Here is a 55,277-nt window from a genome sequence, read left to right on the forward strand (position 1 = left end):
GGGTGGTTGAAGTCAAATTGCACTGCGCCATCGTCGCGCACCTGCATCGCCACACCGGCATAGGTGCTGGCACCATCGGGGGTGGGGAACTGCACCACATCGCCCAGGGTGTACTGCTCCATCGGATCGCCCAGCTCATTGAGCAGGCGGCGCGCCACCCACTGCACCATGTCCGGGTTGCGCTCGCCAAAGGCTTCGCCGGCGGGAACGTGGAAGGTCGCATGCGTGCCCTCGGGCAGACCCAGCAGCAGGTTCTCGACCGACGGCGACAGCTCACCCATGCCCAGCGACAGGGTCGCGGGTTTGCCTTCAAAGGTGTTGATCACATCGCCCGCCGGGCCAGCCAGGCGGTAGTGCAAGGTCAGAAACGATCCGGGTTGTACCACTGGCGCATCGGCAGGCAGCGGCGTCACGGGGGCCATCGGAGTAGTCATGCAAATCCCTATAAACTGGGGTGTATTGTAGGTTGTAGGGTGAAACCCCTGCATGCAACCTGCATCAAAAGATCCCAGGCAGAGCCCGCGCCCCAGGCAGTGGTTTTGCCCGGTCCCCAGGCCACCGGCCGACAGCGAACCTCCAGGAGTGCCTATGAACACCCATCTTTGCTGCCTTGCCCCTGCCGCTGCCCGCGCTTGCGCAAGGCATGCACGGCCCCTGCCCTGCCCGTCTCGCGCCCAGCCGCTGCCGGGCCAGCTGCACTGAGAGGACGCCATGCCCCTCAAAGACATCCCTACCGACTGCCAGCCGCGCGAGAAACTGCTCGCCAAGGGCGCCGGCGCGCTGACCGATGCCGAGCTGCTGGCCATCTTGCTGCGCACCGGCATGGCCGGCAAGAGCGTGCTGCAATGGGCCGCTGAACTGCTGGCCCCGCGCCAGCCCGATGCCCCAGGCAGCTTTGGCGGCATCAACGGCCTGCTGCAGGCCAGCAGCGCCGAGCTCGCACAGGTCAAGGGCCTGGGCCCGGCCAAGCGCGCCGAGCTGATCGCGGTGCTGGAGCTGGCCCGCCGCGCGATGGCCCAGCAATTGCAGCAGCGCAGCCTGCTTGGCAGTGCCTCCACTGTCAAAGCCTATGTGCAGTTGCACCTGGCGCACAAGCACCATGAGGTGTTTGCCGTGCTGTTTCTCGACAGCCAGCACCAGCTGATTGCGCTGGAGGAATTGTTTCGCGGCACCCTGGGCCAGGCCAGCGTCTATCCGCGCGAAGTGGTCGTGCGGGCCCTGCACCACCACGCTGCAGCGGTGATCTTGGCGCACAATCACCCCAGCGGCCAGGTCACGCCCAGCCAGGCGGACCAGCAACTCACGCAGAGCTTGCAGGCCGCCTTGTCCCTGGTCGATGTGCGTGTGCTGGACCATATTATTGTTGGGCCCGGAGCAGCACTGTCGATGGCCGAGGAAGGTGAGATGTGAGTAAGCAGGACAAAACCGGCAGCGTGGCATCGCTGCGGGAGCTCAAGCAGCTGCGCAAGGCGCTGACGGCCTTGCAGGCCGAGCAGGCAGCCCAGCGCCAGCTGCAAGAAGCCGCCCGCCAGCAGGCGCTGCGCCAGAGCGAGCGCGACCGCCAGCTGTTTCGCCAGACCGTAGGCGCCGTGCGCCCGCTGCCCAGCAGCGGCCAGATCAGCGCCGAAACGCCCCCGCCCGACCCGCTACCGCTGCAGCACTGGGCCGACGAGCAGCGTGTGCTGCTCGAAGCGATGAGCGATGAGTTCGACGCCAGCACCCTGCTCGACACCGACGACCAGCTGAGCTTTCGGCGCAAGGGCATTGGCCGCGATGTGGTCCACAAGCTGCGCGCCGGGCACTGGACCATCCAGCGCCAGATCGACCTGCATGGCCTGCGCACCGACGAGGCGCGTCAGGCGCTGGGCAGCTTTATCCGTCAATCGCAGCGCCAGGGGCTGCGCTGCGTGCGCGTGGTGCATGGCAAGGGCCTGGGCTCACCCGGGCGCATGCCGGTGCTCAAAGGCCGGGTGCACAGCTGGCTGGTGCAGAAAAACGAGGTGCTGGCCTTTGTACAGGCGCGCCCGGCCGATGGTGGCGCCGGCGCCCTGGTGGTGCTGCTGCGTGCCGCATCGATGGCGGCCAGCGCCGTCAATGTGGCCGATGCGCTGCTGCAGATGCAGGCACTGGCCCAGCAGGCAGCGGCCGTGCCGGCACCCGACCCGGTGGCCCAGCAGGTCGCATCCTGGGCGGCGCAGTACCGCAGTGACAAGCCCAAGCGCTGATTGACAGGCCTTAAGAAGCCCCGGGCTTGCCCTGCGGCAAGGGAGCGCTGAAAGGGTTTACCCAGCGCTGGTCCGGGTCCTGCAGCGGCAGCGCCTCGCGCGCTTCGTCTTCGCCATAGATGCGGGCGATCCGCGCTTCCAGGCTGGGGTGGCTGGCCAGCCAGCGCGCGCCGCCCAGGTGCCAGAAGTCATGCATCTCTTCGATGCTGTGCACCTCCAGCAGCAGCATGTGCTCCACAAGCGGCGAATAGGCCCCGGCTGCGCCGCCACGGGGCTGCAGGGCATCGGCCTGCAACGGGTAGTCCTGCTGCCACAGCGCCTTGCGCAGCACGCGGCCCAGCCCATCGGGATTGCGGGTCCACTGCACGGCGCGGGCATCGGCCAGGTATTCGCGCTGGCGCGATACGGCAGCCTTGAGCGCCTGCGCCGCCAACCAGCCCAGCCAGCCCACGGCCATCAGCGGCCGGCCAAACAGCGACACGCCGCGCTCGACCCAGTCGCGCCCATAGTTGAACAGCATCTCCAGCCCGAACACATAGCCGGCCAACTCCATGTTGAGCCGCGTATCGCCCTCGTGCAGATGGGACAGCTCATGCGCTACCACGCCCTTGAGCTCATCGCGGCTGAGGTATTCCAGCGCGCCCATGGACACCACGATCACCGCATCCTCGGCCTCCCAGGCAGCGGCAAAGGCATTGAGCGAGCGGTCGCGTGGCAGCACCATGGCCTGGGGCCGCTGGGCACCGGCGGCAATGCACAGCTCATCGACAATGTTCTGGTACTGCTGCTCGGCATGAGACACCGATGGGCGCAGTTCGCGCGCGCCCAGCTGCCTAGCCAGGTGCAGGCCGCCCTGGCGCAGATTGCTGCGCTTGATCCAGGCGCCGCCCAGCACCATCAGGCTGACGATGCCGATATTGGTGGCCAGAAAGCCGGCCGGGTAATGCACTGCGACCTGTTCCAGCCGCAGTTGGCTGAAGAGCACTGCGACCAGCGCCGGCGTCCAGAACACCAGCGCCAGCACCAGGTGCACGCCCACCGCAATGCCCAGCACCAGCAGCGCAAAAGCGGCCACCAGGCCCCAGGTGCGGCGCCGTGCGCTGGCTTGGAAATCCCAGAAGTTCATGGCTGCGCCGCTGCAGGCTCACCGCGCAGCGCGTGGCCATGGTCGCGGGCTGCGGCCTTCATCGGCTCAGAACTGCACGCGGACGGTGTCGCGCTCCTGGGCATTTTGCGTGGACTGCAGCATCGGCATCGCATGAAAGCCCAGCATCGAGGCCACCACAATCGCCGGGAAGGCGCGCGAAGCGTTGTTGAACGCCAGCACCTGGTCGTTATAGGCCTGGCGCGCATAGCCAATGCGGTTTTCGGTGCTGCCCAGCTCTTCGCTGAGCGAGCGCATCGTGTCATCGGCCTTGAGGTCCGGGTAGCTCTCGGTCAGCACCATCAAGCGGCCCAGGGCACCGCCCAGCGCCCCTTCCGCGGCCACCATGGCGTCCGCCACCTCGGGTTTACCAGGGGCTGCGCGCAGCGCACTGGCTGCAGCCTGCGCCTGGCCGCGCGCGCGGATCACGGCCTCCAAGGTCTGGGACTCGTGCTCCAGGTATTTCTTGGCCACCGCCACCAGGTTGGGCACCAGGTCGTAGCGGCGCTTGAGCTGCACATCGATTTGCGCCAAGGCATTGCTGGTGCGGTTGCGCAAGGCCATCAAGCGGTTGTAGACCAGCACGCCCCAGACCAGCAAGGCAGCAACCACCGCCGAGACCACCATCAAATTGGTATTCATAACCCTCATCCACCCTCATCGTTTTTAGTGGCTTGATTATGGGCCAAAGCGCTGCGGCGCCCCCATAGGGAATGCAAACCAGCGTGGACGTTGCATTTTGCGAACCTGGTGCATGACAGAAGTCAAGAAATCAGGTAATGGGCGGCAAGCCTCCCGCCGCAGACGGGGCGCTGCACAGAATGCCTGCGCAACCCACCAGCGGCTCGGGCTGGAGTCAGCGGTTGCGCATCCAGTCCGCAGTCAGGAAAAAGCTCTGGCCCAGGCCGCTGCGCAGTTTCTCATCGACGCCGACATCGCCCATCGCCTGGTCCATGCAGGCCAGCCACTGGTCGCGCTCCAGAATGCCGATCGAAAACGGCATATGGCGCATGCGCAGGCGCGGGTGGCCAAAGCGCTGCTGGTAATGGTCAGGGCCGCCCAGCCAGCCGCAGAGAAACCAGAACAGCTTGTCGCGCGCATCCTGCAAAGTGCTGCCATGGGCGTCACGCAACTCCTTGTAGCCGGGCTCCAGGTCCATCAGGTCATAGAAGCGGTCCACCAGCGCCCGCACCTGGCTCTCGCCGCCTATCCAGTCAAAAGGGGTGTCAAACGGGGGCTTTTCTTCGATGTGCATAGAGGGCTCTCAGGGTACGCAGGGGCAGAGGATCAGGCAGCGGGCGCTGCGCCTGCACAGCGCCCACGGTCCTGCCACCCGCGATATTACCGCTCTATGGCGCGGCATTCACACCGCTTCGCGCAAGGTCACGACGACCGGGCGGCGCAGCACCTCGCGCAGGCCCCACCAGCCGGCCACCAGCGCCAGCAAGGCGCCACAGGCGCCGCCAGCGAGCGGCACCCACCAGCGCGGCACCCAGGCAAAGTCAAACACAAACTGGGCCAGCGCCCAGCCAATGGCCATGGCCACCACGCTGGCCAGCACACCGGCGAGCAGGCCCACACCGGCCAGCTCGGCGCGCTGCACCTGCTGGAGCAACTGGCTGCGCGCGCCCACGGCCCGCATGATCGCGTACTCGCGGGCGCGCTCCTCGCGCGTGGCGGTGATCGCGGCAAACAACACCACCAGGCCCGCGGCCAAGGTAAAGCCAAACAGGAACTCCACCGCGCGGATCACCTGGTTGAGCACCTGCTGGAGCTGGGCGACCGTGGCGCGCAGGTCCACATTGGTGATGTTGGGAAACTCGCGCACCAGGCCATTGTCAAAGCCCGCCGTATCGGGCGCGCGGTAGGCGGCCAGGTAGGTGACGGCCACATCGTTCATCTGCGCGACCGGGTACATGACAAAGAAATTCGCGCGCATCGAGCCCCAGTCCACCTTGCGCAGGCTGGTGATCGTGCTCTCGTGCTGCACGCCGCCCATGTCAAACAGCAGGCGGTCGCCCATCTTCAGGCCCAGCGTCTGGGCAATGCCCTCTTCGACACTGACGCCCCCCGCCTCGCCTGGGGTCCACTGGCCCTGCACGATCTGGTTGTGCTCCTGCAGCACATCGCTGTGGGAGATATTGAACTCGCGGTCGACCAGGCGCTTGGCGCGGTCTTCGCTGTAGTCGCCCGGCCCCACATCCTTGCCATTGATCTGGATGAGGCGGCCGCGAACCATCGGGTACCAGTCCCATTTGTCGATGCCGGCCTGGCGCAGGCGCTGCTGGAAGGCATCGGCCTGGTCGGGCAGGATGTTGATGACAAAGCGGTTCATCGCATCGGGCGGCGTGGTCTGGCGCCAGGTCTGGATCAGGTCGGTGCGCAGCAGCACCAGCAGCACCAGCGCCATCAGGCCCACCGCCAGGCTGCTGACCTGCACCACGGCAAACCAGGGCCGGGCGGCGACCTGGCGCGTGGCCAGCAGCAACCAGCGCGGCGCCGTGCGCTCATTGACCATGCGCCGCAGCAGCGTGATGGCCGCAGCACTCAAGAGGCCAAACACCACGATCGCCATCGCAAAACCGCCCACCGCAATACCACCAAGCTTGGCATCCCCGCTGACCAGCAGCAGCATCGCCGCAAAGCCCAGTACCCCCAGCAGCAGCACCGAGGCCGAGGCCGGGCGCAGCGCACCCAGATCACGGCGCAGCACGCGCAGCGGCGGCACCTGGGCCAGCTGCAGCACAGGGGGCAGGCCAAAGGCCAGCAGCAAGGTCATGCCCATGCCCACGCCCAGCACCAGGGGCCAGCCGCTGGCAGCGGGCAAGGTGACGGCCAGCAGGCCGGCCATCAGCCAGACAAACAAATAGTGCATCGCATAGCCCAGCGCCACGCCCAGCAGGCTGGCGGCCAGACCGATGATGACAAACTCGACCACATAGGCGCCGGCAATGGCGCGCTGGGCCAGGCCCAGCACGCGCAGCAATGCCGCGCCATTGAGGTGGGCGCTGGCAAAGGTGCGGGCGGCCAAGGCCACGGCCACCGCCGACAGCAGCGCGGCCAGCAAGGCCACCAGGTTCAGGAACTTCTGCGCGCGCTCGAGGGTTTGCTCCATCTCGGGCCGGCCGCTTTGCAGCGACTCGATGCGCACGCCATGGCTGTGGGGCTGGGCCACTTCGGTCTCGGACCATTGCAAAAACTGCGCCGCTGCAGCGGGCTCACCGGCGACGGCAAAGCGGTAGAGCAAGCGGCTGGCCGGCTGCACCAGGCCGGTCGCGGCCAGGTCGCTCCAGTCCAGCATCACGCGCGGAGAAAAGCCCAGAAAGCCGGCGCCCCGGTCCGGCTCGATCGTCAGCACGCGGCCAATGGTGAAGCGCTTGTCGCCCAGCCACAGCACCGAGCCGGTCTTGAGGCCCAGCGCCTCGATCAGGCTCGGGTCCACCCAGACTTCGCCGCGCGCTGGAATGTCGCGGGTCGGCGCATCGGGCTGGCCGGCAGCGGCGGCCGTGCGCAGACTGCCGCGCAGCGGATAACCGGCCTGCACCGCCTTGAGGCCCACCAGGCGCGATTCACCGCCATCGGCATCGTCCGAGCGCGCCATCGTCGGGAAGGTGACTGTCGTCACGCCCTGCAAACCCAGCGACCGGGCCTTGTCGGCAAAGGCCGCTGGCGTGCTGTTGTCGCTCACCACCACGACGTCGCCGCCCAGCAGCTGGCTGGCATCGCGCTGCAGCCCCGCTTGGAGGCGGTCCGAGAAAAAGCTCACCGAGGTCAGCGCGGCCACCGCCAGCGCCACCGCAACCAACAAAAGCCGCAGCTCACCGGCACGCCAGTCGCGCAGCAATTGGCGCCAGCCCAACGCAAAAAAGTTGTGTTTCATGCAGCAAACATAACTGATGCGCGTTTACCCCCAGCCCTTGCCGGATTTCCCCGCAGCCTGCCCCCTGCAGACCCGTGCCAGCAGATTTTGTAGACGCACCCTACCGGCCCCATTGAAAGAGATCATCCCCAAGCAGTCGATTGCGAGTTACGATATGAAACAACAATCTCCCAACGAGCCATCCTATGAATGCCTTGATTTCACAATTGGGCCAGACGTTTGCTAAAGCTCGCAGTCTGGAGGAGCTGACGCGCCCCCTGCTGGAGATGCTGCAAAAAGTCACCAGTCTGGAATCCACCTACCTCACACGCATTGACCTGGGCCAGCGTGTCCAGCAGGTGCTGTTCGCGCGCAATACCCAAAGCCTGCAGATTCCCGAGAACCTGAGCGTGCCTTGGGAAGACACCTTGTGCAAACGCGCCATCGATGAGAACTGCCTCTACACCGACGATGTCAGCCACCTCTGGGGCGACTCGCAGGCCGCGCAGGCGCTGGGCATCCAGACCTATGCCAGCACGCCGGTGCACCTGTCCGATGGCATGCTCTACGGCACCCTGTGCGGCGCCAGTGCATCGCGCAAACCGCTGCTGCCCGAGACACGGGATGTGATGCGCCTGTTTGCCCAGTTCCTGGGCCAGCAGGTCGAGCGCGAGCAGCTGCTCGTGCAGATCCAGGTGCAAAACGAAGAGCTGCAGCGCCTGGCGCGCACCGATGCGCTGACCGGCCTGCCCAACCGCCGCGCACTGATCGAGCAGCTCGACCAGCTGCAGGCCATTGCCCGCCGCCAGGAGCGCTATGTGCTCGTGGGCATGATCGACATGGATGGCTTCAAGGCCATCAACGACGGCTATGGCCATGAAGCGGGCGACCGCTTCTTGCAGCTGCTGTCCGAGCAGATGCGCCAGGCGATGCGCGGCTCGGACCTGATCGCCCGCCAGGGCGGCGATGAGTTCGTTTTTGCCGGGCTGGGCCCCCACCTGCATGAGCCAATTGCGCCGGCTTTGAGCGAGACACAGGCGCGCCTGTTTGCCAGCACCCGGGCCGAGTCGCTGTGCCTGGGCCAGGGCGTGAGCCTGAACTACACCGGCGCCAGTGTGGGCCTGGTGGCCGTCACGCCGGGCACCCATGCCGATACCGCGTTGCAGCAGGCCGATCTGGCCATGTACCAGACCAAGCAGGCGCGTAAAGCCCGCCATCCGGTCGCCGCTTGATCCAACGCCTCAGCAAACCCTGAGGCGGCGATCAAGCCTCGCCGATCTGCGCCGCAGCCGCTGCGCCGGCCGCCGTCAGCGCCAGCATCCAGCGCCCATCCACCGCCTGGGCAAGCACCCAGGCAAGCTGCTGGGCCTGCTCCAACAGCAGGTTGAGCATCGCCAGCTCGCGCAGCAGGCTGCTGGCAGGGGCATCCAGGCGCTTGGCGATGCGCACCAGCGGTACCGCCTGCCCGGTGCGGGCCTGCTCTTGCGCCAAAGCCGTCAGCAGATGCTGCGCCAGCGGCGAGAGGGCCGGGGCGGTGCTCAACGTCCCCATCACTGCGGTGCTTGGCCGGGCTCGAGCACCACGGGGATCGATTTGGAGGTGGGCGTGCCGGCATGGGCCGCCACGGCCGACAGCGGCACCAGCGGATTGGTCTCCGGGTAGTAGGCAGCCAGGTTACCGCGCGGAATGTCATAGGCCACCAGCTTGAAGCCCTCGACACAGCGCTGCTGGCCATCGTCCCAAACGGTGCGGATATTCACCCAGTCCCCATCGGCCAGGCCCAGCGCGCGGATGTCATCGGCATGGATGAACACCACCCGGCGCTGGCCAAACACGCCCCGGTAGCGGTCATCCATGCCATAGATCGTCGTGTTGTACTGGTCGTGCGAGCGGGTGGTCAGCAAGGTAAACACCTGCTGGTCACGCAGCCGCACACGCGCCCGGTGCGTGGGGGTATCGACCGGCACCGCATGGGCGTGGAAGCTGGCCTTGCCGCTGGCCGTGGCCCAGATGCGCTCGCTGGCGGTGTTGCGCAGCCGAAAGCCACCGGGCACGGCCACCCGCTGATTGAAGTCGGCAAAATCGGGGAAGACCTTGGCGATCTCGTCGCGGATCAGCGCGTAGTCGGCGGCCAGCGCCAGCCAGTCCACCCGGCTGCGCGCGCCCAAGGTGGCATGGGCCAGGCGCGCCACAATCGCCGGCTCGGACAGCAGATGGGCCGAGGCGGGCGGGTTCATGCCCATCGACAGGTGCACCATGCTCATCGAATCCTCGACCGTCACGCCCTGGGGCTGGCCGTTTTGCAGATCGATCTCGGTGCGGCCCAGGCAGGGCAGCAGCAAGGCCTCGCGGCCATGGACCACATGGCTGCGGTTGAGCTTGGTGGTGACCTGCACGGTCAGCGCGCAGCGCTGCAGGCCTTTCCAGGTTTCATAGGTATCGGGCGTGGCGGCGGCAAAATTGCCCCCAAGCGCAAAAAACACCTGGGCCTGGCCATCGCGCATGCTGGCAATGGCGTCCACCGTGTCCATGCCGTGGGCGCGGGGCGGCGCAAAGCCATAGACCTCCTGCAGCCGGTCAAGCAAGGCCGCCGGCGGCTTTTCCCAGATGCCCATGCTGCGGTCGCCCTGCACATTGCTGTGGCCGCGCACCGGGCACGGCCCCGCTCCTGGCCGGCCGATATGGCCGCGCAGCAGCAGCAGGTTCAAAATCATCTGGATGGTGGCCACCGAATGCGCATGCTGGGTAATGCCCATGCCCCAGCAGGCAATCACCTTGTCCGCGCCCAGGTAGACATCAGCCGCCGCCCGCATCTGCGCTTCGCTCAGGCCCGATTCCTGCACCAGCAGCGCCCAGTCTTCAGCCTGCAGGCTTTGCGCCATCGTCTCAAAACCGGTGGTGTGCGCGGCGATAAACGCATGGTCGAGCACGCCGCCCCGCGCCGCCTCCTGCTCCAGCACATGCTTGAGCATGCCATGCAGCGCTGCCAGATCGCCGCCCACACGCAGCTGAAAATAGTGCGTGCTGATGGGGCTGGAGCCCAGGGTCGCCATCTCCAGCTTGTCCTGCGGATCGGCAAAGCGCTCCAGCCCACGCTCGCGCAAGGGGTTGAAGCTGACAATGCGCGCGCCGCGCTTGTGCGCCTCGCGCAATTCGCCCAGCATGCGCGGGTGGTTGGTGCCCGGGTTCTGGCCAAAGATGAAGATCGCATCGGCCTGTTCAAAATCGTCCAGGGTCACCGTTCCCTTGCCCACGCCGATCTGCTCGCGCATCGCCGAACCACTGGGCTCGTGGCACATGTTCGAGCAATCGGGGAAATTGTTGGTGCCGTATTCGCGCACAAACAGCTGGTAGAGAAAAGCCGCCTCGTTGCTCGCCCTACCGGAGGTGTAGAACACCGCCTGGTCCGGGCTGGGCAGCGCGTTCAGGTGCTGGGCAATCAGCGCAAAGGCATCGTCCCAGGCAATGGGCAGGTAGTGGTCGCTGGCCGCGTCATAGACCATCGGATGCGTCAGCCGGCCCTGGTCCTCCAACCAAAAGTCGCTGTGCTGGGCCAGCTCGCGCACGCTGTAGCGGGCAAACAGCTCGGGGCCCGCACGCCGGGCCGTGGCCTCGGCGGCGACGGCCTTGACGCCGTTCTCACAGAACTCGAAGGTCGAGGCATGGTTGCGGTCGGGCCAGGCGCAGCCCGGGCAGTCAAAGCCATCGGGCTGGTTGGCCGACAGCAGCGTCTTGGCACCCTTGAGCGCAATGTCGTGGTGCAGCAGCGTGTTCTTGACACTGTTCAAAGCGCCCCAGCCACCGGCTGGGCCTTTGTAGAAGGCGATTTTCTGTTCTTGCATGGCAGGGACTGGTTAGAACGCGGCTGCGTAGAGATCGTGAACACGTTCTCAGCCCTGCATTTCAACCCGCTGCCCGCTGGCCGTCAAATTCAATGCGGCAATGCCGGCATTCGACAAACTATGGCTGGGGTGGCGGCGCAGTTGCCAAGGCCTGCAAAGCCCCGGCATGCTGCAGGCATTGCTGCTGCCATTCATCCAACGCCATCAGTGCGCGCGCCGCCTCCATAGCGGGCATCGCCTGCTGGGATTGCTGGTAGAGAAAGGCCACCTCGCTCACGACCACCGGCTCGGCCAGCGGCCAGGCGCGCAGACCTGGTGTATGGCGCACGGTCGCCAGCACGGCGCCGGGCACGATGCTGGCCATCTGGCCCTCGCCCACCGCCTGCAGCAAGGCCTGGACCGAGTTGGTCTCCATCGCCGCCTGCACCAGCACTCCGACGGCCAAAAAGCTGCGCTCCACAATCTGGCGGTTGTGCATATCGGGGGTCAGCAGGCACAGCGGCTGCTGCGCAGCCTGCACCCAGGTGAGGGGCTCGGCCGCATGCAGGGTATCGGCCACGCAGGCGCGTGCTGGCGCGGACTGCAGCAGGTAGTAGTGCTCCTGGTACTGGGGCGCGCAGTGGGTGCGCGGGCGGCGGATGCGGTCGCTGTAGCCCAGCGCCAGGTCCAGGCTCAGCTCTTCGAGGCCGCGCTCGATGTCGGGCGAGCTCATCGCATGCAGCGCCGGCACCAGGCCCGGGTGCTGCTGGCGCAGCAGACTGGCAAAGCGCAGCAGCATTGGCATGGCCGTGGGCACTGCCGCCATGCGCAGCTGCCCTTGCAACTGCCCCGCCTGGGCCGAGAGGCGCTGGCGCAGGCGCGCCTCGCTTTGCAGCATCTCAAGCCCGGTTTGCAGTACCTGCTCGCCCTCGGGCGTAAAGCCGGCAAACACCCGGCCCCGGCGCACGATGGCCACGCCAAACTCGGCCTCCAGCGCGCGCAGCGCATTGGACAGCGCCGGCTGGGTGATGTGGCAGGCTTGGGCTGCCCGCGCGAAATGGCCATGCGCATGGAGCGCGGCCAGGTAGCGCATGGCAGCGAGCAGGTTCATCAGGTGTTGCTGCTCACGGAGATCGTCGGGAACTTCGACGAGAAATCCTTGGCCTGCTGCGCAATCTTGACCGCAATGCTGCGCGCCACCTGCCGGTAGATGGCGGCCACTTCGCTGTCGGGCGCGGCCACCACGGTGGGAGTGCCGCTGTCGGCCTGCTCGCGGATCTGCATCGACAGCGGCAGCGCGCCCAGGTAGTCCAGCTTGTAATCGGCTGCCATGTGCTTGCCGCCATCGGCGCCAAAGATATGCTCCACATGGCCGCAGTTCGTGCAGACATGCATGGCCATGTTCTCGATCACGCCAAGGATGGGCACGCCCACCTTCTCGAACATCTTGATGCCCTTGCGCGCGTCGAGCAAGGCAATGTCCTGCGGCGTTGTGACGATCACCGCACCGGTCAACGGCACGCGCTGGCTCAAGGTCAGCTGGATGTCACCGGTGCCCGGTGGCATGTCGATCAGCAGGTAGTCGAGCCCCGCCCAGTTGGTCTGGCGCAGCATTTGCTCGAGCGCCTGCACGGCCATCGGCCCGCGCCAGATCATCGCCTGGTCCTGGTCGACCAAGAGGCCGATCGACATCACCTGCACGCCATGGTTGAGCTTGGGCTCCATGGTCTTGCCATCGCTGCTCTCGGGCTTGCCGTCCACGCCCATCATCATGGTCTGGCTGGGGCCGTAGATATCGGCGTCCAGCACGCCGACGCTGGCGCCCTCGGCCGCCAGGGCCAGCGCCAGGTTGGCGGTGGTAGTGCTCTTGCCCACGCCGCCCTTGCCCGATGCCACCGCAATGATGTTCTTGACGCCCGGTATCAGCGGCACACCGCGCTGCACCGCATGCGAGATCACCTTGTTGCTGATGCTCACCGAGACGTTATCCACGCCCGGCACCGTCTTGGCAGCGGCCACGAACTGGCTGCGCAGCTGCGGCACCAGGCTTTTGGCTGGATAGCCCATCTCCACCTCAAAGGCGACGTCGCCACCGTTGATCTGGAGGTTGCGCACGGCACGCGTGCTGACAAAATCTTTGCCCGTATGCGGGTCTTGAACACTGGCCAGCGCGGCCAGTATCGTTGGTTCGGTCACTGTCATCGTGTTTTCTATTCCTGAGACAGCAATAAGTCTAGCGAACCGCGCTTGCCCTTGCGAACCAGCGACAATCTGGGCTTTTGCCCCTGCACCTCTTGAAAGACCTGCACCCGTGAAACTGAAAATGGCCGAGAACTCCGTGTTTGCAATCTTGCTGCGCTCGTCGTGGTGGATCAGTGTGGTGGTCGGAGCCATCATCGTGGTGCTGTGCCTGGCGCTGCTGCCCAAGGACATCCGCTTTGTCGGCGCTGCCGGCAGCCTGCCTTTCCTCGTGATCGGCGCCATGGCCGCCAAGCGCCAGTGGAGCCAGCCCAGCGCTGCGGCCACCGAGGCGCTGCTCGCGCAAGCTGGCGCCATGTCCAGCCGCGATCTGCAGGCCTGGCTCAGCCGCGCCTGGCAGGCCGAGGGCTACGCTGTCACCCCCGTGCAGCAAGGCGCGGCCGATCTGCAGCTGGCGCGCAACGGCCAGACGACCCTGGTGCAGACCAAGCGCAGCAAGGCCGGCGTGCACGGCATCGAGCCGCTGCGCGCGCTGCATGACGCGGCCAGCCAGGCCGGCGCCGCCAGCGTCTATGTGCTGCTGCAAGGCGAGCTGAGCGACAATGCCCGCCTGTTTGCCCGTGACCAAAAAATCGTGCTGCTGCAGAATCTGGAGCTGGCGACCTTGCTGAAAAAGGGCGCGGCGCGCTGATGCTGCACCGCCTGCGCCCGCAGTAGCGATTGAGCGACAGGGCCGCTTGGCGAAGGCCTGCAGTTTCGGCTATGGTGCAGGCCATGTCGCCCGCTCTGCACTACAGCCCCCATTCCGCCGCCACCGCCATCGTGCTCTCCGGCGGCGGCGCGCGTGCCGCCTACCAGGTGGGAGTGCTGCAGGCGCTCTCGCGCCTGCGCCAGAACGCCGGGGCCGACCATGAACCAACGCCCTTTCCCATCGCGGTTGGCACCTCGGCCGGCGCGATCAATGCCGCAGGTCTTGCCTGCGGCGCTGACCATTTCGACCTGGCCGTGCAGCGCCTCTCGCGGGTGTGGCGCAATTTCTCCACCAGCCAGGTCTACCGTGCCGATGCCTTTGGCGTGATGCGCAGCGGCGCGCGCTGGCTGAGCCTGTTGACGCTGGGCTGGGCGCTGACGCGCTGGCACCATAGCAAACCGCGCTCGCTGCTGGACAACGCGCCGCTCCTGGAGCTGCTCAAGGCCGAGCTGCCGCTGGAGAAAATCCCGCACCTGCTGCACAGCGGCAAGCTGTCGGCGCTGGCGATCACCGCATCGAGCTACACCACAGGCGAGCACATCACCTTCTATGAAGCCGGCCCGCATGTGCCCGCCTGGTCGCGCACGCAGCGCCGCGCCATCCAGGACCGCATCAGCCACCAGCACCTGATGGCCTCCTCGTCCATCCCCTTCATCTTTGCGCCCGCCGAGCTGATGCTGCGCGGCCAGTACAACTACCTGGGCGATGGTGCGATGCGCCAGACCGCGCCGCTCGCCCCAGCCGTGCACCTGGGCGCCCAGCGCATCGTTGTCGTCGGCGTCGGCCGCTCACACGAGGTGCTGAACCTGCCCCAGGGCGAACACCCGCCGTACCCCTCGCTCGCGCAGGTGGCCGGCCACGCCCTGTCCACCATCTTTCTCGATGCGCTGTCGGTCGATGTGGAGCGGGCCCAGCGCATCAACCACACCTTGAGCCTGATCCCCGAGGCCGAGCGCGCCCGCAGTGCCTTGCGTCCGCTGGACCTGCTGGTAATCACGCCGTCGCAGTCGCTGGACGCTTTGGCGCTGGCCCACCTGCAAGAGCTCCCTACGCCGGTGCGCACGCTGCTGGGCGCGATGGGCGTGTCCATGCACAGCCAGAACGTGGGCAGCGCAGCACTGGCCAGCTATTTGCTGTTCGAGCCGGGCTACACCCGGGCACTGATGGCGCTGGGCCGAGCCGACACCATGGCCCGGCGCGACGAGGTCTGTGCCTTTTTTGGCTGGGGCAGCCGCCCCACCGGCCCCGCCAAACCCCTGGTCGCGCCAGCTGGCCCCGTAAGCGCCTAGAATTGCTCGGTTCTGGAGCGCCCGCGGGCGCGAGGGCTGGCCGCGCGCCGCCCTGCCTGTGACCAGAATCCGCAACGGCCGCTGGCCTGCGTCCTCTCTGTGATTAGAAAGTTCCGCAACCCTATGTCTCAACGAAAGATTTTCGTCACCACCGCCCTGCCGTATGCGAACGGCAACTTCCACATCGGCCACATCATGGAGTACATCCAGGCCGATACCTGGGTGCGTGCGCAGCGAATGCAGGGCAATGCGGTCAACTTTGTCGGTGCTGATGACGCCCATGGCGCGCCCATCATGATTGCCGCCGAAAAAGCCGGCAAGACGCCCCAGCAGTTTGTGGCCGACATCGCCGCCGGCCGCAAGCAGTACCTCGACGGCTTCCACATCGGTTTTGACAACTGGAGCAATACCGACAGCCCCGAGAACCACGAGCTGTCCAAGCAGATCTACCTGGACCTGAAAAAAGCCGGCTTTATCGAGACGCGCACCATCGAGCAGTTCTTCGACCCTGAGAAGAACATGTTCCTGCCTGACCGCTTCATCAAGGGCGAATGCCCGCGCTGCCACGCCAAGGACCAGTACGGCGACAACTGCGAGGTCTGCAGCTCGGTGTATGCGCCCACCGATCTGATCAATCCCTACTCGGCGCTGTCTGGTGCCAAGCCGGTGATGAAGAGCTCGGAGCATTTCTTCTTCAAGCTGTCCGACCCGCGCGCGGTCGAGTTCCTGACCAGCTGGACCCAGGACGGCCAGCATGTGCAGCCCGAGGTGGCCGCCAAGATCAAGGAATGGTTTGGCGTGCGCACCAACCCCGATGGCTCGACCAGCGAAGGCCTGGACGACTGGGACATCTCGCGCGATGCGCCCTACTTCGGCATCGAGATCCCCGATGCGCCGGGCAAGTACTTCTACGTCTGGCTGGATGCGCCTGTGGGCTACCTGGCGTCGCTCAAGAACCTGCTGGCCCAGCGCGGCGAAGACTACGACGCCTACATGGCCGACCCGGCGCTCGAGCAGTACCACTTCATCGGCAAGGACATCATCACCTTCCACACCCTGTTCTGGCCGGCGATGCTGAAGTTCAGCGGCCGCAAGACCCCGACCAAGATCTGCGTGCATGGCTTCCTGACGGTGAACAACGGCGAGAAGATGAGCAAGAGCCGGGGCACGGGCCTGGACCCACTCAAGTACCTGGCCCTCAAGATGAACCCCGAGTGGCTGCGCTACTACCTGGGCGCCAAGCTCAATGGCAAGAACGAGGACATCGACTTCACTGCCGAAGACTTCATGCTGCGCGTCAACTCCGACCTGATCGGCAAGTACGTGAACATCGCCTCGCGCGCCGCTGGCTTTATCAGCAAACGCTTTGAAGGCCGCCTGGGCGAAGTGAGCGCTGATGGCCAGGAGCTGCTGGCCGTGCTGCGCGCGCAAAAGGAGGCGATTGTGGCCGCCTACGAGGTGCGCGACACCGCCCGCGCCGCGCGCGAGATCATGCTGCTGTGCGACAAGGTCAACAGCTATGTCGATGCCAACAAGCCCTGGGAGCTGGCCAAGAAGGACGACATGCAGGCGCGCCTGCACGACGTGTGCACGGTCTGCATCGAGGCCTTTCGCATCCTGACCATCTACCTCAAGCCGATGCTGCCGGGCGTCGCCGCCGAAGTGGCGAACTTCCTGATCGTGCCGCCCGAGCAATTTGGCGACGTAGACAAGGCGCTGGGCGCCGGCCACCAGATTGGCATCTACCAGCATTTGATGCAACGCGTGGACCCCTTGCAGCTCGAGGCGCTGTTCGAGACCCCTGCCAGCCAGGAAAAGGCCGCCGCCGCTGCAGCGCCTGCCAAGGCCAAGAAGGCAGACAAAAAAGCCGAGGCCGTGGTGGACCCGAACGCCCCCGGCGGCGAGCCATTGGCCGAGACCATCGGCATTGACGACTTTGCCCGCATCGACCTGCGCATCGCCAAGATTGTCGAATGCAAGGCCGTCGAAGGCTCGACCAAGCTGCTGCAGCTGACCCTGGATGTCGGCGAAAAGGGCGATGACGGCCAGCCGAAGATGCGCAATGTGTTCAGCGGCATCAGCAGCATGTACACGCCAGAGCAGCTGCAAGGCAAGCTCACCGTGCTGGTGGCCAACCTGGCGCCGCGCAAGATGAAGTTCGGCATCTCCGAAGGCATGGTGCTGGCCGCCAGCCACGCCGATGAGAAGGCCCACCCCGGCATCTATGTGCTCGAGCCCTTCCCCGGCGCGCTGCCCGGCATGCGCATCCATTGATCTGCATGGCTGCTGACCGCCCCCGCTGCAAGCCCCTGCGCTCCCTAGCCGCAGGGGCTTTTTACTGCATCTGCGCATCGCTGCTGGGCGGCTGCAGCGTGGTGACCGTGGGCGCCGCTGCCGTCAGCGTGACCGCCACTGCCGTGGGGCTGGCGGCCGATGCAGCTGTGGGCACGGCCAAGGTGGTGGGCAAAGGCGTCGGCAAGGCCTATGACATGGCCACCGGCGAGGAGCAGGACAACAGCGGCATCACCGTGCGCTACCGGGAGCCCAAGCCGGGCGAGACCTTCCCGCCGCAGCAGCAGGCCCAGCCGCTGCCAGCACCCACACAGCCAGCGCCACCGGCCATGCCCCCAGAAAGAGCCATCCCCAGCGGGCCCTGAATGGCGCGGGCTCAGGCCGGGTCAGTTACCGGCATAGCGCCCGGGCCGGTGGCTGATCCACAGGAACACGCTCATCACGATGGCGGCCAGCACCGAGTACGCCACGCGCTCGAGGGGCACGACCCACAGCGCCAGCAGCACGACCGTGCAGTCGATGACCATCTGCACCTTGCCGGCGCGGATGCCATAGCGGTCCTGCAGGTAGAGCGACACGATGGTGGCGCCGCCCAGGCTGGAGCGGTGGCGCGCCAGGAAGAGGCAACCGGTGCCCATCAACAGGCCTCCGGCAATCGCGGCATACAGCGGGTTGAGGTAATCGATATGGATAAAGCGCGGCCCGATATCGACCAGCAGCGCCAGCAGCGCCACCGAGACAAAGGTCTTGATCGTGAACTCCGGCCCCATGCGCGTCCAGGCGAACCAGTAAAAGGGCAGATTGATCGCAAAGAAAATCGCGCCAAACGGCAGGCCTGTGGCGTAGTGCAGCAAGAACGCCAAGCCTGCCGTGCTGCCCGTCAGCAGCCCGGCCTGCGCAAACAGCCCCAGGGTGATCGAAACAAACAGCGAGCCGGTGAACAGCGCCTGTGCATCTTCAAAGCGGCCATGGCGCAGCGCAGGGCCAAGCGACGCGGGCGCAGCGGCGACAGGGCCAGGCAGGGCCGTGGGGCCATCAGGGCGGGATAGCGGTGAGGACATGTCGGGTTGACAGCAAGTTTCATGCCCGCACAAGGGTGGTGCGCGGGGCTGCCTGGCATGGGTAATGCTAGGTATAAACCCGAATTTTAAAGAGTTTCAGCCCGTTACGGTTAGGCATATCCGCAACAGTTCAGGGCCCTTCAGTGCAAATGAAGGCAGCGCTCAGCGGCTATTCACCACCTGGGTGCTGTTGCTGCGCAGCACCTTGCCCTGGGCGTCGAACACCACGGTGAACAGCATCTTGGTGCTGGGCGGGTCGATCCAGCCCCAGTCCCATTCGGCCTCGTTCTTCAGCGGATAGCTGGTGCGCTTGGCCGGCTGGCCCAGCAGGCGGCGGATCTGCTGCTGATCCATGCCCGGCTGCACCTTGGCAAAGTAGGCAGGGGCCAGCACCTGGCGCAGCGCGCTCATCTTGCCGTCGGTGCCAATGGTGATCATGTAGTTCTGCGCACCGGCGGGCTGGCGCGTGTACTCCAGCGTGTGCGAGCCATCGGCCTCGTCCCAGATCTGGTTGGGCTCACCAAAGCGGTCGCGCACGTCCTGCTCGGTGGAGACGTGCTCTTCCAGTTCCTTGATGCGCTGCTGGTCGCAGCCCGCCAAAAACACGGAAACGGCCAGCGCAGAGGTGGCGATTGCAAGCTTGGTGAAGAAGGACATGGTCAGGTTCGGTAGAATCCAGGCACAAGAGGTAAATATACGCTATGTCTTTCTTCCGCCGCCCCGACTACCAATCCGACACCACCCAGTTCCTGCTCAAGCTCAAGGCCGACAAGCCCGAGCTGGAACAAGGCCAGCGCGAAGGCCGTGCCCTGCTCTGGGACAAGGATCTGGACCGCCAGCAGCAAGCCGAGTACCAAACCGCACGTGTGGCGCAAAAGCCCTACGTGTACCAAACCAACCACGATTGATCGCCCTGCCCGCTGCCGGCCGCCTGGCCCGCAGCGGCTTTCGATCCCGCATAGCCCCCGCGCATGGCAACACCCGGCAACCTGACCCAGGCTGAGGACGACGTGCGCCCCGCCGCTGGGGCTGCCGCCATGCCCGAGGTGGTGGATCAGGTCGCGCTCGCGCGGCTCTACGGCGAGCCGCTGTTTGCCATGCCCACCGACCTGTACATCCCGCCCGATGCGCTGGAGGTGTTCCTGGAGGCGTTTGAAGGCCCGCTGGACTTGCTGCTCTACCTGATCCGCAAGCAGAACTTCAACATCCTCGACATCCCGATGCTGAGCGTCACCCGCCAGTACCTGAGCTATGTCGACGAGATCCGCAGCCGCAACCTGGAGCTGGCCGCCGAGTACCTGCTGATGGCCGCGATGCTGATCGAGATCAAGTCGCGCATGCTGCTGCCGCCCAAAAAGCAGGCCGAGGGCGAAGAAGCCGAAGACCCGCGTGCCGAGTTGGTGCGCCGCCTGCTGGAGTACGAGCAGATGAAGCTCGCCGCCCAGGGCCTGGGTGCCGTGCCGCAGTATGGGCGCGACTTCATCAAGGCCCAGGTCTTTATCGAGCAGGCGCTGCAGCCGCGCTTTCCCGATGTGGAGATGTCCGAGCTGCAAGAGGCCTGGCGCGACATCCTCAAACGCGCCAAGCTGGTGCAGACCCACAAGATCACCCGCGAGGAGCTCTCGGTGCGCGAGTACATGAGCGCGATCCTCAAGCGACTGCAAGGGCGGCGCTTTGTTGAGTTCGAGGACATCTTCGAGCCGGAAAAAGGCAGCACCGTGCTGGTGGTGACCTTCATCGCGCTGCTGGAGCTGGCCAAGGAAACGCTGATCGAGATCACCCAGGCAGAAGCCTTTGCGCCCATCTATGTGCGGCTGTCCTATACGCCCGTCTAGCACGGCGGGATCGGACCGAGCCGCTGCCCAAGCCCCTTTTCACTGCCCTTTATTCCATCGGAGACACACCATGCCGCATCTCGTCATCGAATACACCAGCAACCTGGAGAACTTTCCCGAGGCCCATCTGCTCGATGCCCTCAACGCCGCCGTCATCGCCAGCGGCCAGGTGCAAAACGAGCAGGACCTCAAGAGCCGCACCGTGCGCACCGAGCAGTTCGTCATTGGCGCCGACCCCACCGCCCTGCGCGGCTTTGTGCATGCCGAGCTGCGCCTGCTGGCCGGCCGCACGCCCGAGGCCAAGCGTGACCTGTCCGACCGCATCGGCGCGGTGCTGCGCGAGTTCACGCCCCACCCCGAAGGCATGCTGGTGCAGCTGAGCGTGGACATTGTCGACATGGACCGGGGGGCGTACTACAAGGGCACGCTGTAAGCAGCCTTCAGGGGCCGCGAGCTTCGCGGCACCGCCAATACAAAGGCCTGCCGTCTCTCTGAAGACGGCAGGCCTTATTCATGCAGAGGCGGTGCCAGGCAGCCGCCTACGCAGGGGTCAGTGCTCCAGAGGCATCTGGCCCTTGTTTTCCTTCTCGATGCGGATCTTGCGCATCACGCCATCGGTGGCCTCGGTGACGGAAAACTGCCAGCCATCGATCACCACCACATCGCCTTGCTGGGGCAGCGCGCCGTTGAACTCGGTGAGCAACCCGCCCAAGGTGGTGAAGGCATCGGCCGACGACACCAGCTCACTGGAGCCCAGCAGCTGCTGCACCATGTGCACATCGGCTGCGCCGCTGGCAATCCAGGTGTCGGGCTCCCCGTCCACCGCCTGGATCGTGAAGCTCTCGTCCTCGTCGGGAAACTCGCCGGCAATCGCCTCGAGCACATCGACGGGCGTCACCACGCCGCTCATCACATGGAACTCGTTGATCACGATGACCATATGGCCCTTGGACTGGCGCAGGTCGTTGATCAGCGCGATGACGCCAGCCCCCTCGGGCACCATCAGCGGCTTGCGGATGGTGGCCGGCTGGATGGCGCCATGCCGCATCAGGTCCATCAGCATGTCCTTGGCGCGCGCCACCCCCTGGAGCTGGTCCACATGGCCCAGGCACACCGGCAAATGGCTGTGCGGATTGTCAGCGAGCGAGCGCTGGATGGCCTCGGCATCGTCATCCAAATCAACCCAGTCCACGTCCGAGACTGGCGTCATGATCGAGCGCACCTTGCGGTCTGCCAGCGCCAGCACGCCGCTCACCATGATGCGCTCTTCGGGCGCAAAGGTCAGCTCGGCCTCGGCGGCGGCCGGGTCGTCCTGCGCATGCTCGGCCTGGGCATTGCCACTGCGCCCGGCCATCAGCGACAACACCTTGAGGGCCGTGCGCTCGCGCAGCGGCACGCGCTGCTCATGGCGGATCGCGTTGCGCGAGGACACCTGGTTGAAGGTCTCGATCAGGATCGAGAAACCAATGGCGGCGTACAGATAGCCCTTGGGCACATGGAAGCCCAGGCCTTCGGCCACGAGGCTGAAGCCGATCATCAGCAGGAAGCTCAGGCAGAGAATGACGATGGTCGGGTGCGCATTGACAAAGCGGGTCAGCGGCTTGGAGGCAAACAGCATCACACCGATCGAGATGATGACCGCTGCCATCATCACGCCCAGGTTGTTGACCATGCCCACGGCCGTGATTACCGCGTCGAGCGAGAAGACCGCATCGAGCACCACGATCTGCGCGACCACGGCCGAGAAGCTGGCGTAGACCGTGCTGCTGGACTTGCTCATGCTCACGCCTTCCATGCGCTCATGCAGCTCGGTCGTGGCCTTGAACAGCAGGAACAAACCGCCCAGCAGCAAGATCAGGTCGCGCCCCGAAAAACTGAGCGGCCCGACGGAAAACAGCGGTTGCGTGAGCGTGACCAGCCAGGAGATGGCGGTGAGCAGCCCCAGGCGCATCACCAGGGCCAGCGACAGGCCGATGACACGCGCCTTGTCCCGCTGGTGGGGCGGCAGCTTGTCGGCCAGGATCGCGATAAAGATGAGATTGTCGATGCCCAGAACGATCTCCAGCACCACCAAGGTGAGAAGACCAATCCATATCTGCGGGTCGGAGAGCAGCTCGATCATGCGGCGCTCCCTTCAACGGGCAGAGACACCGTCAGCGGTGTACTGGGGCTAGAACGAAAGAACAGCGACAGCGTGGTCGCACACGGGAGAGGCTCAGGGTCCGGGTTGTCGGGCATAAAATCCGAAGGGTTGCTAAACAGCCTCCATGGTAGCGTGCGGCAAAAAAACCCTGGGCCTCTGGCCCATTCGTCACGGTGGCGACATGCTGTGATTCTGCAGGCACCGGCCTTTTTGCCGGGCTCAGCCAGCCATTCCGGCCTGCGGCCCCACCGGCGCCTCACCCAACACCCGAGCCGGTATCCAGCCGCGCAGGCTGTTGAGAAAAGCCCAGGCCTCAACACGCGGCGCATCGCTCAGTGTTACCACCGCTTCCACCACCTGACCCGCCTCCAGCGCCAGGCGGCGCCCTACACCGGGCAACAAGCCGCAATGCAGCGCGGGGGTGACCCAGCGGCCATCGAGTTGCATGGCGATATTGCCCCGGGTGGTCTCGGTGATCTCGCCAGCCTCGTTCCACAGCAGGGTGTCAAACACGCTGCTGTCCTGCGGCGCCCAGCGCTCATAGTGCGCGCGGCGGCTGGTCTTGAAGCGCACAAACTCGCCATGCGCCTCGGCCAGTGGCGCAGGCGCCCATTGCAGCACCACCTGCGCGGGCGATGGCGGGCATGCAAAGGCTTCGGCCTGGAAAGTGCCCTGGGCATCAAGCAGCAAGCGCAGGCGCCACAGGCCTTGCGGGTGGGATGCAGCCAGCGCGTCCAAAGCCGCTTGCGCGGCCACCGCATCCCAGCGGTAGCCAAAATGCGCGGCCGCAGCGGCCATGCGCTCCAGGTGCAGCGCGGCATGGCGCAGCTGGCCACCGTCCAGCGCCAAGGTCTCGATCAGGCTAAAGGGCATGCTGGCCCGCTCCAGAAAAGCGCGCTTGTGCATCCATTCGCGCCACTCACCGTCGGCCGTCGCATCGGCAGTGATGCCGCTGCCAATACCGCATTGCAGTTGCGTGCCGCGCAAGGCCACGGTGCGGATCGGTACATTGAAAGTAGCGCGTATGCCCTCTGCGCCATCGGAGCGCACCACGCCCAGCGCGCCACAGTACCAGCCGCGTGGCTCCGTCTCCAACACAGCAATCGCCTGCATCGCCGCCCGCTTGGGCGCGCCGGTGACCGAGCCACAGGGAAACAAGGCCTGCAGCACATCGACCAGGCCGGTGCCCTGGGGCAGGCGGGCACGCACGTCCGAGGTCATCTGCCAGACGGTGGGAAGGGCCTGCAGCGCAAACAGCTGGGGTACCTGCACACTGCCCAGCTCGGCGATGCGCGCCAGATCATTGCGCAGCAGGTCGACCACCATCACGTTCTCGGCGCGCTCCTTGGCCGATGCGCGCAAGGCCTGGGCCTGGGCCTCGTCCTGCGCGGGGCTGGCGCCCCGTGCGGCGGTACCCTTCATCGGGCGGGTGAGGATGTCGCCTGCGCCCGCCTCCGGCTGATGCCAGTCGAAAAACAGCTCGGGCGACACCGACAGCAGTTGCTCCTCACCCCGGTCGATATGCAGCGCATAGCCACCGGGCTGGGCCTGCTGCAGCGCGGCAAACAGCGCGGCGCCGTCCACATCGCCGCCGCCAGGCAAGGCGCTATCGCCTTGCAGCTGCTGGGTGTAGTTGATCTGGTAATAAGCGCCGTCGCGGATATCGGCATGGATGCGTGCCATCTGCATATCGAACTGCGGGCGGGCGAGCGTGCTGCGCCATTGCACCTGCACGGCAGGCGTCTGTGCCTCAGGCAGCTGCGCGATGTCAGCAGCTGGCGCATCCCACACCGCAAACCAGGCCAGGGGCTCGCCGCTGAGCGCTGCCTGTGTGGGCAAATAGGGGTTCAGCGCGGTGGCGGCCTCATAGCGCAGACCACCGACGCAGCAGGCCCCGGCGCGCGCGGCCTGCTCCACAGCATCCAGCAAGGCGCGCAACGATGGCGCATCCTGCGCCTCCAGCACGCGGTCGGGACCCGTCAGGCTCAGGCGCAGGCGCTCCCGTTCGCCAGACAAAGGCTGGCCCATGTCGATGCGGGCAGAAAAGGGCTTGTGCGCTGTCATAGGGGCGCCAGCATAGCGGCCTGGCCTTGTCCTTGCAGCACAATAGCCATCTTGTCCGCTTCTCACGCCACACCTGTGCCCTCCGCCCCGCGCCGCGCCCAATGCCCCAACTGCCTGCGTCCGCTAAGCGCCTGCATCTGCGCGCTGGCGCAACCGGTGCAGGCTGCCACCCAGGTGCTGATCCTGCAACACCCGCTGGAGCTGCAAGAGGCAAAGGGCACCGCGCGCCTGCTGCACCTGTGCCTGCCGGGCAGCCAGCTGGTAGTGGGCGAGGCCTTTGACCCAGTGCAGCTGCAGCAATGGCTGCATGGCCCCTGGCCGGGCGCGCAGGCACCGCAGCAAACGCTGCTGCTCTACCCCCAGACGCCCGACCAGCCCGCCGCCTTGAGCACGGCGGCGGGCAGCGATGCGCCAGCAGGCATTCGGCGCCTGGTACTGATCGATGGCACTTGGCGCAAAAGCCGCAAGATGCTTTACGCCAACCCGCTGCTGGCCCAGTTGCCCCGCCTGGCGCTGACGGACACCGGGCCGGCCGGCTACCGCATCCGCAAGGCGCCGCGCGCGGGCCAATTGTCGACCCTGGAGGCCGCCGCGCTGGCGCTGCAGCAGCTGGAGGCCTGGCCCGGTGGCGCGCCGCCGCTGCAGGCGCTGCAGCAGTCCTTTGACGGGCTGATCGCACAATACGAACGCCTGCGCACGGCACACTGAGCGATTGGCGCCCTGGCGACAATGCGCCCGCCTGCGCCCCCGTGGGTGAACGCGCACTCGGACATACTCCAGACCAAGCTGTTTTTTTATCTCTGACGGAGCCCTTGCATGAAGTTCTCGACCCTCACCCTGCTCAGCGCTGCGCTGTGCGCCGCCGGCCTGGCACAGGCCGCTGCCCCCTCGGATGCCAGCGTGCAAAAGGCCAGCAGCGCCAGCCTGCGCGAATGGATCGAGGTGCTGGCGCTGCCCAATGACTCGAATGTGGCGGCCGACATCGAGAAGAATGCGCAGTGGTTCAAGGCGGCGCTGGACAAGCGCGGCTTCCAGACCCAGCTGCTCCCCAACCAGGGCAAGCCCATGGTGCTGGCCACCCTGCCGCCCGTGCCCGGCGCCACCAAGACGGTGCTGTTCTACGCCCATATGGATGGCCAGGCGGTGACGCCGGCCGAATGGCAGCAGGAGAGCCCCTGGAAGCCGGTGCTCAAGGAACGCCAGGCCGATGGATCCTGGAAAGAGATTGCGCTCGACCAGCTCTACGGCGCCGAGCCCAACCCCGAGTGGCGTGTGTTTGGCCGCTCCTCGTCCGATGACAAGGCCCCCATCATCATGCTGATGGCCGCCCTCGATGCGCTGAAGCAGCAGGGCCTGGCGCCCAGCACCAATATCAAGATCCTGCTCGACTCCGAAGAGGAAAAGGGCTCGCCATCGCTGGGCGGTGTCATCAATGCGAACCTGGATGCCTTGAAGGCCGATGCACTGCTGGTGCTCGATGGCCCCATGCATGCCAGCAACCGCCCGACCCTGGTATTTGGCAACCGGGGCGTGGCCCAGGCCACCTTGACCATCTATGGCCCGAGCCAGGATCTGCACAGCGGCCACTATGGCAACTATGCCGCCAACCCCGCGTTCACGATGGCGCAGCTGCTCGCCTCGATGAAGGCGCCCGATGGCCGCGTGCTCGTCAAGGGCTACTACGACGGCATCCGCTTTGATGCCCCCACCCAGGCCGTGATGCAGGCCGTGCCCGATGACGAAGTCGCGCTGCGCAAGCGCCTGGGCATTGCCCAGGCCGAGAAGGTGGGCAACAACTACCAGGAGTCGATGCAGTACCCCTCGCTCAATGTACGCGGCCTGCAAAGCGCCGATGTAGGCGCCAAGGCCCGCACCGTGGTGCCCGCCCAGGCGATTGCCGAGCTGGACCTGCGCACGGTCCCCGAGACCCCACCCGAGCGCCTGCTGCAGCTGCTCAAGACCCATATCGAAGGCCAGGGCTTTACCTTGATCGAGGGCGAGCCCAGCGCCGAGCAGCGCGCCCAACACCCCAAGCTCGCCAGCCTGAAGATGGGCGGCGTGTCGGCCTCGTCCAGCGCCGTGCGCACCGATCTGAACGCTCCCATTGGCGACTGGCTGCGCCAAGGCATGCAGCAGGCATGGGGCCAGGCCCCTGTGCAGATCCGCATGATGGGCGGCACGGTCCCCACCGGCGCAGCGGTGCAGGCGCTCAAGGTGCCCTTTGTGATCGTGCCCATGGTCAATGCCGACAACAACCAGCACAGCAAGAACGAGAACATGCGCCTGGGCAACTACTTCGATGGCGTCAAGAGCCTGGCGTCCATCCTGAGCCAGCCCTGGAAATAAGCACAAAAAAAGGCCCCCCAAGTGCATGGGGGGCCTGCGGTACCGGGCCGGGCCGGGGCGCTCAGCCCAGCTCAATCCAGCTCAACCCCGCTCTGATCAGCGCTGGGCCGGCACGCCATCCTTCCATTGCGGCCAGTCCTTGACGACGGTGTCGACAAAGACGCCGCCGACGGCCGCCACATTGGCCACCGTCTCGGCAAAGCCGCCCGCGGTTTCGCCGGGCTTGGGGTCCAGGTGGGCCTGGGTGGTTTCCTGCGGGTTGCCCTGGTCAAAATTGACCGAGCCGCGCAGGCTCAGAACGCGGTCCGTGCCATGGCTGCGCTTCAAGACCAGCGCAATGGCGGCGGCCTCCATCTCGGTGGCGACATAGTCGTCCGCACCGTAGAGCTTGGCAATGTACTGCGCCTCTTGGGACAGGCCAGGGCCGTGGAAGAAGGTGTCGCCCGTCATGTGCGTGCCCACATGCACGCTGGGCGCCTTGCGCGCGGCCGCATCGGGGTAGCGCAAGCGGTAGCGCTGGGCTGCATCGCTGTCCTGCAACGGCACGGCGCGGCTCATCGCATAGGCGGCCTGGGTCAGGGCCGGGTTCAGCGCAAAGCGGCGGTAGTCTTCATAGCCCTTGCGTGGCATGAACACTGGCGCACCGGCCTGGCCCTCTTCGGGCGCCCAGCGGTGGCCCAAGTCGTAGTCAACCAGCCAGCTGCCCCAGGTCACATCGCCAATGGTGCCGCGCGAAGGCGGGGTGCCGGCCACGCCGCTGATCACATAGTAGGCTCGGTCAAAATTGAACTGCGGGTTCAGCACGATGGCCTGCATCGACGCCGAGGCATTGACCTTGCCCATGCCCAGCACACTGCCGCAAACCCCATCGGCATTGCAGAACACCGGCCCCAGCGCGCCGGGCACCTGGATAGGCCGGGCATCGCGGAAATAGCGCTCATACCAGTGCTGGAACTCACCGGCCCGGTCACCGGTGTTGGCACCGATCTCGAACATGGCCGCGACAAACACCTTGACCTGGACCGGCGGCGCGGCCTGCGCGGTCTGGGCCGCGCTGCGGCCGGTGCTGGCGCAGCCGGACAGCAGCGCCAGCAGCAAGGCGCTGGCGCACAGCGGACGGGCGAGAGAGCGAAGCGGGGCACGGGACATGGGGCATTTCTCCTGGGTCAGATCACCGGCCTATCACTGCGGCCCGGCATGCTGCGCATTGTAGGCCGGCAGGCTGGCTGCAGCCTGGGCCAGGGCGGTCAGCAAGGCATCGACTTCGGGGACCGCTGCCCGGTGCAGCGGCAGCAGCACCTGTGTGCGGAACGGAATCGAAAAAGCCAGCGGCCGCTGCACCAGGCCCTGGCCCATGCAGGCCTGCGCGGTGAAGGGGTTCACGATCGCCAGGCCCAGACCGTTTTGCACCATCGCGCATACCGCCACTGCGCTGTGCGTCTCCAGCAGCATCTGCCGGCCCACGCCGGCATCGGCAAACACCTGGTCGATCTGGATGCGGTAAGGATCGCCCTCGGCCAGGCTGATAAAGGCCTGGCCCGCGAAGTCGGCGGGCTGCAGCCGCTTCTTGCGCGCCAGCGGGTGGCCTGCGGGCAGCACGGCCACCTCATCGACCGCCGGCAGCGCCACAGCGCGCGTGCCCGCTGGCGCCTCGCCCTGCTCGGTCAGCCCCAGGTCATAGCGCTGGGCGGCCATCCACTGCTGCAACAGCGGCGCCTCCTGGGTGGCAACACTGACCGCCACCGGCCCTTGCGCCTGCTGCATGCGCGCCAGCGCCGCCGGCAGCAGCGCATGGCTGAGCGCAGGCATGCTCAGCACACTGATACGCGCCGCCTGCGGGCGCGACAGGGCCACTGCCCGGTCAATCACCCGGTCGAGCCCCTGCCAGCTGCGCTGCACCTCTTCCCATAGCGCCAAGGCGCGTGCATTGGGCCGCAGCCTGCCTTGCACCCGCTCAAACAGCGGGTAGCCCAGCAGCTGCTCCATGCGGGCCAGATCGCGGCTCACCGTCGGCTGGGAGCTGAACAGCAGTCCCGCCGCGCCGGTCACGCCCCCGGCCAGCATGACGGCGCGGAACACCTCGATATGGCGGTGCTGCAGCCGCGGCGCTGAGGGGCTGGGCTCCGGATGGAGATCGGAAGCGGATGGGACCGGGGCTGGCGGACGGGGCATGGCGGCTGGGCAACTCGAGAAAGACATATCCATTATGAATGACATCCCGATAAATAAGCATTAGACCAAATACCCTGCCCCAGGCACACTGGCAAGCTGTTTTTCCGATTCCACACCTTCCGGCACACCGACTATGAGCAACCCCTTCTCCCCCGATCTGCTGTGGCAGCTGGCCGATGACTTCAACACCCCGCTGTGGGTCTATGACGCGGCCACCATCAGCCAACGCATCGCCGAGCTCCAGGCATTCGACACGGTGCGCTTTGCGCAAAAGGCCTGCTCCAACATCCATGTGCTGCAGCTGATGCGGGCGCAAGGCGTCAAGGTTGATGCGGTCTCGCGCGGCGAAGTGCTGCGCGCGCTGGCAGCCGGCTACCAGGGCGGTTTTGGCGAGCCCTCCGACATCGTGTTCACCGCCGATGTGATGGACGAGGCCACGTTGGCCACCGTGGTCGAGCACCAGATCCCCGTCAATGCCGGCTCCATCGACATGCTGCACCAGCTGGGCCAGGCCTCGCCCGGCCATGCGGTCTGGCTGCGCATCAACCCCGGCTTTGGCCATGGCCACAGCAACAAGACCAATACCGGTGGCGAGCACAGCAAGCACGGCATCTGGCACAGCGACCTGACGATGGCGCTGGCGGTGATCGCCGAGCGCGGCCTGCAGCTGGTGGGCCTGCACATGCATATCGGCTCGGGCGTGGACTACGGCCACCTGCAAGAGGTCTGCGGCGCGATGGTGCAGCTGGTCGAGCGCACCCACGCCGCCGGCCACCGCCTGCAGGCCATCTCGGCAGGCGGCGGCCTGTCCATCCCCTACAAGGACGGTGACGCCACCATCGACACCCAGCACTACTTTGGCCTCTGGGATGCGGCGCGCAAGCAGGCTGAGGCGCTGGTGGGCCACCACCTGGGCCTGGAGCTGGAGCCGGGCCGCTACCTGGTGGCTGAATCGGGCGTGCTGCTGGGCACGGTGCGCGCGACCAAGGATGCCGGCAGCAACCACTTTGTGCTGGTCGATACCGGCTTCAACGAGCTGATGCGCCCGGCGATGTACGGCAGCTACCACGCGATGCATGTGCAGCGCCGTGGCGCCGGCGTGCTGCCTGTGCAGCGCGAGGCCGTTGTCGCCGGTCCGCTGTGCGAATCCGGTGATGTCTTCACCCAGGGCGAGGCCGGCGTGGTGCTGCCCCGTCCGCTGGGCGATGCGCAGGTGGGCGATCTGCTGGTGATCCACGACACCGGCGCCTACGGCGCCTCGATGTCCAGCAACTACAACAGCCGCCCACTGGCCGCCGAGGTGCTGGTCGACAACGGCCAGGCGCGCCTTATCCGCCGCCGCCAGACGGTCGAAGAGCTGCTGGCGCTGGAACTGGGCCTCTGATCAGCGCGGGGCCGCGCGCCATGGCGCCATTGCCGCGTCCAGGCGCGGGGACTGCATGGCCCCGACATTGCAGCGCGACCAGCGCGAGGTCGCGCTGCTGTCCAGGCTGAACACCCGGCCCGGCGCCATCGTCACCTGCCGGGCCCGCAGTTGCTCGGCCAGTTGCGCGGAATCCTCGCAGCCGGGAAAGGCCGCCCACAGATACAGAGACTGCTCGCTGCGCGCAAACACCTCGCAGCCCTGGCGGTCCATCCAGGCCAGCGCCTGAGCCGTGGCCTGGCCCAGGCGCCCGCGCAGCCGCACCAGGTGCCGCTCGTACTGGCCTTCGCGCAGCATCACATCGACCATGCGCTCGCAGTACTCCGAACCACTCACATGGATGAGGCTGCGCAGATCGGCCAGGTCACTGGCCAGATCGGGGTGGCAGGCGATAAAGCCCACCCGCAGCGCAGCCGAGAACGACTTGGAAAAACTGCCGATGTAGATCGTGCGCGCCAGCTGGTCCAGCACCGACAGGCGTGTGGCCGAAGTTGGTTTGAAATCAGCCAGCGGGTCGTTTTCGACGATCAGCATCTGCTGCTGGCCGGCCAGCTGCAAGATGCGCCAGGCCTTGGCGGCGCTCAGGTCCGAGCCCGTGGGGTTGTGCGCCAGCGACTGGGTAAAGAAGAGGCGCGGGCGCTCGGTCTGCAGCAGCCGCTCCAGCGCCAGCACATCCGGGCCATCGGCCTGGCGCGGCACACCCAGCACGCGCGCGCCGGCCAGCTTGAGCTTGCCAAACAGCAGGTAGTAGCCCGGGTCGTCCACCAGCACCGTCGTGCCCGGCGTCACCCAGTGGCGGATGACCAGGTCCAGCGCGTCATTGGCCCCCTGCGTCAGCAGCAGCTGCTGGGGCGTCACCGCCAGGCCGAACATGCCCAGCTTGCGCACCAGGCTGTCCCGCAACGGCGCATAGCCCAGGCGGCTGCCGTAGCGGAACAGCGCGCCCAGCCCCGTACGCACCACTTGGTGGTGGTAACGGTCCAGGCGCATATCGGCCAGCCAGTCCACCGGCGGAAAACCATCACCCAACGCCAGCGCATCGGGCTGGGTCTTGAGCTGCTCGCGCATCAGCCAGACCACATCCATCGCGCGCTGCAGCGGGGCGCTGTCTTCGGCCGCAGGCACGGCTGCCACCGGGCGCTGGGCCAGCACATAAAAGCCCGATCCCCGCCGCGCCTCGACCAGGCCGCGCGAGACCAGCAGCTCAAAGGCCGCCACCACGGTGTTCTTGGCATAGCCATGCAGCTGCGCCAACGCGCGCAGTGACGGCAGCTTGTCACCCGCGCGCAGCACGCCATCGGCCATCTGCCGGCCCAGCATCGCGGCCAGGTTTTCTGCAATCGAGGCCTTGCGGCCAGAGGCTGGGGGCATGGGCGCTCCTTGGGGAAGACCAGGCGCCGATGCTGCAATGCAGCAGCACTGTCCCGGCAAACTGTACCTGTCTAGAAGGGTACAGTTTAGGTAGATTGGTGGCTCTGCGTTTCGCATTCCTCAAAAAATCACCAGGAGACACCGATGGCCACCGATTCCCGTCTGCCGCAGTTCCGCGCCCTCAGCCCCGCCCAGCGCTGGGATGTCATCGCCAAGGCCTGCCAGCTGAGCGCCGAAGACCACGCGCTGCTGGCCCAGCCAGGGGCCCTCCCCACGAACGTGGCCGACGGCATGATCGAAAACGTGATCGGCACCTTTGAGCTGCCGATGGGCGTGGCCAGCAATTTCCAGATCAATGGCCGCGATGTGCTGGTGCCGCTGGCGGTCGAAGAACCCTCGATCATCGCGGCGGCCTCGTACATGGCCAAGCTGGCACGCGAGGACGGAGGGTTTCAGACCTCCAGCACCCAGCCGCTGATGCGCGCCCAGGTGCAGATAGTCGGCATCCAGGACCCCTATGGCGTGCGGCTGGCGCTGTACCAGGCGCGCGAGCAGATCCTGGCGCTGGCCAACAGCCGCGACAAGGTGCTGATCGGCCTGGGCGGCGGCTGCAAGGACATCGAGGTGCATGTCTTCCCCGACTCACCCCGGGGCCCCATGGTGGTCATGCATCTGATCGTCGATGTGCGCGATGCGATGGGCGCCAACACCGTCAACACCATGGCCGAATCGGTCTCGCCGCTGGTCGAGCAGATCACCGGCGGCGCGGTGCGGCTGCGCATTCTGTCCAACCTGGCCGATCTGCGCCTGGCCCGCGCCCGCGTGCGCCTGACGCCCAAGACGCTGGCGACTGCCGAGCGCAGCGGCGAAGAAATCATCGAGGGCGTGCTCGATGCCTACACCTTTGCCGCCATCGACCCCTACCGCGCCGCCACCCACAACAAGGGCATCATGAACGGCATCGACCCGGTCATCGTCGCCACCGGCAACGACTGGCGTGCGGTGGAGGCCGGCGCCCATGCCTATGCCAGCCGCAACGGGCGCTACACCTCGCTGACCACCTGGGAGAAAGACGGCAGCGGCGCGCTGGTGGGCACCATCGAGCTGCCCATGCCCGTGGGCCTGGTGGGCGGCGCGACCAAGACGCATCCGCTGGCGCGCCTGGCGCTGAAGATCATGGATGTGACATCGGCCCAGGAGCTGGGCGAGATTGCCGCGGCCGTCGGCCTGGCGCAAAACCTGGGCGCGCTGCGGGCGCTGGCCACCGAAGGCATCCAGCGCGGCCACATGGCCTTGCATGCCCGCAATATCGCGCTGGTGGCCGGGGCCGTGGGTGCCGAGGTCGACCAGGTCGCCAAGCGCCTGGCCGCCGAGCACGATGTGCGCACCGACCGCGCGCTGGAGGTGCTGGCCGAACTGCGCGCGCGCTGAATCGGGCTGCGGTCCCGCCGGTCACCAAGTTGACTGCGGCCGCGCCCGCAGCCCCCCTGGCGCACAGGGCTTGCGGTACGCTGGGAGCCTTTGCGCATTGCTGCGCACCGCCAGGAGATTTCCATGTCATCGCAAACAGCCCAGCCCGTCGTCGGCCTGATCGGGGTCGGCCTGATGGGCCACGGCATCGCCCGCAATGTCGCCGCCAAAGGCTTTCAACTCTATGTGCTGGAGCATCCTGGGAACCAGCCGCTGACCGAGCTGCTCAGCCTGGGCACACGCACCTGCCAAAGCCCGGCCGAACTGGCCAGCCACTGCGATGTGGTGATCCTCTGCGTGACTGGCTCGCCCCAGGTCGAAGCCGTGCTGACTGGCGAGCAAGGCCTGCTGTCGGCACTGCGCCCCGGCACCGTGGTGATCGATTGCTCGACAGCCGTGCCCGCATCGACGGTGCGCATGGCCCAGGCCGTGCAGGCTGCGGGCGGCAAGTTCATCGATGCACCGATGACCAAGACCTCCAAGCAGGCGCATGACGGCCAGCTCAATCTGCTCGTCGGTGGCGATGCGGCCGTGCTGGCCCAGGTGCAACCGGTGCTGGCCACCTTCACCAGCCAGGTCACCCATGTCGGTGCACTGGGCGACGGACACCGCATGAAGCTGCTGCACAACTTTGTCTCGGTGGGCCAGATGAGCCTGCTGGCCGAGGCCACCGCCTGCGCGCGCAAGCAGGGCATGGACATGCAGGCCTTCCACAGCGTACTGGCTGCGGGCGGCGGCGCGGGCGTGGCGCTGGACCGGCTGCAGTCCTATATCCTGGCCGATGACCCCTCGGGCATTGCGTTCTCGATCTCCAACGCCGCCAAGGATTTGAGCTACTACGCCACGATGGCCCACGATGCGCAGGCGCCCAGCCTGATTGCCGATGCGGCTGCGACCACCTTGCAGGACCAGGTCCAGGCCCGGCATGGCGATGCCATGCTGCCGGCCTTGATCGGTCTGCTGGCCAAGGCCTGAAGCGCGTTGTTCAGGGCCCCGCTTATTCAGCGCGGGGCTCGCGCCCCATCAACGCCTGCACCACATCGGGGGCTGACAGGCTGCCGTCGAGCAAGGCCACGACGGCGGCCGTGATCGGCATCTCCACGCCCAGCTTCTGGGCGCGCTGCAGCACCGTGCGGGCGCTGTAGACGCCTTCGGCCACATGGCCGAGCGACTGCACCGCCTGCTCCAGGCTCTGGCCCTGCGCCAGCAACAGGCCGATCTTGCGGTTGCGCGACAGGTCGCCCGTCGCCGTCAGCACCAGATCGCCCAGGCCCGACAACCCCATGAAGGTATCGGTCTGCGCGCCCAGCGCCACACCCAGACGTGTCATCTCGGCCAGGCCGCGCGTCACCAGCGCGGCGCGGGCATTCAGCCCCAGGTGCAGGCCATCACACAAGCCTGTGGCAATGGCCAGCACGTTCTTGACGGCGCCGCCCACTTCGACCCCGCTGATGTCCTCATTGGCATAGACGCGCAGGTTGTCGCCATGGAAGGCCGCGACCAGCGCATCGCGCACATCGCCATGGCGGCTGGCCGCCACCAGGGCCGTGGGCTGGTGCTGGGCCACTTCCTGCGCAAAGCTTGGGCCGCTCAGCACGCCGGCGTGCAGCGCGGGCGCCACCTGGGCGCAGACCTCGTTGCCCAGCAGCCCATGGCTGCCGGCAGGGGCATCGGCGGGCACGGCTTCAAAACCCTTGCTGAGCCAGGCCACCGGCACCTGGCAGTCGCGCAGCATCGTGAGGCCGCCGCGCAGTGCCGCCATCGGCGTGCCCAGCACGATCAATTCAGCCTGGGCCACCAGGGGCTGCAGATCGCCGCTCGTCACCTCCAAGGCATCGGGCAAGCGGATGCCTGGCAAATAGCGCTGGTTCTCACGGCTGGTTTGCAACTGGCCCGCCTGCTGCGCATCGCGCGCCCACAGCTGCACGCGGTGGCGTGCGGCAGCATGCATGGCCAAAGCCGTTCCCCAGGCACCGGCGCCAATCACCAAGATCTTCATAGCCACAACCCCTTCTTACATCAACTCAAACGGTGGCGCTGCCTGCAGCTGCTTACCCAGCAGATACAACAAAGGCCTTGCAACCGAGACTGCAAGGCCCTTGCGTTGGCAGCAAGCGATTACTGGGCCAGTGCGGCACCTGCGCCAGCGCCATTGGCCTGGGCTTGTTGCTGTTCGTACATGGCCTGGAAGTTGATTTCCGCCAGGTGCACAGGCGGGAAGCCGGCGCGGGTCACGATGTCTGCCACGTTGCCGCGCAGGTAAGGGTAGACGATCTGTGGGCAAGCCACGCCGATCACGGCCCCCATCTGGTCGTCAGGGATGCCACGGATCTCGAAAATACCGGCTTGCTTGGCTTCCACCAGGAACACGGTCTTGTCTTCGATCTTGGTCTGCACGGTGGCGGTGACCGCCACTTCGAAAATGCCATCGGCCACCGGGGTGGCTTCCACGCCCAGCTGGATGTCCACGCTCGGCTGGGTTTGCTCCAGCAAGATAGCTGGCGAGTTGGGCTGTTCCAGCGACGCGTCCTTCAGGTACACGCGTTGAATTTGGAACACGGGATTTTCTTGATCCGCCATGGTTGTCTGTCTTTCGCTAGAAAAAGGAATGGAGTGCAGCTGCGATGCCGCCCGGTGTGTGCGCCCCTCGCATGCAGCCTGCCATTATGCAATGGCAAAGTGTCAGCATGGAAAAGCCCGGGCGCCCGCCGGCCAGTGAAGGGATGCGCGGGCTCAGGCTTGGAGCAAGGGGGTCAGCTCGCCGCGCTGGTCCAGCGCAATCAGGTCATCGCAGCCGCCGACATGGGTCTCGCCAATGAAGATCTGCGGCACGGTGCGGCGGCCGGTCGTCTCCATCATTACCGCACGCTGGGCCGGATCGGTGTCGATGCGGATTTCTTCAATCTGCTCCACGCCTTTGGCTTTGAGCACTTGCTTGGCGCGAATGCAGTAGGGGCAGACGGCGGTGGTATACATCTTTACAGCTTGCATCGGAGTGTCCTGCGGCGGCGGCCTGCACAAGGCCGCCAGCTCTGTAGTGGGTGTCTAAAGCCAGTATCTGGGGCCATGAACCCCAAAAATCAAGCCTTCTTGAGCGGCATGCTGGCAGCGCGCCAGCCCTTCATGCCAGCGGCCAGGGCCTGCACATTGGTGTAGCCCAGCTTCTTGGCCACGGCCACGGCACGCTGCGAGCGCTGGCCCTGTGCGCAAACGAGAATCAGCGGCAAGGCCTTGTTCTTGACGACCGAGGGCAGTTGCGCTTCGAGCTGGTCCAGCGGCACATTCTTGGCATTGGCGATATGGCCGGCGCCGAATTCCTGCGCGTCCGACACATCCACCACCACGGCTTTTTCGCGGTTGATCAGTGCCACGGCGTTGGCGGGGCTGAGCGTGCCGCCTCCCATGTTCTTCATGGCGGGCATCATCAGCATCGCGCCCGAGCCCAGTACCAGCACGATCAGATACCAGTTGTCGATCAGAAAGTTCACACAAGTCCCTTGTCAAAAAATGCTCAAACAGCCGCACATTCTAAAAGGGCCACCATGCCGCTGCGCGGCAAAAGCCTTTAGCACCACCCCCAACGCGCACCAGGCGCTGCCTGGCAAGCTCTGCAAGCGCCCTGGGATTTAAGCCTGCCTCTACAATCGGCGCCATTGTGAATGCGGCGGGCTGCCCAGGCCCCTCTAGCGCCACCCGCCAGCGACACGCACCGATTTTTGACTATCGCACGAGGATTGCATGTACAAGCTTGTCCTGATTCGCCATGGTGAATCGACCTGGAACCTGGAAAACCGCTTCACCGGCTGGACCGATGTGGACCTGACCGACACCGGCGTGGCGCAAGCCAAGCAGGCTGGCCAGTTGCTCAAGGCCGAGGGCTATGACTTCGATGTGGCCTACACCAGCGTGCTCAAGCGCGCCATCCGTACGCTGTGGCACACCCTGGACGAGATGGACCGCACCTGGCTGCCGGTGCAAAAGTGCTGGCAGCTCAACGAGCGCCACTATGGCGCGCTGCAAGGCCTGAACAAGGCCGAAACCGCCAAGAAGTTTGGCGATGAGCAGGTGCTGGTCTGGCGCCGCAGCTATGACACCCCGCCGCCCGCGCTGGAGTCTACCGATCCACGCAGCGAGAAAACCGACCGCCGCTACGCCGGTGCTGCCAACCAGGTGCCGCTGACCGAATGCCTCAAGGACACGGTCGAGCGCGTCGTGCCGTTCTGGAACGAAGCCATTGCGCCAGCCATCCAGCGCGGCGAGCGGGTGGTGATCGCCGCCCACGGCAACTCCATCCGCGCGCTGATCAAGTACCTCGATGGCGTCTCCGACAGCGACATCGTGAACCTGAACATCCCCAACGGCATCCCGCTGGTCTATGAGCTGGACGCCAGCTTGAAGCCGCTGCGCCACTACTACCTGGGTGACGCCGAAGCTGCCGCCAAGGCCGCTGCTGCAGTCGCCTCCCAGGGCAAGGCCTGATCCGACGGGCAGCCCACCCAAGGGCGGCCCCGTAGGCCCCGCCGGGAACTACTGGCCATGCCTGGAGTCCGAGCCAGGCAGCGTCGGTGCGGTAGACAGGCGGGGCACGCAGCCCCCATCGCGGCAAAAAATGCCAGCGCCGCCGAACCAGATCGGGCCCCCGCCCTGATCGGCAGGCGCGCAGAAGTTCTTGGTGTCAGCCGATGCCGCTTGCCCGCGCCAGCGGGCGGCCGGCGAAAGTAAATACTTGTCTTAGCACCCGAAAACCGCTGCTGCGCCGCACCAGCGCAGGCGCTTGGGTGTATATTGGCACGCTATAGAAAGTTGCGAGCATATGGGCCAAAAATTGAAGATTGCCGGTTGGGTTTCACTGGGCGTGGTCGCCGGCGCGCTCACCACTGTGTCTTTGCAGACGGTCGCAAGGGGCGTGATGTCGCCCATGCCACTGGAAGAAATCCAGCAGCTGTCGGCGGTGTTCGGCCTGATCAAGACCGACTATGTCGAGCCGGCCGATGACAAAAAGCTGATCACCGATGCCATCTCCGGCATGGTCTCCGGGCTCGATCCCCACTCGCAGTACTTCGACAAGAAGTCTTTCCGCGAGTTTCAGGAAGGCACCAGCGGCAAGTTCGTCGGCGTCGGCATCGAGATTACCCAGGAAGACGGGCTGATCCGCATCGTCTCGCCCATCGAAGGCTCACCGGCGGACCTGGCCGGCCTCAAGACCAACGACCTGATCACCAAGATCGATGACACGGCGGTCAAGGGCCTGTCGCTCAACGATGCGGTCAAGCGCATGCGCGGCGAGCCCAACACCAAGGTGGTGCTGACGATTCTGCGCAAGGACGAGAGCCGCAGCTTCCCCGTCACGATCACCCGCACCGAGATCAAGACCCAGTCGGTCAAGGCCAAGATGATCGAGCCGGGCTACGGCTGGGTGCGCGTCTCGCAGTTCCAGGAACGCACGGTCGACGACTTCGTGCGCAAGGTCGATGACCTGTACAAACAGGACCCGAACTTGAAGGGCCTGGTGCTGGACCTGCGCAATGACCCCGGTGGCCTTCTGGATGCGGCCGTGGCCATCTCGGCGGCCTTCCTGCAGCCCAATGTGACCGTGGTGACCACCGATGGCCAATTGGCCGAGAGCAAGGCGATCTTCCGCGCATCGCCCGAGTTCTACGCGCGCCGCGGCAGTGACCCGATCAAGTCGCTGCCCGCTGCCATCAAGAACATTCCGCTGGTGGTGCTGGTCAACGAAGGTTCGGCATCGGCCTCCGAGATCGTCTCGGGCGCGCTGCAGGACCACAAGCGTGCCACCATCATGGGCGCCCAGACCTTTGGCAAGGGCTCGGTGCAGACCGTGCGCCCCCTCGGTCCGGACACCGGCATCAAGCTGACCACGGCGCGCTACTACACGCCAAGCGGCAAGTCGATCCAGGCCAAGGGCATCGTGCCCGACATCATGGTCGACGAGTCGGCCGAAGGCGATTTGTTTGCCGCGCTGCGCACCCGCGAAGCGGATCTGGAAAAGCACCTCTCCAGCGGCCAAGGCCCCGAAGTCAAGGACGAAGCCCGCGAGAAGGCCCGTGAAGCGGCGCTCAAGCGCCTGGACGAAGAGAGCAAGAAGCCCGCCTCCGAGCGCCGTCCGCCCGAGTTCGGCTCGGACAAGGACTTCCAGCTGCAGCAGGCCTTGCACCAGCTCAAGGGTGAGCCCGTGCAGGTGAGCCAGACCAAGACCGAGCGCCCGGCCGAGAAAAAGGACGAGGAAAAGACCAGCACGAGCGACAAGCCCGCAGAGTCCACCACGGACGACACCAAGCTGCCGCCCGCTAGCGAGCCCAAGAAGTAAAGCCGTCAAGCTGTAGCGCCCAACCTTCGTTGCGCTGCGTCAAAAGGCCGCAAGCAGAGTTCCTGCTGCGGCCTTTGTTTTTTCCGACAATAAGCCCATGAACGACGAGCAACTTTTGCGCTACTCCCGCCATATCTTTCTGGATGAGGTCGGCATCGAAGGCCAGGAGGCCATCCTCGCCGCCCATGCGGTGGTGATTGGCGCGGGCGGCCTGGGCAGCCCGGCAGCGATGTACCTGGCCTCGGCCGGCGTGGGCCGCATCACCTTGGTCGATGACGACACGGTGGACCTGACCAATTTGCAGCGCCAGATTGCCCATACGACCGAGCGCGTGGGCCAGGCCAAGGTCAGCTCCTGCGCAGCCAGCCTGCAGGCCATCAATCCGCATGTCCAGATCCATACGGTGCAGCAGCGGGTCGATGCCAAGCGGCTGCAGACCTTGGTGGGCGATGCCAGCGTGGTGCTGGACTGCACCGACAACTACCGCACGCGCCAGGCCATCAATGCCGCCTGCGTGGCGCTGGCCAAGCCTTTGGTCAGCGGCGCGGCCATCCGCTTTGATGGCCAGATCAGCGTGTTTGACAGGCGCCACAAAGGCGCTGCCTGCTATGCCTGCCTGTTCTCGCCCGAAGAGCAGTTCGAGGAAGCCAGCTGCTCGACAATGGGGGTATTTGCACCCTTGGTGGGCATTATCGGTACGATGCAGGCTGCAGAAGCGCTCAAACTCATTGCCGGCATTGGCCGCAGCCTCGATGGGCGTCTGATGATGCTCGAGCTCAAGGACATGGAATGGAGCACGATGCGGGTCAGCCGCAACCCGCAATGCCCCGTCTGCGGTGAGCAACACCTTTGATATCTCAGCTTATTATTTGTTTTATGTATACAATAATAGACAAACAATAAACCTACGAGGCCTTGTCCTACTTAGGCCATCCTTTCAGACCGATGGCGTGCCTACGGCTTGTTGCTATCATTGTTACGGTAAGACACACCCGTGTAGCCGTATATGCATCGCCGTTTGAAAACTTATTTGGTTGAAGACAACAAGACCATCCGCGACAACCTGATAGCCACGTTGGAAGACCTGGCCCAGGTGGAGACCGTGGGGCATGCCAGCACCGAATCTGACGCCACCAGCTGGCTCAGCAACCCTTCGACCGACTGGGATCTGGCGGTGGTCGATATCTTCTTGCTCGAAGGCAGTGGCCTGGGTGTTCTGGAAAAGCTCCAGGAACGCGCGCCACACCAGCATCTGGTCATCCTCAGCAACTACGCCACACCCAGTATGCGCGAGCGCTGCGCCCAGCTTGGCGCCAACCGGGTTTTCGACAAATCCGAAGACATCGATGCGCTGATCGACTACTGCGTGGAGCGTACATCCCAGCTGCAGTGAGGCCACCATGAGGCCCACCATTTGGCCCTGCAGACAACCACAAAAAAGCGGCCCAAATGGGCCGCTGGTTTTGCACGGCGCTGCGCGCTCAGTCGATCAGCCCGTTTTTCAGCGCGTAGTAGGTCAGGTCGCTGTTCGATGCCAGGCCCATCTTCTCCATCAAACGCGTGCGGTAGGTGCTCACGGTCTTGACGCTGAGCGAGAGCTGGTCGGCAATATTGCCGGCCGTCTCACCCTTGGCCAGCTTCAAGAACACCTGAAATTCGCGCTCCGAGAGCTGCTCGTGCGGGGGCGCATCCTCTTTGCGATGCAGCTGCTGGGCCAGCAGATCGGCCACTGCCGGCGTCAGGTAGCGCTTGCCCAGCGAAATCGTGCGCAGCGCCTCCACAATCTCGGATGGGTCGCACTCCTTGTTGAGGTAGCCGCTGGCGCCTTGGCGGATCAGGTTGATCGCATAATGGGCCTCGGGGTAGCCGCTCAGGATCAGAATGCCCATGTCGGGCGCCTTGGCGCGCAGCATGGCCAGCGCATCAATACCGCTTTGGCCGGGCATGGACAGGTCCATGATCAACACGTCGATCTCTTCCTTGCGCACCAGGTCAATGGCTTCACGGCCGTTGGCCGCCTCTCCTACGACGCGCAGATCGACATGCTCGGCCAAAAATTGCTTGAGGCCCGAGCGCACAATCGCGTGGTCATCGACGATACCAACTTTAATCATATATCCCCTCATGCAGCGCAGACTGCAGCACCGGCCCCATGCTGGCGCTGCCCGAAGTTTGCTCTATTATCACTCGCATAAACCAAAAACCATCAAAAAAGGAAGCTCCATGCGTTGGTCTCGCTTGCGCAAATGGGCCATCAGTTTGCCAGCCGCCTTTTTGGCCGCTGCCGTGCTGATCGGCATCAACGAAGCTGGTTACTACCGCTCGCACGATTCGCTGCAGAACCTCACGGTCACCTACCAGACGCGCACCACGCTGGACAAGCTGATGCAGCAGGTCGTGGATGCAGAAACCCATGCGCGCGGCTATCTGCTCAGTGGCGAAGACAGCAATCTGACGGCCTACCAGCAGGCCTGCACCAACGTCAACAACGCGGTCGATGAGCTGCGCGCCATCTACAGCGTCTTCCCCGAGGACCTGCAGACCTCGTCGATGCTGGGCCGTGAAGTGGCCAAACGCCTGACCCAGATGGATACGGGCATTGCACTGCGGCGCGAGGGCCTGGAAGAGGCCTGGCGTTTCCTGGTCAAAAGCCCGGAAGCCAAGGCCACGATGGACAGCATGCGCAGGCTCAGCAACGAGCTGGTGATCCACAGCAACGAGCGGCGCATGCACAACGAGGCCGAGATTCTCAAGTCCCTGACCCTCGCACGCCTGGGCATTGCCATCGTCAGTATCGTGGGCCTGCTCGCGTTCTACCTGTACCTGCGCCAATCCAACCGCCTCACCGGCCTGATGCTGCGCGAGCAGCGCATGCTCGAGGACGAGCGCGATCAGCTCGAAAAGCAGGTGCGCCAGCGCACCGCCACCTTGGGCGAATTGGCCACCCACTTGCAGCAGGTGCGCGAAGACGAACGCGCCCATCTGGCGCGCGAGCTGCACGACGAGCTGGGCGCCTTGCTGACCACGGCCAAGCTCGATGTGGCGCGCCTCAAATCCAAGATCGACATGGCAGCGCCCGATGTGCAAGAGCGCATCAAGCACCTGATCGAGACCCTCAACAGCGGCATCGCGCTCAAGCGCCGCATCATCGAAAACCTGCGCCCCTCATCGCTGTCCAACCTGGGCCTGACCGCCTCGCTGGAGATCCTGGCCAAGGAGTTTTCCGAAAGCAGCAATGTGGCCGTCGAGCTGAGTCTGGAGCAGATCAATGTGCCCGAAGCCATGCAGCTGAGCATCTACCGCCTGATCCAGGAGTCGCTCACCAATATCGGCAAGTACGCGCAGGCGCGCAATGTGCTCATCAGCCTGCAAAGCCACCCCAAGCATGTGTTCGTGCAGGTGCGCGATGACGGCGTCGGCTTCAACCCCAGCCAGGCCCACCCCAACTCGCACGGCCTGGCGGGCATGCGCCACCGTATCGAGGCCAGTGGCGGCCGGCTGCACATCGCCTCTGCCCCGCAGCAAGGCACCACCATCTCGGCCAATCTGCCGCAGAACTAAGGGCCCGGGCTGCGGCCAGCAGCCTGGCGTCCTCTCCCCTCCCTCGCCATCCGCACAGCAGTCCACCAAACACCGCGCGAAAGCCACGCGCGGTGCCCTTGCTGCACCCCTGCAAACCGCGTCTTCGCCGCCGCGCATCCACACATCGCGGGAGCTGTCCTACACCTGTTCTTCGCACCTACTGGCAAGGCTGCATGCGGGCAGCGGCCAGAATGCAGTCATTGCTCGCACCTTCTTGCACAGCAAACAACATGAGGAAAAAAATATGCTGCATTACGCTGTTGTCTTCCTGGTCATCGCACTGATTGCGGCCGTCTTCGGCTTCGGTGGTATTGCGGCCAGTGCGGTCGGCATTGCCAAGATCTTGTTTGTGATTTTCATCGTGCTCGCTGTCGCATCGTTCCTGATGGGATTGTTGAAGAAGTAGCGCTTTGACAACCCTTGAACCTGTGCTCACCACACGATACATTTATCCGGTACGCGCAGGTCAACGTACACTGCAAGATCTTCATTGAACATCATAGAAAGAGGCTATTTCATGGATACCGAAAAAATTGCCAAGGACGCTGTGGACAAGGTAGAAGACACCGCCAACGACGTGCTCGATGGCGCTGAAAAGGCGGTGGGCCACACGCGCCGTGCCGTGAAGTCCGCAGCCAACAAGGCCGAGCGTGCGATCGATGAATACGGCCATGAAAAGAACCATTCCATCGATCACATTGCCTCCCGTGCACAGGACTGGGCAGAGCGCGGCATTGGCCTCGCCGCTGACTCCTCGCACCGTGCCCGTGAGCAGTTCTACCGTGCCCAAGAGCGTGCCAACGAGTACGTCTCTGACCAGCCGGGCAAGTCGATGGCGATTGCCATGGCAGCAGGTGCCGCATTGGCAACCCTGGTCATCATGGCGACCCGCCGTCGCGACTGATTTTCAAGTATCTATCGGCATATAACGGATAAGTGCGGTGCAGATGCCGATCGATTTTCAAGCACCCTAACAACACTTTGCGAGGAAACAAAAATGAAACTCTCCCGTACTATCGCTATCGCTGCTTTCGCTGGTGCAACCCTGGTGATGGCCACTGGCTGCTCCGTGGCTCGCAAGCAAGAAACCGTGGGTGAATACATCGATGGCTCCGCTGTGACCACCGCTGTCAAGGCCAAGCTGGCTGAAGACAAGGAAACCTCGGCCAGCTCCATCAATGTCAAGACCATGGACGGCGGCATTGTTCAGCTGTCCGGTTTTGCCAAGTCGCAAATGGAAAAGGACCGTGCCGGTCAGATCGCTCGTGGCGTCAAGGGCGTGACCGAAGTGCGCAACAGCCTGATCGTCAAGCAATAAGCGGCGCGAGCCTGGCTCGCCAAAAAACCAGCTGGTGCATGCCGGCTGGTTTTTTTTCGCATGCACACCCGTCCGTGTCCGACTTGAAGGCCATGGTCAATTGACCGGCGATGCGTTAAGCTTGGCCGATGCGCCTTTTCCACTGCGACCAATGCGGTCACCTGGTATTTTTTGAAAGCGTGCACTGCGTCAACTGCGGCGCAACGCTGGCCTACCTGCCGGACTGCGACGATGTCGGGGCCATGGCAGCCGTGAACACCGATGGCACGGCATCTGCAGACGGCGTGCCATCCGCTTTGTGGCAACGCATTCCCTCCAAGGCGACGCACAGCAGCCAGCGCTACCGCATGTGTGCCAACCGCGACCAATACCAAGCCTGCAATTTTGCGATCCCTGCTGACGAGCCCAACAGGCTGTGCAGCTCTTGCCGCCAGACGCTGGTGCTGCCCGATCTCTCTGTCAGCGGCAACACCTTGCGCTGGCAAAAGCTGGAGAACGCCAAGCGGCGGCTGTACGTTACGTTGGCGCGCCTGGGGCTGCACCCCGATCAGCCGAACTGGACGCCCCACTACCAGTTTCTCGCCGATGTGCCCGACCAGCCGGTGATCACCGGCCATTCCAACGGGCTCATCACCATCAACATCGCAGAGGCCGACGATGACGAGCGCGTGCGCCGCCGCGTGGCCCTGCACGAGCCCTATCGCACCTTGCTGGGCCATCTGCGCCATGAGTCGGGTCATTTCTTCTGGGACAAGCTGGTGCGCGATGGCGGCGAGCTCGACAGCTTTCGCCAGCTCTTTGGCGATGAGCGCCAAAGCTATCCGCAAGCGCTGCAAGACTACTATGCCAACCCGCCGGGTTACTCGCAGTGGAGTGCGCAATTCGTCAGCGCCTATGCGAGCGCACACCCGTGGGAAGACTGGGCCGAATCCTGGGCCCACTACCTGCACATGGTCGACATGCTGGAGACCGCAGCCAGCTACCAAACCGATTTGACGATGGCCGAAGGCCGCCCCTCGGTCACCATCAGCGACCCCTTTGTCCAGCCGCCCCCCCGCTTTGAAGACATGGTGGCGCAGTGGGTGCCGGTGACCTTGCTGCTCAACAGCCTCAACCGCAGCTTGGGCCAGCAGGACGCCTATCCTTTTGCGCTATCGGCCGGGGCGCTGCAAAAGCTGCGCTATGTGCATGACATTGTGCGGCGGCCCCACCCGCTCGAGAGTGGTCGCCCCCCTGTCATGCACCAGCACTGAGCGGGTTGCGCGCGGCCATCAGGCCTCTTCGGCCCGGCGCTGCGCCACCTTGCGCTGCAGCTCCTGCGCGACATAGGGCGAGACAAACTTGTCGACCTCACCGCTGAGCATCGCAATCTCGCGCACAAAAGTGCTGCTGATGAACTGGTAGCGGGTGCTGGGCGTCAGGAACACGGCTTCCACATCGGGCATCAGCGAGCGGTTCATGCCAGCGAGCTGGAACTCGTAGTCAAAGTCGGTGACTGCGCGCAGGCCGCGCACAATCGCATTGCCGCCTTGCGCGACGACAAAATCACGCAGCAGGCCCGAGTAGCTCTCCACCCGCACGCTGGGGTAGTGCTTGACCGCTTCGCGCGCCATGTCCATGCGCTCCTTGAGCGAGAACATGGTCTTCTTGTGGTGGCCTTCGGCCACGGCCACAATCACATTGCCAAACAGCTGGTAAGCCCTGCGCACCACGTCTTCGTGGCCCAGGGTCATGGGGTCAAAGGTGCCTGGGTAGATGGCCAGTGTCATGTCTGTCTCCTGCAAAGCATCATCGTTGTGCCAGTCTCCTGGCACATTGCAGCGCAGCATAAACCATTTCTGCCACCACCCTGCCAGCGGGCAGGCATTCCCGTTCAGCCGGCTGCGTCCTCAGCCCTCTTGAGCAAGTGCGCATGCACGGCGCCCGCCTTCAGGTAGCGGTGGCGCACCAGGCCCAGCTCGGCCAGGGCCTCGTCGCTCCAGGCTTGGGGCGCTTCGAGGTAGATAAAGCCCTGCGCCGTCACCGCCGCCTGCGCCGCCTTGAGCGCTGGCACAAACAGCTGGCCGGAGAATGGTGGATCGAGGAAGATCAGATCCCAGTGCGCGGTGTAGGCCTGCAGCGCAGCCAGCGCATCGCCCCGGCTCACCTCCACCTGCGTGGCACCCAGCTTCTGCGCCAGCTGCTTGATCTGCGCGGCCAGCTGCACATCGGACTCGACCATGCGCACCTGGGTCGCGTTGCGCGATGCAGCCTCCAGCCCCAGCGCGCCGGTGCCCGCAAAGGCATCGAGGCAGCGCCAGCCAGCCAGGTCCTGGCCCAGCCAGTTGAACAAGGTCTCGCGCACGCGGTCGGGCGTGGGCCGCAGATCGGGGCGGGTCAGCACCGCCAGCTTGGTGCGGCGCCATTGGCCGCCAATGATGCGGATCTCTCCGGCAGCGGACGCTGCCACGCGGGCGGCATTGCCGGAGTTTCCGGTAGTGCCGCGCTTGCGGGCGGGCGCCGCGTCAGGCGCGGCCTCGGCAGCAGCGGCTGCCTTTTGCACCAGGGCGCGCAGCGCGCCCTCGCTTTTGATGGCACTGCGTCCCATTATGGTTTTGCTCCCAAGACCACGGTCACTTGCTTGTCGGGCTGCACCATGCGCGCCATGGCCTTGCGCACATCGTCGGCGCTGAGGGCTTCGACCCGGTCCGTCCAGTGGTCCAGGTAGTCCAGAGGCAGTCCATTCCAGGCGATATTGGTCACATTGCCCAAGAGCTTGGCATTGCTGTCCACGCGCAGCGCAAAGCCCCCAATCAGGTTGTCCTTGGCATCGCGCAGTTCCTCGGCGGTGGGGCCTTTGGCGATGAAATCGCTCAGCACCTCGCGCGTCACCTTGAGCGCCTCGGCCGCCTGGTCAGGCCGGGTCTGCAAACCGATCTGGAAGGCACCGGCATCCAGCCCCGGGTTGAACGACGAGTACACGCCATACACCAGGCCGCGCTTTTCACGCACCTCTTCCATCAGGCGCGATGCAAAGCCGCCGCCGCCCAGAATATGGTTGCCCACTAGCACGGCCAGAAAATCCGGGTCGGCGCGGCGGATGCCGGGCTGGCCCAGCAGCACCTGGGCCTGGGCCGAGTCAAACGCGATCTGGATGTCATCGGCCTTGGCCAGCGGCTGCACGGCCGGCACCTCAGCGGGGGCCGCGCACTGCGCCTTGGGCGTGGCCGGCACCTGGGCCAGCAGGCGCTTGACCAGCGCATCGGCCTGGGCCTTGTCCAGCGCGCCCACCAGCGTCACCTTGGCGCGGCAGGCGTCGACCGAGCGCGCCAGGTACTGCTGCATCACCGCCGGGCTGATCCGGGCCAGGGTCTCTTCAGTGGCACGCTGCCCGTAAGGGTGGCTGCCAAACACGGCCTGGTTGAAGGCGCGGCCCGCCACCACCGCAGGGCGGGTATTGCCCTCCTTGATCGCGGCATTCCAGCGCTCGCGCTCGCGCTGCCAGACGGCATCGTCATAGCTGGGTTGGGCCATCTGGCGGGCCGCCAGGTCAGCGGCGCGGCCCAGCAGGCTGCCATCGGTCAGCGAGCGCAAGGAGAAGGTCAGCGCATCGCTGCTGGCGCCGGCGCCAAAGCTGGCACCCAGATCGGCCCAGGCTTCGCCGACCGCGTTCTCGTCAAGCGCAGGCGCACTGCCCTGGGCCTTGACGCCCTTGGAGGCCATCATGGCCGCGGCGCTCGCCAGGCCTGCCTGGTCCGCCGGGTCGCGCCGGCTGCCAGCATCAAAGTTCAGCTGCACATCCACCATCGGGATCGTGGGGCTGTTGACCAGCCAGACCTGGGCGCCGCTGTCCTGGGTCCAGTGCTCAATGGGCAGCAAGGCCCAGGCCGAATGGCAGGCCAGCAAGGCGGCTGCGCCGCCGACCAGTGTTTTGCAAAAAGAGGTTCGCATGGGTATCTCTGCTAGCCAGGGCCCGCTGCCATCTGCGGCAGGTCCTGGTAAAAACAATCGTTGGCGGGTGCGTCAAACAGTGCATCCGCCACGGGGTTTGGTCAGTGCACCGCCCCGTCCTTGGTCGCGGCACCGCTACGCTTTTGCGCGGCGCGGTCGGCATCGGTCAGCGGCTGGGGTACCAGGGTCGCCACTGTCATCTGGTCATCGCCAAAATAGCGCGCAGCCACCGACTGCACCTGCGCGGCTGTCACCGTTTTCATCAGCGCCAGCAGCTTGTCATTGGCATCGAGCGGCAAGCCCAGCACCCAGTTGGAGCCCAGGTCATTGGCCTGGCCAAAGACCGAGTCGCGCTCATACACGGTAGAGGCCTGCCACTGGGTGCGCACCCGCTCCAGCTCGGCCTCGCCCACGCCTTCCTTGGCAACGCGGGCCACCTCGGCACGCAAAGCCGCCTCCACGTCCTTGGCGGTCTTGCCTTGCGATGGCACGCCGCCCAGCAAGAAGGTGGAAGGCCCCCGGTTGACCACGCTGGCACCGCTGAAGGTGGCGTCAGCCACGCGGCCGGGGCCCTGGGTCAGCTGGCGGTCCAGGCGCGCGCCGTCATAGCCACTGAGCACAGAGCCCAGCATCAACAGCGCCATCGCATCCTTGTCGCTGTCCTTGGGCTCGACCAGGTTGCGCAGGTCGGGCACCTTGAAGCTCATCACCACATAGGCCTGCTCGGCAGGCGCCTTGTAGTCGAGCCGGCGCTCGCCCTTTTGCAGTGGCTCGGGCCGGGGCTTGCGCTCCGGCAAGGCACGCGCTGGAATGCTGCTGTAGTATTTCTCGGCCAGCGCACGCACCTTGTCCACATCCACATCGCCAGCGACCACCACCACCGCGTTCTCCGGCACATACCAGGCCTTGTGGAAGGCGCGGGCATCATCGGGGTGCATGGAGTCGAGGTCGCCCATCCAGCCAATCACCGGGCGGTGGTAGGGCGAGGCCTGCCAGGTCGCAGCGTTGAGCTGCTCCATCAGGCTGGCGCGCGGGTTGTCGTCGGTGCGCATGCGCCGCTCTTCCTTGATGACCTCGATCTCTTTCTTGAACTCGCTGTCGGGCCACTGGTTGTTGGCAAAGCGGTCTGACTCCAGGCGCATCACCTCTTCGAGCTTGCCCGACGGAATCTGCTGGTAGTAGCCGGTGTAGTCGCGGTTGGTAAAGGCATTGTCCTGCCCGCCGAGCGCTGCGACCTTGCGCGAAAAATCGCCGGGCGCTACGGTGGCCGTGCCCTTGAACATCATGTGCTCGAGCGCATGGGCCAGGCCCGAGCGGCCGTCGACCTCGTCCATCGAGCCCACGCGCACCCAGACCATGTGCACCGCCGTGGGCGCGCGCTTGTCAGGCTGTACGATCAGGTCCATGCCATTGGACAGTTTGAACTGCTGGGCCCCAGCAGAATTGGAGGCGATGGCAGTGGTGGGCATAGGCGATGCGGCCCAGGCTGGAGAAGCCCCAGCGCCCAGGGAGGCCATCAAGGCCAGCAAAATGGTGGAACGTTTCATAAAATAGGCTGATTCTACGTAGCGCACAATGTTCAGTTTTTTCAAGAAAAAATCTCCCGCTGCCGACGCAGCCCCCAGCCCTTCCGCCGCCGAGCCAGCGCCTGCGCCCGCTCCAGCGGCCGATGTCCCGCCGCCCGCACCCCAGGTGCCCAGCGCGCCGCTGACCCCGATCCGCCCTGTGGCTGCCGAGCCCACCAAGACGGGCTGGCTGCGTGGCCTGGGCATGGGCGGCAAGGCCGCAGCCCCGGCACCCACGGCTGCAGAAACGGTCACGAAAAACCCAGTTACACAAGCCCCGCAGGCTCCGGTAGCTCCTATCACTATAGCATCCGAGCCCGCCAGCAGCCGCGACAGCTGGATGAACCGCTTGAAGAGCGGTTTGCGCAAAACCGGCTCGAGCATTGCCACGGTCTTCACCGGCACCAAGATCGACGAGCAGCTCTACGAAGAGCTCGAAGAGGCGCTGCTGATGGCCGATACCGGCGTCAAGGCAACCCAGCATCTGCTCGAAGACCTCAAGCAGCGCGTCAAGGACAGCAAGACCACCGACCCCGCCGCTGTCAAGGACCTGCTGGCCAGCGCGCTGGCAGATCTGCTCGCGCCACTGGAAAAGCCACTGGTCATTGGCGAGCACAGCCCCACGGTCATCATGGTGGCTGGCGTCAACGGCGCTGGCAAGACCACCTCGATCGGCAAGCTGACCAAGCACCTGGCCGATGCCGGCCAGAGCGTGCTGCTGGCAGCGGCCGACACCTTCCGCGCTGCGGCGCGTGAGCAGCTGGGCGTCTGGGCCACCCGCAACACCGTCGAGATCATCAGCCAGGAAGGCGGCGACCCCGCGGCCGTCAGCTTTGATGCGGTGACCGCCGGCAAGGCCCGGGGCAAGGATGTCGTGCTGGTGGATACCGCCGGGCGCCTGCCCACGCAGCTGCACCTGATGGAAGAGCTCAAGAAGATCAAACGCGTCGTCACCAAGGCCGATGGCAGCGCGCCGCACGAGGTGCTGCTGGTCATTGATGGCAACACCGGCCAGAACGCGCTCAACCAGGTGCGCGCCTTTGACGATGCACTGCAGCTGACCGGCCTGATCGTCACCAAGCTCGACGGCACGGCCAAGGGCGGCGTGCTGGCCGCCATCGCGCAGGAGCGCCCCATCCCTGTGTACTTCATCGGTGTGGGTGAAAAGGTCGAAGACCTCGAGACCTTCAGCGCCAAGGAATTTGCCCAGGCGCTGCTCGCCTGATCGCCCAGCAGCCCCATCGCAGTTCCAAGCCCTGCCCTCTGGCGCAGGGCTTTTTTGCGCCCGCGTCATTGTAGTTTCATGCAATCTTGTTATTTTTTGCACTTCCTGGTGACGACATGCATTCACCACATCGGCCTTGACGGCAGGAGGTTTCATGAAAATAGCAAGCTTGCGGCAGCTGTGTGCCGCCGGGCTCTGGGCAGTCAGCGGACTGGCCCTGGCCCAAACGGTGGTCTTTAGCGAGAATTTCAATGCGGCGAGCGCCGATGCACCCAGCGGCCTGGGCACGACCGGGCCAGCTGGCTGGACAATGCGCCTAGAGAATGCCGAGACAGTGGCCACCAGTGGCCGCTCCACCGCCGCCAAACTGCCCTGGCTGGGCTGGAAGTTTGTCACGCCCGCCTACTGGACCGCCCAGGTCTCGGGCGGCGATCGCGCCAAGCTGACAAAGGCCAGCGGCAAGATCGCGGTGGCCGAATCCGATGGCCTGCGGCCCAACAGCGGTCTGTTCTTCAACACCGTGATGGAAAGCCCCAGCATTGCGGTGCTGGGCGGCGGCAGCTACGCGTTGGGCTTTCTCAACCATTTCCAGATGGGCTCGACCAAGAAGGAGAGCATCAAGGTCGAGGCCGTGTTTGATGACAGCTCCGTGCAGACCCTGCTGCATGAGACCAGTGCCTCGCGCCTGAACCAGACCGAGAGCCTGGCCTTCAGTACCCCGGCCGGCGCCAAAAAAGTCAGCCTGCGCTTTAGCTACCTGAACACCGACAACAACTGGTACTGGGGCCTCGATGATGTGGTGCTGACGCAAACCAGCAGCGAACCACCCAAGCCCTTTGACCCCGCCAAGCTGCCCAGCACTGCCAACGCGCCCGCGCTGACCGTGGGCCCCACCTTGCAGAACCCCGGCCCCGACCACATGGCGGTGATGCTGGAGACCAGCGAACCGGCCCCCACCATCTGGTGGCGCCTGGCCGGCAGCAGCGGGCCTTACACCTTGGCGCCCGCCATCAACCCGGTGGGTGACTTTGCTGACAGCAGCATATTTTTTGCCGATATTGCCGGCCTGCAATCGAACACGCTCTATGAGTACGCGGTGGTCACCGGCACCAGTGCAGCGCCCAAGCTGGCCGGCCCCTTCCAGTTCAAGACCTGGCCGCGCGAGGGCGATGGCGTTGCCAGCGCCAAGTTCGCCGTGGTCTCGGACACCCAGGATGGCCTGGCCAACCGCCTCAAGAACATCACCCTGGGCGTGATCAACAACGACTGCGCGGGCTCTGCTGCCCAGTGCGCGCAGAGCCTGGCCGGCTTCATGGTGCCCGGCGACCTGGTCGGATCGGGCGGTACGCGCAGCAACTGGAAAGACCAGTTCTTCGGCCCGATCGCCGCCATCACGGCCTATGTGCCGCTGATCCCCTCGCCCGGCAACCACGAGTACTTTGGCGGCGAGCAGGCCAGCGCCGGCAGCGAGAAAAGCTGGGCCAAGACCTACCGCAAGTACTTCAACCGCATGCCCGCCAATGGCTCTCAAAAGCACCCGCTGCACTGGTACCAGCTGGACTACCTGGGCATGCGCATTGTCGGCAGCGATTTCAACCCCGCCTCGGCCATGCACAACACCGGCGGCTGGACCGGCTACGACAACGGCCGCGGGCTCTTTCGCGCCGACTACATGCAAGAGCACCTGAACTGGTTTACCGGCCTGATGGCCCAGACCCGTGTGGACAAGAAGCCCTATATGGTGCTGCTCAACCACCACCCTTGCCTGAGCGAAAAATGGCGCCAAGGCGAGGTGATGGCCACCTGCGATTTCATCGCCCAGATGGAAGACTATGGCCGCACGACCGGCGCCATCACCGCCAACTTGAACGGCCATGTGCACTTCTACGAGCGCGGCAATTCGATGAACAGCCGCCACCTCTGGCTGAATGTGGCTTCGGGCAGCGGCGCGCTCGAAGGCGCCAAGCAAAGCGATGACAGCGACCTGGACGTCATCGCCAACACCAAGCTCAGCTTTGGCTACGGCACCTTGGAAGCCAGCTTTGGCAGCGCCACCCCGGCTTTGACCTGGAAGCGCTACGACCTGGGTGCGTCCACCACCAGCAGCACGCCCGACGACAGCATCGCGATCACCAGCCAGGCCTGGTCCTTCCAGCCGGAGCTGGTCCAGGCCAAGCTCGGCCAGGTCGACCCGGCCAGCCTGAAGCTCGCCTACCGCACAGGCGCAGGCCCGGCGCTCTATGAGGCGCAATGGCAGGTCTCCAAGGACCCGCAGTTTGCCGCCGGCCAACCGGTCTACGACGTCTGGGGCAACGACACCCGCAGCGAGAACTGGACCTACCTGAATGGTGTGCGCGTCAACACGCAAAAGGATGCCGATATTGCGACCTTGCCGCTGGGCTACCTGCTGGCCAACCCCCAGCGCGTCTACCCGAATGTGGATGCGGGCACGGAGCGCGGCAAGCTCACCAGCGCCATCATTGCCGGCGGCAACAGCCTGCGTGACCGCTGGAGCTGCGGCTACAAGTGGGATGAAGACGGTGACAGCGGCGCTGAGCGCCAGGGCGGCCGCCAGTGCTATGCGCAGCTGGCCAAGGCCGATGGCAGCAAGGGCTCGGCCTGGGACCCCTTCCAGGGCCAGGCCCCGCAGGTGCTGCAGCTGGGCCAGGATGAGCGCTGGTACTGGCGGGTGCGCGTGCGCGATACGCACCTCAACTGGTCCGACTGGAGCGCCACCGGCTCCTTCGAGCTGGGCCACCCTGCGCCTGAGCCCGAGCCACCGGTGCAGGACCTCATCGACACCCAGCTGCCCACGCCCGGCGGCAACCTGCCCGCGATGGCCCTGAACATCCAGGCCGCCACCCGCTGCGACCAGTCCAACGCCAGCGTCAGCGCAGTGCCTGCCGACCTGCTGCCCGCCGGCCTGAAAGCCGCCACCGGTCTGCTGTCCTTCACGCTGTCGGGCTGCGCCCATGAAGGCTTCAGCGCCCAGGTCCGCTTGGAGGTGCCCGCCGACCTGCCCGCCAACAGCCGCGTGATGAAGGTGCATACCGCAGCAGACGGCAAGCGCCAGGTCAGCGAGATCGCCGGCGCCAGCATGGCCGGCGGCGTGGTCCGCTATACCGTGACCGACGGCGGCCCGCTCGACGAAGACGGCCTGGTCAACGGCGCCATCGTCGATCCGGTGCTGGTCGCCGTGCCTGCCGATGTGGTGGTGCCGCCATCGCAAGCGGCAACGCCCGTGCCCACCAACCAGCCGCTGGCCCTGCTGCTGGTGTCGATGCTGCTGATGGCAGGCGCTGCGCTCGCACGTCGTCAACGCTGATTGGCAGCCTCCGGGCCCTCTGCACCACCTTCTGCCCTTGGGCATGGGTCATGCAGGGGGCCTTTTTGATTACACACGGCCGTCCAGGCCGCTACTGCAAAATAGCGCAGGCCGCGCTGCCGGACTGCCCTTGAAGGAAACGCATCCATGCTGCAAGAAGACCGCTTTGTCCGCATCCAGTCGCTGCTCGCCTCGATCGACCGGCTCAGCACCGAAAGACTCATCCAGGACATGCAGGTCTCCCGCGAAACGGTGCGCCAGGATTTGCTGGCGCTCGAATCCATGGGCCTGGTGCGGCGCGTGCATGGCGGCGTCGCCCGCGTCACGCAAGACGAGCCCCCTTTTGTGCAACGCCAGGCGCTGCGCGTGGCCGAGAAGCGCGCGATCGCCAAGGCGGCGGTCAAGCGTCTGCAACCGGGCCAGATGGTGTTTATCGATGCCGGCACCACCACGGCCATCCTGGCCGAAGAGCTCAGCCTGATCAGCCGCCTGGTCGTGGTCACCAACTCCATCACCGTGGCCCTCAAGCTCGCTGGCAC

Annotated in this window: 51 protein-coding genes and 1 pseudogene (2 of these 52 only partly in view); 27 read left to right on the plus strand and 25 right to left on the minus strand. The window is 65.5% G+C overall.

Annotated features, from left to right (window positions below; all coding sequences use genetic code 11):
- Positions 1 to 434, minus strand: the 5' portion of a protein-coding gene (locus tag ACPEE1_RS18280; RefSeq protein ID WP_232539547.1) for an FKBP-type peptidyl-prolyl cis-trans isomerase. Its footprint begins 52 nt before the window's first position; only the first 434 of its 486 coding nucleotides appear in the window; it begins with the start codon at positions 432 to 434; the stop codon falls past the left edge of the window.
- A 277-nt stretch (positions 435 to 711) separates the two neighbouring features.
- On the opposite strand from ACPEE1_RS18280, the gene radC reads away from it, so the two are divergent.
- Positions 712 to 1,410, plus strand: a complete 699-nt coding sequence (gene radC, locus ACPEE1_RS18285) for a RadC family protein (RefSeq protein WP_116924741.1) — start codon at positions 712 to 714, stop codon at positions 1,408 to 1,410.
- Positions 1,407 to 2,066, plus strand: a pseudogene (locus ACPEE1_RS18290) (Smr/MutS family protein); the annotation flags it as partial. The gene radC and the pseudogene ACPEE1_RS18290, both read left to right, overlap by 4 nt.
- Positions 2,067 to 2,235: 169 nt before the next feature.
- On the opposite strand, the gene ACPEE1_RS18295 reads toward ACPEE1_RS18290, so the two are convergent.
- The 4 genes from ACPEE1_RS18295 to ACPEE1_RS18310 all read right to left on the minus strand — a co-directional run bounded on the left by ACPEE1_RS18295 (position 2,236) and on the right by ACPEE1_RS18310 (position 7,249).
- Entirely contained in the window at positions 2,236 to 3,351 is a 1,116-nt protein-coding gene (locus ACPEE1_RS18295; protein ID WP_116924740.1) for a M48 family metalloprotease, read from the minus strand.
- 66 nt (positions 3,352 to 3,417) lie between these two features.
- Positions 3,418 to 4,011, minus strand: coding sequence for a LemA family protein (locus tag ACPEE1_RS18300; protein WP_116924739.1), 594 nt, complete (start codon positions 4,009 to 4,011; stop codon positions 3,418 to 3,420).
- Positions 4,012 to 4,225: 214 nt separating this feature from the next.
- Complete coding sequence (locus ACPEE1_RS18305) at positions 4,226 to 4,624, minus strand: group II truncated hemoglobin (protein WP_423934295.1); 399 nt, start codon at positions 4,622 to 4,624, stop codon at positions 4,226 to 4,228.
- 108 nt (positions 4,625 to 4,732) lie between these two features.
- Positions 4,733 to 7,249 (minus strand): ABC transporter permease, encoded by a 2,517-nt coding sequence (locus ACPEE1_RS18310; RefSeq protein WP_116924737.1) that lies wholly within the window; start codon positions 7,247 to 7,249, stop codon positions 4,733 to 4,735.
- 185 nt (positions 7,250 to 7,434) lie between these two features.
- Here ACPEE1_RS18310 and ACPEE1_RS18315 point away from each other — a divergent pair, with 185 nt between their 5' ends.
- On the plus strand, positions 7,435 to 8,460 hold the full coding sequence (locus tag ACPEE1_RS18315) for a sensor domain-containing diguanylate cyclase (protein WP_116924736.1): 1,026 nt from the start codon (positions 7,435 to 7,437) through the stop codon (positions 8,458 to 8,460).
- A gap of 31 nt (positions 8,461 to 8,491) precedes the next feature.
- On the opposite strand, the gene ACPEE1_RS18320 is transcribed toward ACPEE1_RS18315, so the two are convergent.
- From ACPEE1_RS18320 to apbC, 4 genes are all read right to left on the minus strand, one after another.
- On the minus strand, positions 8,492 to 8,779 hold the full coding sequence (locus tag ACPEE1_RS18320; RefSeq protein ID WP_423934300.1) for a hypothetical protein: 288 nt from the start codon (positions 8,777 to 8,779) through the stop codon (positions 8,492 to 8,494).
- Complete coding sequence (locus ACPEE1_RS18325; RefSeq protein WP_116924734.1) at positions 8,779 to 11,070, minus strand: FdhF/YdeP family oxidoreductase; 2,292 nt, start codon at positions 11,068 to 11,070, stop codon at positions 8,779 to 8,781. Before ACPEE1_RS18325 ends, ACPEE1_RS18320 begins: the two co-directional genes overlap by 1 nt.
- 118 nt (positions 11,071 to 11,188) lie before the next feature.
- Entirely contained in the window at positions 11,189 to 12,160 is a 972-nt protein-coding gene (locus ACPEE1_RS18330) for a LysR family transcriptional regulator (protein WP_116924733.1), read from the minus strand.
- The gene (gene apbC, locus ACPEE1_RS18335; RefSeq protein WP_116924732.1) at positions 12,160 to 13,251 is read right to left on the minus strand and encodes an iron-sulfur cluster carrier protein ApbC; all 1,092 of its coding nucleotides are present in this window, start codon (positions 13,249 to 13,251) and stop codon (positions 12,160 to 12,162) included. The genes ACPEE1_RS18330 and apbC overlap by 1 nt, the downstream gene beginning before the upstream one ends.
- Before the next feature lie 109 nt (positions 13,252 to 13,360).
- On the opposite strand from apbC, the gene ACPEE1_RS18340 reads away from it, so the two are divergent.
- The 4 genes from ACPEE1_RS18340 (at position 13,361) to ACPEE1_RS18355 (ending at position 17,945) form a co-directional block, all read left to right on the plus strand.
- Entirely contained in the window at positions 13,361 to 13,939 is a 579-nt protein-coding gene (locus tag ACPEE1_RS18340) for a restriction endonuclease (RefSeq protein ID WP_116924731.1), read from the plus strand.
- Positions 13,940 to 14,022: 83 nt separating this feature from the next.
- Complete coding sequence (locus tag ACPEE1_RS18345) at positions 14,023 to 15,288, plus strand: patatin-like phospholipase family protein (protein WP_116924914.1); 1,266 nt, start codon at positions 14,023 to 14,025, stop codon at positions 15,286 to 15,288.
- A gap of 123 nt (positions 15,289 to 15,411) precedes the next feature.
- Positions 15,412 to 17,562: a methionine--tRNA ligase gene (gene metG / locus ACPEE1_RS18350; RefSeq protein WP_182345115.1), complete on the plus strand. Its 2,151-nt coding sequence runs from the start codon at positions 15,412 to 15,414 to the stop codon at positions 17,560 to 17,562.
- 5 nt (positions 17,563 to 17,567) lie between these two features.
- Complete coding sequence (locus ACPEE1_RS18355) at positions 17,568 to 17,945, plus strand: hypothetical protein (protein ID WP_116924913.1); 378 nt, start codon at positions 17,568 to 17,570, stop codon at positions 17,943 to 17,945.
- A gap of 21 nt (positions 17,946 to 17,966) precedes the next feature.
- On the opposite strand, the gene ACPEE1_RS18360 is transcribed toward ACPEE1_RS18355, so the two are convergent.
- Positions 17,967 to 18,641 (minus strand): YitT family protein, encoded by a 675-nt coding sequence (locus tag ACPEE1_RS18360; protein WP_116924729.1) that lies wholly within the window; start codon positions 18,639 to 18,641, stop codon positions 17,967 to 17,969.
- Positions 18,642 to 18,803: 162 nt separating this feature from the next.
- The gene (locus ACPEE1_RS18365; RefSeq protein ID WP_116924728.1) at positions 18,804 to 19,298 is read right to left on the minus strand and encodes an outer membrane protein assembly factor BamE; all 495 of its coding nucleotides are present in this window, start codon (positions 19,296 to 19,298) and stop codon (positions 18,804 to 18,806) included.
- A gap of 44 nt (positions 19,299 to 19,342) precedes the next feature.
- Between ACPEE1_RS18365 and ACPEE1_RS18370 the strand changes: the two genes are divergently transcribed.
- From ACPEE1_RS18370 to ACPEE1_RS18380, 3 genes are all read left to right on the plus strand, one after another.
- A complete protein-coding gene (locus tag ACPEE1_RS18370) occupies positions 19,343 to 19,549 on the plus strand; it encodes a DUF3460 family protein (RefSeq protein ID WP_021026491.1) in 207 nt (68 codons plus the stop codon).
- A 63-nt stretch (positions 19,550 to 19,612) separates the two neighbouring features.
- Positions 19,613 to 20,476, plus strand: coding sequence for a segregation and condensation protein A (locus tag ACPEE1_RS18375; RefSeq protein ID WP_116924727.1), 864 nt, complete (start codon positions 19,613 to 19,615; stop codon positions 20,474 to 20,476).
- A gap of 70 nt (positions 20,477 to 20,546) precedes the next feature.
- Positions 20,547 to 20,909, plus strand: a complete 363-nt coding sequence (locus ACPEE1_RS18380; protein WP_116924726.1) for a 5-carboxymethyl-2-hydroxymuconate Delta-isomerase — start codon at positions 20,547 to 20,549, stop codon at positions 20,907 to 20,909.
- 117 nt (positions 20,910 to 21,026) lie between these two features.
- On the opposite strand, the gene ACPEE1_RS18385 is transcribed toward ACPEE1_RS18380, so the two are convergent.
- Both ACPEE1_RS18385 and ACPEE1_RS18390 read right to left on the minus strand, forming a co-directional pair.
- Positions 21,027 to 22,595 carry a TerC family protein gene (locus tag ACPEE1_RS18385; RefSeq protein ID WP_116924912.1) on the minus strand — a complete coding sequence of 523 codons (1,569 nt, stop codon included), beginning with the start codon at positions 22,593 to 22,595 and terminating at the stop codon, positions 21,027 to 21,029.
- 243 nt (positions 22,596 to 22,838) lie between these two features.
- Positions 22,839 to 24,683, minus strand: a complete 1,845-nt coding sequence (locus ACPEE1_RS18390) for a chorismate-binding protein (RefSeq protein WP_116924725.1) — start codon at positions 24,681 to 24,683, stop codon at positions 22,839 to 22,841.
- 51 nt (positions 24,684 to 24,734) lie between these two features.
- On the opposite strand from ACPEE1_RS18390, the gene ACPEE1_RS18395 reads away from it, so the two are divergent.
- Together ACPEE1_RS18395 and ACPEE1_RS18400 are read left to right on the plus strand one after the other, a co-directional pair.
- A complete protein-coding gene (locus tag ACPEE1_RS18395; RefSeq protein ID WP_260718975.1) occupies positions 24,735 to 25,391 on the plus strand; it encodes a tRNA-uridine aminocarboxypropyltransferase in 657 nt (218 codons plus the stop codon).
- A gap of 108 nt (positions 25,392 to 25,499) precedes the next feature.
- Positions 25,500 to 27,029, plus strand: coding sequence for a M20/M25/M40 family metallo-hydrolase (locus ACPEE1_RS18400; RefSeq protein WP_116924723.1), 1,530 nt, complete (start codon positions 25,500 to 25,502; stop codon positions 27,027 to 27,029).
- 96 nt (positions 27,030 to 27,125) lie between these two features.
- Here ACPEE1_RS18400 and ACPEE1_RS18405 read toward each other — a convergent pair whose 3' ends face one another.
- Positions 27,126 to 28,178: a purine-nucleoside phosphorylase gene (locus ACPEE1_RS18405; RefSeq protein WP_182345111.1), complete on the minus strand. Its 1,053-nt coding sequence runs from the start codon at positions 28,176 to 28,178 to the stop codon at positions 27,126 to 27,128.
- Positions 28,179 to 28,211: 33 nt separating this feature from the next.
- Complete coding sequence (locus ACPEE1_RS18410) at positions 28,212 to 29,201, minus strand: LysR family transcriptional regulator (protein ID WP_116924721.1); 990 nt, start codon at positions 29,199 to 29,201, stop codon at positions 28,212 to 28,214.
- Positions 29,202 to 29,334: 133 nt separating this feature from the next.
- On the opposite strand from ACPEE1_RS18410, the gene lysA reads away from it, so the two are divergent.
- Positions 29,335 to 30,585: a diaminopimelate decarboxylase gene (gene lysA / locus ACPEE1_RS18415; RefSeq protein WP_116924720.1), complete on the plus strand. Its 1,251-nt coding sequence runs from the start codon at positions 29,335 to 29,337 to the stop codon at positions 30,583 to 30,585.
- Here the strand turns inward: lysA and ACPEE1_RS18420 are convergent, their stop codons facing one another.
- Positions 30,586 to 31,995 (minus strand): PLP-dependent aminotransferase family protein, encoded by a 1,410-nt coding sequence (locus ACPEE1_RS18420; RefSeq protein ID WP_182345110.1) that lies wholly within the window; start codon positions 31,993 to 31,995, stop codon positions 30,586 to 30,588.
- 144 nt (positions 31,996 to 32,139) lie between these two features.
- Between ACPEE1_RS18420 and ACPEE1_RS18425 the strand changes: the two genes are divergently transcribed.
- Both ACPEE1_RS18425 and ACPEE1_RS18430 read left to right on the plus strand, forming a co-directional pair.
- Positions 32,140 to 33,426, plus strand: coding sequence for a hydroxymethylglutaryl-CoA reductase, degradative (locus ACPEE1_RS18425; protein ID WP_260718972.1), 1,287 nt, complete (start codon positions 32,140 to 32,142; stop codon positions 33,424 to 33,426).
- Between the two features lie 117 nt (positions 33,427 to 33,543).
- Positions 33,544 to 34,440 carry an NAD(P)-dependent oxidoreductase gene (locus tag ACPEE1_RS18430; protein WP_409935214.1) on the plus strand — a complete coding sequence of 299 codons (897 nt, stop codon included), beginning with the start codon at positions 33,544 to 33,546 and terminating at the stop codon, positions 34,438 to 34,440.
- 22 nt (positions 34,441 to 34,462) lie between these two features.
- Here ACPEE1_RS18430 and ACPEE1_RS18435 read toward each other — a convergent pair whose 3' ends face one another.
- The 4 genes from ACPEE1_RS18435 to ACPEE1_RS18450 all read right to left on the minus strand — a co-directional run bounded on the left by ACPEE1_RS18435 (position 34,463) and on the right by ACPEE1_RS18450 (position 36,953).
- Positions 34,463 to 35,464: an NAD(P)H-dependent glycerol-3-phosphate dehydrogenase gene (locus ACPEE1_RS18435; RefSeq protein WP_116924717.1), complete on the minus strand. Its 1,002-nt coding sequence runs from the start codon at positions 35,462 to 35,464 to the stop codon at positions 34,463 to 34,465.
- Positions 35,465 to 35,583: 119 nt separating this feature from the next.
- The gene (gene secB / locus ACPEE1_RS18440) at positions 35,584 to 36,045 is read right to left on the minus strand and encodes a protein-export chaperone SecB (protein ID WP_116924716.1); all 462 of its coding nucleotides are present in this window, start codon (positions 36,043 to 36,045) and stop codon (positions 35,584 to 35,586) included.
- 153 nt (positions 36,046 to 36,198) lie between these two features.
- The gene (gene grxC, locus ACPEE1_RS18445; RefSeq protein WP_116924715.1) at positions 36,199 to 36,456 is read right to left on the minus strand and encodes a glutaredoxin 3; all 258 of its coding nucleotides are present in this window, start codon (positions 36,454 to 36,456) and stop codon (positions 36,199 to 36,201) included.
- 89 nt (positions 36,457 to 36,545) lie between these two features.
- A complete protein-coding gene (locus ACPEE1_RS18450) occupies positions 36,546 to 36,953 on the minus strand; it encodes a rhodanese-like domain-containing protein (protein ID WP_423934316.1) in 408 nt (135 codons plus the stop codon).
- Positions 36,954 to 37,203: 250 nt separating this feature from the next.
- Here ACPEE1_RS18450 and gpmA point away from each other — a divergent pair, with 250 nt between their 5' ends.
- From gpmA to ACPEE1_RS18470, 4 genes are all read left to right on the plus strand, one after another.
- Positions 37,204 to 37,944: a 2,3-diphosphoglycerate-dependent phosphoglycerate mutase gene (gene gpmA, locus ACPEE1_RS18455; protein WP_116924713.1), complete on the plus strand. Its 741-nt coding sequence runs from the start codon at positions 37,204 to 37,206 to the stop codon at positions 37,942 to 37,944.
- A 334-nt stretch (positions 37,945 to 38,278) separates the two neighbouring features.
- Positions 38,279 to 39,793 carry a S41 family peptidase gene (locus ACPEE1_RS18460; RefSeq protein WP_116924712.1) on the plus strand — a complete coding sequence of 505 codons (1,515 nt, stop codon included), beginning with the start codon at positions 38,279 to 38,281 and terminating at the stop codon, positions 39,791 to 39,793.
- Positions 39,794 to 39,890: 97 nt separating this feature from the next.
- Positions 39,891 to 40,646 carry a HesA/MoeB/ThiF family protein gene (locus tag ACPEE1_RS18465; protein ID WP_116924711.1) on the plus strand — a complete coding sequence of 252 codons (756 nt, stop codon included), beginning with the start codon at positions 39,891 to 39,893 and terminating at the stop codon, positions 40,644 to 40,646.
- Between the two features lie 153 nt (positions 40,647 to 40,799).
- A complete protein-coding gene (locus tag ACPEE1_RS18470; RefSeq protein WP_021026241.1) occupies positions 40,800 to 41,186 on the plus strand; it encodes a response regulator in 387 nt (128 codons plus the stop codon).
- A gap of 88 nt (positions 41,187 to 41,274) precedes the next feature.
- On the opposite strand, the gene ACPEE1_RS18475 is transcribed toward ACPEE1_RS18470, so the two are convergent.
- Entirely contained in the window at positions 41,275 to 41,907 is a 633-nt protein-coding gene (locus tag ACPEE1_RS18475) for a response regulator (protein ID WP_021026242.1), read from the minus strand.
- A 109-nt stretch (positions 41,908 to 42,016) separates the two neighbouring features.
- Between ACPEE1_RS18475 and ACPEE1_RS18480 the strand changes: the two genes are divergently transcribed.
- From ACPEE1_RS18480 to ACPEE1_RS18500, 5 genes are all read left to right on the plus strand, one after another.
- Positions 42,017 to 43,354: a CHASE3 domain-containing protein gene (locus tag ACPEE1_RS18480; RefSeq protein ID WP_116924710.1), complete on the plus strand. Its 1,338-nt coding sequence runs from the start codon at positions 42,017 to 42,019 to the stop codon at positions 43,352 to 43,354.
- A 265-nt stretch (positions 43,355 to 43,619) separates the two neighbouring features.
- A complete protein-coding gene (locus ACPEE1_RS18485; RefSeq protein ID WP_021026244.1) occupies positions 43,620 to 43,781 on the plus strand; it encodes a DUF1328 domain-containing protein in 162 nt (53 codons plus the stop codon).
- A 111-nt stretch (positions 43,782 to 43,892) separates the two neighbouring features.
- Entirely contained in the window at positions 43,893 to 44,279 is a 387-nt protein-coding gene (locus ACPEE1_RS18490; RefSeq protein WP_021026245.1) for a hypothetical protein, read from the plus strand.
- A gap of 93 nt (positions 44,280 to 44,372) precedes the next feature.
- Positions 44,373 to 44,693 (plus strand): BON domain-containing protein, encoded by a 321-nt coding sequence (locus ACPEE1_RS18495; RefSeq protein WP_116924709.1) that lies wholly within the window; start codon positions 44,373 to 44,375, stop codon positions 44,691 to 44,693.
- A gap of 128 nt (positions 44,694 to 44,821) precedes the next feature.
- Positions 44,822 to 45,946, plus strand: a complete 1,125-nt coding sequence (locus ACPEE1_RS18500) for a zinc-binding metallopeptidase family protein (RefSeq protein WP_423934324.1) — start codon at positions 44,822 to 44,824, stop codon at positions 45,944 to 45,946.
- Between the two features lie 18 nt (positions 45,947 to 45,964).
- Here ACPEE1_RS18500 and coaD read toward each other — a convergent pair whose 3' ends face one another.
- The 4 genes from coaD to ACPEE1_RS18520 form a co-directional block, all read right to left on the minus strand.
- Positions 45,965 to 46,462, minus strand: coding sequence for a pantetheine-phosphate adenylyltransferase (gene coaD, locus ACPEE1_RS18505; RefSeq protein WP_043339436.1), 498 nt, complete (start codon positions 46,460 to 46,462; stop codon positions 45,965 to 45,967).
- 104 nt (positions 46,463 to 46,566) lie between these two features.
- The gene (rsmD, locus tag ACPEE1_RS18510; RefSeq protein WP_116924707.1) at positions 46,567 to 47,280 is read right to left on the minus strand and encodes a 16S rRNA (guanine(966)-N(2))-methyltransferase RsmD; all 714 of its coding nucleotides are present in this window, start codon (positions 47,278 to 47,280) and stop codon (positions 46,567 to 46,569) included.
- Positions 47,280 to 48,623 (minus strand): M16 family metallopeptidase, encoded by a 1,344-nt coding sequence (locus tag ACPEE1_RS18515; RefSeq protein WP_260718970.1) that lies wholly within the window; start codon positions 48,621 to 48,623, stop codon positions 47,280 to 47,282. The genes rsmD and ACPEE1_RS18515 overlap by 1 nt, the downstream gene beginning before the upstream one ends.
- Positions 48,624 to 48,724: 101 nt before the next feature.
- Positions 48,725 to 50,170 carry a M16 family metallopeptidase gene (locus ACPEE1_RS18520; RefSeq protein ID WP_423934329.1) on the minus strand — a complete coding sequence of 482 codons (1,446 nt, stop codon included), beginning with the start codon at positions 50,168 to 50,170 and terminating at the stop codon, positions 48,725 to 48,727.
- 28 nt (positions 50,171 to 50,198) lie between these two features.
- On the opposite strand from ACPEE1_RS18520, the gene ftsY reads away from it, so the two are divergent.
- The 3 genes from ftsY to ACPEE1_RS18535 all read left to right on the plus strand — a co-directional run.
- Positions 50,199 to 51,413 carry a signal recognition particle-docking protein FtsY gene (ftsY, locus tag ACPEE1_RS18525; protein WP_116924705.1) on the plus strand — a complete coding sequence of 405 codons (1,215 nt, stop codon included), beginning with the start codon at positions 50,199 to 50,201 and terminating at the stop codon, positions 51,411 to 51,413.
- 154 nt (positions 51,414 to 51,567) lie between these two features.
- Complete coding sequence (locus tag ACPEE1_RS18530) at positions 51,568 to 54,738, plus strand: metallophosphoesterase family protein (protein ID WP_423934333.1); 3,171 nt, start codon at positions 51,568 to 51,570, stop codon at positions 54,736 to 54,738.
- Positions 54,739 to 54,885: 147 nt separating this feature from the next.
- Positions 54,886 to 55,277 carry the 5' portion of a DeoR/GlpR family DNA-binding transcription regulator gene (locus tag ACPEE1_RS18535; RefSeq protein WP_116924703.1) on the plus strand. The gene runs 388 nt beyond the window's last position, so only the first 392 of its 780 coding nucleotides appear in the window; the start codon lies at positions 54,886 to 54,888; its stop codon lies off the right edge, out of view.

Source organism: Comamonas sp. 23 (assembly GCF_049601575.1).
GTDB lineage: Bacteria > Pseudomonadota > Gammaproteobacteria > Burkholderiales > Burkholderiaceae_C > Comamonas > Comamonas squillarum.

What these genes read in the sequence shown, in the direction of transcription:
- radC (WP_116924741.1), top strand. Translation starts at nt 712, where the DNA reads ATGCCCCTCAAAGACATCCCTACCGACTGCCAGCCGCGCGAGAAACTG.
- ACPEE1_RS18295 (WP_116924740.1), bottom strand. Translation starts at nt 3,351, where the DNA reads ATGAACTTCTGGGATTTCCAAGCCAGCGCACGGCGCCGCACCTGGGGC.
- ACPEE1_RS18300 (WP_116924739.1), bottom strand. Translation starts at nt 4,011, where the DNA reads ATGAATACCAATTTGATGGTGGTCTCGGCGGTGGTTGCTGCCTTGCTG.
- ACPEE1_RS18305 (WP_423934295.1), bottom strand. Translation starts at nt 4,624, where the DNA reads ATGCACATCGAAGAAAAGCCCCCGTTTGACACCCCTTTTGACTGGATA.
- ACPEE1_RS18310 (WP_116924737.1), bottom strand. Translation starts at nt 7,249, where the DNA reads ATGAAACACAACTTTTTTGCGTTGGGCTGGCGCCAATTGCTGCGCGAC.
- ACPEE1_RS18315 (WP_116924736.1), top strand. Translation starts at nt 7,435, where the DNA reads ATGAATGCCTTGATTTCACAATTGGGCCAGACGTTTGCTAAAGCTCGC.
- ACPEE1_RS18320 (WP_423934300.1), bottom strand. Translation starts at nt 8,779, where the DNA reads ATGGGGACGTTGAGCACCGCCCCGGCCCTCTCGCCGCTGGCGCAGCAT.
- ACPEE1_RS18325 (WP_116924734.1), bottom strand. Translation starts at nt 11,070, where the DNA reads ATGCAAGAACAGAAAATCGCCTTCTACAAAGGCCCAGCCGGTGGCTGG.
- ACPEE1_RS18330 (WP_116924733.1), bottom strand. Translation starts at nt 12,160, where the DNA reads ATGAACCTGCTCGCTGCCATGCGCTACCTGGCCGCGCTCCATGCGCAT.
- apbC (WP_116924732.1), bottom strand. Translation starts at nt 13,251, where the DNA reads ATGACAGTGACCGAACCAACGATACTGGCCGCGCTGGCCAGTGTTCAA.
- ACPEE1_RS18345 (WP_116924914.1), top strand. Translation starts at nt 14,023, where the DNA reads ATGTCGCCCGCTCTGCACTACAGCCCCCATTCCGCCGCCACCGCCATC.
- metG (WP_182345115.1), top strand. Translation starts at nt 15,412, where the DNA reads ATGTCTCAACGAAAGATTTTCGTCACCACCGCCCTGCCGTATGCGAAC.
- ACPEE1_RS18355 (WP_116924913.1), top strand. Translation starts at nt 17,568, where the DNA reads ATGGCTGCTGACCGCCCCCGCTGCAAGCCCCTGCGCTCCCTAGCCGCA.
- ACPEE1_RS18360 (WP_116924729.1), bottom strand. Translation starts at nt 18,641, where the DNA reads ATGTCCTCACCGCTATCCCGCCCTGATGGCCCCACGGCCCTGCCTGGC.
- ACPEE1_RS18365 (WP_116924728.1), bottom strand. Translation starts at nt 19,298, where the DNA reads ATGTCCTTCTTCACCAAGCTTGCAATCGCCACCTCTGCGCTGGCCGTT.
- ACPEE1_RS18370 (WP_021026491.1), top strand. Translation starts at nt 19,343, where the DNA reads ATGTCTTTCTTCCGCCGCCCCGACTACCAATCCGACACCACCCAGTTC.
- ACPEE1_RS18375 (WP_116924727.1), top strand. Translation starts at nt 19,613, where the DNA reads ATGGCAACACCCGGCAACCTGACCCAGGCTGAGGACGACGTGCGCCCC.
- ACPEE1_RS18380 (WP_116924726.1), top strand. Translation starts at nt 20,547, where the DNA reads ATGCCGCATCTCGTCATCGAATACACCAGCAACCTGGAGAACTTTCCC.
- ACPEE1_RS18390 (WP_116924725.1), bottom strand. Translation starts at nt 24,683, where the DNA reads ATGACAGCGCACAAGCCCTTTTCTGCCCGCATCGACATGGGCCAGCCT.
- ACPEE1_RS18400 (WP_116924723.1), top strand. Translation starts at nt 25,500, where the DNA reads ATGAAGTTCTCGACCCTCACCCTGCTCAGCGCTGCGCTGTGCGCCGCC.
- ACPEE1_RS18405 (WP_182345111.1), bottom strand. Translation starts at nt 28,178, where the DNA reads ATGTCCCGTGCCCCGCTTCGCTCTCTCGCCCGTCCGCTGTGCGCCAGC.
- ACPEE1_RS18410 (WP_116924721.1), bottom strand. Translation starts at nt 29,201, where the DNA reads ATGCCCCGTCCGCCAGCCCCGGTCCCATCCGCTTCCGATCTCCATCCG.
- lysA (WP_116924720.1), top strand. Translation starts at nt 29,335, where the DNA reads ATGAGCAACCCCTTCTCCCCCGATCTGCTGTGGCAGCTGGCCGATGAC.
- ACPEE1_RS18420 (WP_182345110.1), bottom strand. Translation starts at nt 31,995, where the DNA reads ATGCCCCCAGCCTCTGGCCGCAAGGCCTCGATTGCAGAAAACCTGGCC.
- ACPEE1_RS18425 (WP_260718972.1), top strand. Translation starts at nt 32,140, where the DNA reads ATGGCCACCGATTCCCGTCTGCCGCAGTTCCGCGCCCTCAGCCCCGCC.
- ACPEE1_RS18435 (WP_116924717.1), bottom strand. Translation starts at nt 35,464, where the DNA reads ATGAAGATCTTGGTGATTGGCGCCGGTGCCTGGGGAACGGCTTTGGCC.
- secB (WP_116924716.1), bottom strand. Translation starts at nt 36,045, where the DNA reads ATGGCGGATCAAGAAAATCCCGTGTTCCAAATTCAACGCGTGTACCTG.
- grxC (WP_116924715.1), bottom strand. Translation starts at nt 36,456, where the DNA reads ATGCAAGCTGTAAAGATGTATACCACCGCCGTCTGCCCCTACTGCATT.
- gpmA (WP_116924713.1), top strand. Translation starts at nt 37,204, where the DNA reads ATGTACAAGCTTGTCCTGATTCGCCATGGTGAATCGACCTGGAACCTG.
- ACPEE1_RS18460 (WP_116924712.1), top strand. Translation starts at nt 38,279, where the DNA reads ATGGGCCAAAAATTGAAGATTGCCGGTTGGGTTTCACTGGGCGTGGTC.
- ACPEE1_RS18465 (WP_116924711.1), top strand. Translation starts at nt 39,891, where the DNA reads ATGAACGACGAGCAACTTTTGCGCTACTCCCGCCATATCTTTCTGGAT.
- ACPEE1_RS18470 (WP_021026241.1), top strand. Translation starts at nt 40,800, where the DNA reads ATGCATCGCCGTTTGAAAACTTATTTGGTTGAAGACAACAAGACCATC.
- ACPEE1_RS18475 (WP_021026242.1), bottom strand. Translation starts at nt 41,907, where the DNA reads ATGATTAAAGTTGGTATCGTCGATGACCACGCGATTGTGCGCTCGGGC.
- ACPEE1_RS18480 (WP_116924710.1), top strand. Translation starts at nt 42,017, where the DNA reads ATGCGTTGGTCTCGCTTGCGCAAATGGGCCATCAGTTTGCCAGCCGCC.
- ACPEE1_RS18485 (WP_021026244.1), top strand. Translation starts at nt 43,620, where the DNA reads ATGCTGCATTACGCTGTTGTCTTCCTGGTCATCGCACTGATTGCGGCC.
- ACPEE1_RS18490 (WP_021026245.1), top strand. Translation starts at nt 43,893, where the DNA reads ATGGATACCGAAAAAATTGCCAAGGACGCTGTGGACAAGGTAGAAGAC.
- ACPEE1_RS18495 (WP_116924709.1), top strand. Translation starts at nt 44,373, where the DNA reads ATGAAACTCTCCCGTACTATCGCTATCGCTGCTTTCGCTGGTGCAACC.
- ACPEE1_RS18500 (WP_423934324.1), top strand. Translation starts at nt 44,822, where the DNA reads ATGCGCCTTTTCCACTGCGACCAATGCGGTCACCTGGTATTTTTTGAA.
- coaD (WP_043339436.1), bottom strand. Translation starts at nt 46,462, where the DNA reads ATGACACTGGCCATCTACCCAGGCACCTTTGACCCCATGACCCTGGGC.
- rsmD (WP_116924707.1), bottom strand. Translation starts at nt 47,280, where the DNA reads ATGGGACGCAGTGCCATCAAAAGCGAGGGCGCGCTGCGCGCCCTGGTG.
- ACPEE1_RS18515 (WP_260718970.1), bottom strand. Translation starts at nt 48,623, where the DNA reads ATGCGAACCTCTTTTTGCAAAACACTGGTCGGCGGCGCAGCCGCCTTG.
- ACPEE1_RS18520 (WP_423934329.1), bottom strand. Translation starts at nt 50,170, where the DNA reads ATGAAACGTTCCACCATTTTGCTGGCCTTGATGGCCTCCCTGGGCGCT.
- ftsY (WP_116924705.1), top strand. Translation starts at nt 50,199, where the DNA reads ATGTTCAGTTTTTTCAAGAAAAAATCTCCCGCTGCCGACGCAGCCCCC.
- ACPEE1_RS18530 (WP_423934333.1), top strand. Translation starts at nt 51,568, where the DNA reads ATGAAAATAGCAAGCTTGCGGCAGCTGTGTGCCGCCGGGCTCTGGGCA.